Genomic DNA, 57,554 nt, shown 5'->3' with positions numbered 1-57,554 from the left:
CCGCGCTCTCACACGTCGGCACCCGCGGCTCGCTGTACTGCAAGGAGGACCTGGACGAGGACACCAAGCTGGGCTTCGGGATCGTCACCGCGGCCGATGTGATGCGGCGCGGGGTGGACGATGTGGTGCGGCAGCTCAAGGAGCGCATCGGCACCCGGCCGCTCTACATATCCGTGGACGTCGACGTCCTGGATCCCGCACACGCCCCCGGCACCGGCACCCCCGAGGCGGGCGGCCTCACCTCACGAGAACTGCTGGAGATCGTGCGCGGGCTCTCCGACTGCCATGTGGTCTCCGCCGATGTGGTCGAGGTCGCCCCGGCGTACGACCACGCCGAGATCACCTGTGTGGCCGCCTCGCATATCGCGTACGAACTGATCACCCTCATGTCCCGGCAGATCGTCTTCTTCCGCTGGGTGAAGGCACACGAACCGTCGTAACGCACCGCCCTCGCGTCGCACTTCCCGCTGATCAGCCCGCTTTGTGGCCACGGACCTGGGCACGGTCCGTGGCCCGGGGCAAGGGGACGGCGCCGCCCTTCCCGTACCGATCGGCGGGTGACCTTCGCGGCGCCGGCCCCACGGGCGTCAGGACGGCCACCGAGGCGTGGGAATCGAGGCCGGACGCACCAGACCGGTGCGCTTGACCCCGGCGAGAATCGGTGTCACCTCGAGGCCGGAGATATGCGGCAACGCCCCCACCGTGGCGGTCAGGAAGGTGTACAGCGCGCTCAGGTCGGTGGCGGCCACCGCCACCAGCAGACTGCTCGAGCCCGTGGTGGCGGCGGTGAAACGCACTTGCGGATGCCGGCTGAGGAGCTGCCCGGTCTCCTCCAGCGCCCCCGGATCCGCGGTGATCCACAGCAGCGCCTCGGCGTGCACGCCCAGCAGGGACAGATCCACTTCGGTGGCCAGCCGGACCACATGTCCCTCCACCAGAGCGTCCAGCCGGTGCCGTACGGACCGCGGGGTCCTGCCCGTGCGCCGGGCGAGCTCTCCATAGGTCATCCGGGAGTCCTCGACCAGCACATCGATCAGCGCCTCATCGTCCGGGAGCGGGGTGAAGGTACCGGCCGGGGCATCGACGCTCGGCCACAGCTGCCCGGACTCCTCCCGGCTCAGCACACCCGCGCTCCAGGCGAATCCCACGGGGAAGACTTTCAGCAGGTCGTAGGAGGTCCAGGACCGTACGGCGGCGGTCGCGGGCAGATCGTGCAACAGCAGCTTGTTACGTGCGTCGCGTCCGTTCACGAAGAGCACGACACAGATCTCGTCCCCTCCGCCCAGGATGTCGACCCAGATGGTGTCCGGGCGCCGTGCGAGACCGGTGGCGATCGTGGCGATCCGGTTGGGGCGGCAGCGGATGCGCAGCACCGTGGGGATGAGGTGGGGAAAGCGGGCGGGATTGCGCACGGCCGTCGCCCGCAGGGTGCGATCGTGGAACAGCGGGGCGGCACGCCGCACGACGGTGCGCTCCGAGACACCCAGCACCTCGGCGACCCGCCGCCAGGAGGCCCTGGGCGACGCCAGCAGAACGGCCGTGATCCGCCGGTCCGTGGCATCGAGGTCGTGGCGTACTTTCTGCATGAGAAGGCCCTCGGTGTTCCTCTTTCCCCGGCTCGAGTCTATCCACTGACCTGGATATGCCGGGTCTTCGCAGTCGTGGGGCCCGGTCCGCCCGGAGCCGGCCGACGCGGCTGATCACCGGCGTTTTCTGTCGCTATCCGTGGGATACGGGGCGCTATCGTCATGGCAGCGGACCGGCCGCCGCGCGAGGCTGTGGACAGCGCCCCGAAGGGCCCACTGCTACGGACACGGAGAGCGGACACATGACGACTGACCTTGAGATCGCGGCAGGTGTGAAGGTGCCGGCGACGGCACTGGCGCGCGAGGCGACGGAGCTGATCCGGGACACCACGGACGAGCTCATCTATCACCATTCGCGTCGCGTGTACTTCTTCGGCAGCCTCCAGGGCCGCGGGCGCGACCTGAGCTTCGATCCGGAGCTGCTGTACCTGGGGGCGATGTTCCACGACGTGGGCCTGAACGAGGAATTCCACGGCAGCGGCCGCCGTTTCGAGGTGGACAGCGCTTACGAGGCGAAGCGGTTCCTCCAGGCCCATGGTGTGCCCGAGGACAGCATCCGCCGGGTGTGGACGGCGATCGCCCTGCACACCACTCCCGGCGTGCCGGAGTTCATGGAACCGGAGGTGGCGCTGGTGACGGCCGGTGTCGAGTACGACGTGCTCGGCATCGGATACGAGGATCTCTCCGCCGAGGACCGGGAGGCGATCGTGGCGCTGCACCCGCGCCCCGACTTCAAGCGCAGGATTCTCCAGGCGTTCACCGATGGCGTCCGCCCCAAGCCGCGGACGACGTTCGGCAACGTCAAGGCGGATGTGCTGGAGCACTTCGTCCCCGGCTTCGAGCGGGGCGACTTCGTCCGGACGATCCTGGATTCCCGATGGGCGGAATAGCGCGGCGGGCATCCCGTGGCGGACACACCGTCGTGATCGTGGCGTTCGACGGGGTGCAGCTGCTGGATGTCACCGGCCCCGTGGAGGTCTTCACCACGGCCAACCACTACGGTGCCGACTACGACGTGCGGGTGGTCTCCCTCGCCGGTGACACCGTCACCACCTCCTCGGGGCTCGTGATCGGCGCCGATGGCACACCGGACGCGGTGCCGCCACGTCTGGGCACGCTGCTGGTCCCGGGAAAGCGGGACTGGCGCTCGGCGGTGGCCGACACCCATCTGATCGGGCAGGTGACCCGCCTGTCGACACGGGCGCAGCGCGTGGCGTCCGTATGCGCGGGAGCCTTCGTACTGGCCGAGGCCGGGATCCTGGACGGCCGCCGGGCCGCCACCCACTGGGAACTGGCGTCACAGCTGGCCACCGCCTACCCCCGGGTGCGGGTGGACGGCAACCCCGTATTCGTCCGGGACGGCCATGTGGCCACATCGGCCGGCATCACCGCCGGAATCGACCTTTCGCTGTCGCTGGTCGAGGAGGACTGGGGAGCGGACGTGGCGCGCAACGTGGCCAGACAGCTGGTGGTCTTCATGGCCCGTCCGGGCGGGCAGGCGCAGTTCAGCGCACGGCTGGCCCCGCGCCAGCCACGGCATCCGGCGGTGCGCCGGGTGATGGACCGCGTCACCGCGGACCCCGCGGGGTGCCACACACTGGCCACGCTGGCCGCCTCGGGCGGTGTGAGCGTCCGTCACCTGGAGCGGCTGTTCCGTACCGAGGTCGGCCTCACCCCCGGCCGCTATGTCGAATCCGTCCGGGTGGAGGCCGCGCAGGCACTTCTCGCGGACGGCACCGGCACGGTCGAGGAGGTGGCACAACAGGCCGGGTTCGGCTCCTCGGAGTCGCTGCGCCGGGTCTTCCAGCACACCCTCGGGGTCTCACCGACGGTCTACCGCGCCCGTTTCCGCAGCACCCTCGGCGCGCCGCACCTCACGGCGGGATAGGTGGCGGCGGCGCGGCCGGGCGGCCACCCGCTTCGGATACAGCGGAGAGACAGTGCCCCGTGGTCCGGGGAAACCGGCCACGGCCACCGCCCCACCTCGGCTAGGCCCCCTCGCGGGCCGTTCGTGCCGCCCGGGCCAGGTCCAGGTCGGTGGTCTCCGGCGCCAGGAACTGCGATACGACACCGCCGACCACCAGCACTCCGGCGCCGATCAGGAGCACGAACTCCGCCCCGTAGTGGTCGAGCCCCATCGGCAACAGGAACGTGCCGATCGCGGCGCCCACCCGGCTCATGGCCGTGGCGAACCCCACGCCCGTGGTGCGCAGCGACGTGGGGAACACCTCCAGTGGATACACCGAGGTCAGCGCGCTGGAGGCGGCGTTGAGGAAGATGAAGAACAGGAAGCCGATCACGATGACGGGGGTGGAGGACGGCCACACCGCCACCAGCGCCAGGCATACGGCCGTGATCCAGAACGGCGGGATCAGCAGCTTGCGGCGGCCGATCCGGTCCACGACGAGGCATCCCGCGGTGACACCGGCCACGGCGGTGAAGGAGTAGACGAGCAGCGCCGCGACGGCGTTGTCCCCCATGTTCAGGGCCTCGAAGACCTCGGTCCAGAAGGTGCCGATGGCGAAGTAGGGCAGTACGAGGGCGGCCCAGAAGACGCTGGCGAACACCGTGGAACGCAGATGCTGCTTGCTGAAGAGGGCGCGGAACCCGTCCTGCCGCACCTCGTCGCGGTCGTCGAGTTCCGCGGTGACATCCACCTCGATGCCGTACTTCGCGATCAGCGCTTCCGCCTCGTCCCGCCGCCCCCTGCTCAGCAGCCAGCGCGCGGACTCCGGGATGCCGCCGCGCAGGGCCACACACACCAGCGCGATCACCGCACTGCTCGCCAGGGACCAGCGCCAACCGCCGTCGACGGAGGTGAACATCGCCCCCACGACGGTGGCCAGGGCATACCCCAGGTACCAGCTGATCTCCAGGCTCGCCAGCAGCCGCCCACGGCCACGACGGCCCGCGTACTCCGACAGCAGCGGGGCGCCGATCGCGTACTCGCCGCCGATCGCCACACCCATCACCAGCCGGATGATGACGAGCTGTGTGCCGTCCGCGACGAAGAACTGGAGCACCGAGCCGACCAGGAAGATCATCATGTCGATGAGGAACACCGGGCGGCGTCCGAACCGGTCGGCCAGCCGTCCGAAGAGCGGTCCGCCGAGGAAGATGCCGATGAGCGGTGCGGCGCCGACCAGCCCCTGCGCCACGGAGGACAGATGGAGGTCGTCGGTGATGTCGCTCATCGCCAGCCCGATGCCGCCGATGATGTAGCCGTCGATTCCCTGGCCTATCTGGGTGGCCAGCTTCAGCTTGGTGTGCAGCCGCTTCCGTTCACGTTCGGTGGCGGGTGCGCCCGGCGGTGTGCTGGGCTCGTTGTGCTCGGTCACAGGCGTCGTTGCCATGTGCGGTTCCTTACTGGGAGGAGGAGGGGAACGCCGGAGTCAGTCGGTGGGCCAGTCGAGGGCGATGTACTGCGTCTCCAGGAACGCCTCGATGCCCTCGCGGCCGCCCTCCCGGCCCAGACCCGACTGCTTGACGCCGCCGAAGGGCGCCGCCGGGTCGGACAGCAGGCCCCGGTTGAGGCCGACCATGCCGGTTTCCAGGCGTTCGGCGATGCGCAGGGCCCGGCCCACGTCGCGCGAGTAGATGTAGGAGGCGAGGCCGTGCACCGTGTCATTGGCGCGGGCCACCAACTCGTCCTCGTCGGCGAAGGTGGCCAGGGGCGCCACCGGCCCGAAGACCTCCTCGTTCATGATCCGGGCGTCCTCGGGGACGTCCACCAGGACGGTGGCCGGGTGGTAGTGGCCGGGGCCTTCGGGCACCTCGCCCCGGGCGGCGACCTTCGCACCGCGTTCGATCGCGTCGTCGACCAGGGAGCGGATGGATTCCACAGCGGTGCGGTTGACCATGGGGCCGAGGGTGACGCCCTCCTCCAGACCCGCTCCGGCGCGTACCGCGGTCATGGCCGCCGCGAACTTCTCGGTGAACTCGGCGGCGACGGACCGATGGACGTAGAACCGGTTGGCGGCGATGCACACCTCGCCACCGCCCCGCATCTTGGCGTCCATCGCACCGCGCACCGCGGCGTCGACATCGGCGTCCTCGCAGACGATGAAGGGGGCGTTGCCGCCCAGTTCCATGGTCACGTTGACGACGTTCGACGCCGCCTGCTCCAGGAGTTTCCGGCCGGTGGCGGTGGAGCCGGTGAAGGAGAACTTGCGGACCCGCTCGTCGCGGAGCCAGGCGGAGACCACCTCGGGCGCGCGGTCGGTCGGCAGGACGTTCAGCAGCCCGTCGGGCAGGCCCGCCTCGCTCAGCAGGGCGGCGATCGCGAGGGCGGTGAGCGGGGTGTCCGGGGCCGGTTTGAGGAGCACCGGGCAGCCGGCGGCGAGCGCGGGGGCGATCTTCCGGGTGGCCATCGCGGCCGGGAAGTTCCACGGTGTGACGAAGGCGGTGACGCCCACCGGATGCCTGCGTACGACATGCCGGAAGCCGCCAGCCGGTGCGTCGCCGAACGAGGAGCCGATCCGTACCGCCTCCTCGGCGAACCAGCGGAAGAACTCCGCCGCGTAACCGACCTCGGCCACCGCGTCCCGGTACGCCTTGCCGTTTTCCAGGACGATCAGGCGGGCGAGCGTCTCGGTGTTCTCGCGCATCAGCGCGAACGCCGTGTGCAGGATCTCCGAGCGACGGCGTGGCGGTGTCGACCGCCATCCGGCGGCGGCCGCCCGGGCCGCGTCGACCGCCGCCATGGCGTCGCCCGGGCCCGCCGCGGACACCTCGCGGATCAACTCCGCGGTGGCCGGGTCGTGCACCGGAAACGTCCGTCCGTCCTCGGCCGCGCACCAGCGGCCGGCGATGAACACATCACCTTCGGCGAACGGCGCCTTGACGAGGGTTTCTATGCCGGGGAGGTTCATGAGCTGCTCTTTTCTCCGTTCCGAACGAGAGCTGGTTCGGTTCGCGGTGAATTTACGAGCACGTCATAGGGCCGACAAGGCCGCTTCTCGGATCGCAATGGTGGTTGCTGTCAGGGCAACTCACCGGGGGTTCAGGTGAGCCGTGCCCTGGGGGCCGGGGTGTGCCGCGGCTCCCAGCCCAGCAGCGCGGAGACGCGGGCCGCCGCCTTGGCCGTGGTGCGGCCCGCCTGGTCAAGCCGGTCGCCGAGCCGGGACTTGGGCGCCGAGATGTTGATCGCCGCCACAACACGTCCCCGGAAGTCGCGCACGGGTGCGGAGACCCCGACCAGACCTGCCTCGAACTCCTCGCTCACCCTCGCGTACCCCTGTCGCGAAGCCTGCTGGATCAGTGCCCACAGCTCCGGAATCGGCGGTGCCGAGGCGGTGCCGAAGCGGACGTACAGCTCATCGGGGGTGGCGTCGGCCAGCAGCACCCGCCCGGCCGAGGTCTGCCACGCGGGCACTCCGCGCCCCTCCCAGCCGTGGACGCGGAAGGAGTGTCCGGAGACCGAGAGCAGGGTGAGGACCTCGCGGTCGCTCAGGACGCACAGATGGCTGGTCTCCTCCACGTCCGACGAGAGCGCGTGCATCACCGGCTCCGCCATGCGCACCAGCCGGTTCTGCGAGGTGCGGGCGACGAGCGAGTAGAGCCGCCAGCCCAGGCGGTACTCCAGGGTGTCGGGGTCCCGTTCCACGATCCCCGAGGCGGCCAGGGCCTTGAGGGCCCGCGAGACCTGGGTCTTCTCCCGGCCCACCAGCTGCGCCAGGCGCACCACGCCGATCCCGCCGGCGTTCTGGGCCTCATCGGAGGCGAGCGCTTCCAGCAGGTCGATGTCACGCCGCAGCCCGTGGCCGCGCCGGGCGGCGGCGTCTTCGGGGCCGGAGGATGCGGCGGGCAGGTCCGCGCCGTGTGGATCGGCCGGGTCCTCGGGATCGTCGGCGCCGCGAGGGGGGAGGTTCATCACGCGCGCCATCCTAAAGGCGCCTTGGGGAACCCCCAGGTCAGCCGCTGAGTTGTCGCGAGAGCAACCGGCATTTCGATTCGCGCGGGCGCCTTGCGAGGGGGTGGTGGCGGATCTAGATTCGCCGCATCGGACCGGATGAACTGCGGTGAATGCGAGGTTCATCCCCTGGTCCGCCGATTCCCCGCTACCGGAGATCCAGGAGATCCCATGCCATCGCCTTTTGCCCCGACCGCCCTCATCGGCGAGTTCTTCGCCGGGGAGGGTGTCAACGCCGCGCACACCAACGTCGTGATCGGACGCAAGGGCGGACCCGTTGAGACGGCGTGGGCCACGGCGCTGGCCACGCCCAGCGCCGGACACGTCCCGTTCCTGACCATCGTGCGGCCCTCGGTGCCGGTGAAGCCGCTGACGCTGTTCGTGACGAAGGCCGCCGCGGAGGGTGAGCTGCATTCGCGCGCCACCTGGGGCTCCGCCCAGGCCGGTCTGGCGCAGGGCGTCACGGACGCGGTCAAGGACGGTCTGCTGCCCGCCGAGGAGGCCGACGATCTGCTGATCATCGCCGCGATCTGGGTGAACCCGGCGGTGGACGACCTGGACGTGTCCTTCCGCAACCAGCGCACCGCCGCGTACCAGGCGCTGCGGGCCGCGGTGAACGCCACCCCGACCGTGGCCGATGTCCTCGCGGCCGCCGAGGAAGGCCCGGCCAACCCGTTCTACACCGCCACCTCCGAGGTGCTCACCCGATGAAGATCACGGACATCACCCTGGACCGGCTGCGCCTGGAGCTGGATCCGCCGTTCCTGGCCGCCTGGGACCCCGAGCCGCGGCGCCACTTCGACGCGACGGTCGTCCGCGTCCACACCGACGAGGGGATCACCGGTATCGGCTCCGGTGATCTGATGGACGGCTTCGAGACCTATAAGCACCTGTTCGTCGGTGAGGACCCGCTCGACATCACCCGCCACGTCAGGGCCATCGAGACCGCCAACTTCCACGGCGCCCACTACTGGCCGCTGGAGGCGGCGCTGTGGGACATCATCGGCAAGGTCCACGGCCGCCCGGTGGCGGAGCTGTTCGGCAACGCGGCCAAGAGGCTGCCGGCCTACGCCTCCTGCGGTGAGCTCAAGTCGCCCGAGGAGCGCGTCGCCACCGCGCTGAAGGTGCGCGAGGCGGGCTTCCGGGCGATGAAGATACGCATCGACCGCGACCGGGTGGACGAGGGGATCGCCGCGGTCCGCGCCGTACGCGAGGAACTGGGCGCCGACTTCGAGATCATGGTGGACCTGAACCAGTCGTGGCGCATGGCGGGCGACACCGCGGCCGCCACCGACCTCGCCCGGACCCGCAGGACCGTCGCGCGCCTGGCCGAGCTGGACGTGTTCTGGGTCGAGGAGCCGCTGCCCTACTGCGATGTGGCGGGCTTCAAGCGTCTGCGGGCCGAGAACCCCGGGGTGCGCATCGCCGCCGGCGAGATGCACCACTCCCCCACCGAGCTGCTGCGCTACCTCGAAGCGGACGCCCTCGACATCTACCAGATGGACGTGGTGCTCGCGGTCGGCATGCACCGCGCCCGCACCCTGGCGGAAGTGGCACAGCTCAAGCACCGCCACTTCACCCCGCACAGCTGGACCAACGGCATCGGCGTACTCGCCAATCTGCATGTGTCGGCGGGGGTCGGCGGCGGCCCGTTCTTCGAGTTCCCCTACGACCCGCCGGGGTGGACCCCGGAGCGCCGGGACTTCATGCTCGCCGACCCGGTGCGGGTGAACGGCGACGGCGACCTCGAGGTACCCACGAGGCCGGGGCTCGGAATCGAGCTGGACGAAGACGCGATCGACCGGTGGAGGATCACATGACGCACGGCATCGACGCCCTGCTCTCCCGTTCACACGACCAGTGGCTGGCCGCGGCCGGGGCACTCACCTTCGAGACCCGGCCGTTCATCGACGGCCACTTCACCGACGCCCTCTCGGGCGACACCTTCACCAGCGTGTCGCCGCGCGACGGTGCGGTGCTCGCCAAGGTGCAGGCGGCCGGCGCGGAGGACGTGGACCGTGCCGTGCGCGGCGCGCGCGACGCCTTCGAGGACGGACGCTGGCGCGACCTCCCGCCCAAGGAGCGCAAGCGTGTCCTGCTGCGCTGGGCCGATCTGATCCGGGCGAACGCCGAGGAGTTGGCCCTCCTCGACACCCTGGAGATGGGCAAGCCCATCACCGAGTCGGTGCGGATCGACGTGGACAAGGCCGCCGAGACCATCGCCTGGTACGCCGAGGCCATCGACAAGACCTACGACGAGGTGGCACCGACCCCCAAGGACGCGCTGGCCCTGATCACCCGGGAGCCGCTGGGTGTCATCGGCGCGGTCATCCCGTGGAACTACGCGCTGCTGATCGCCAGTTGGAAGCTGGGCCCGGCGCTGGCCACCGGCAACAGCGTCGTGCTCAAACCCGCCGAGCAGACCTCCCTGGCCGCCCTGCGGCTGGCCGCGCTCGCCACCGAGGCGGGACTGCCCGACGGGGTGTTCAACGTCGTACCCGGACGTGGCGAGGTCGCCGGTCAGGCCCTGGGCCGCCACCCGGAGGTCGACAAGATCGCCTTCACGGGCTCGGTGAAGGTGGCCCGGCTCTTCCAGGTGTACGCGGGCGAGTCCAACGGCAAGCAGGTGGCGGTCGAGGCGGGTGGCAAGTCACCCCAGCTCGTGCTGCCCGACGCCGATATCGAGGCCGCCGCGTCTGCCGTGGCCTGGGGCATCTTCTACAACGCCGGGCAGACCTGCAACGCCGGTTCCCGCGTCGTAGTCCACGCCTCCGTCAAGGACCGGCTCCTGGACGCCCTGCGCCGGATCACCGCGGAGACCTTCCGGGTGGGCGACCCGCTCGACCCGGCCACCGTCATGGGCCCCCTGGTCGACGAGAACCAGCTGACCACGGTCCTCGCCTATGTCGAACGTGGTGTGGAGGACGGGGCGAGGGTGGCGTTCGGCGGTGGCCGCGCCCTCGGCGAGACGGGCGGCAGCTATGTCGAGCCGACCGTCCTGGACGGGGTGGTGAACACCTCCGCCGTGGCCCAGCAGGAGATCTTCGGCCCGGTGCTGGCCATCGTGTCCTACGACGGCGACGCCGACGAGGGGATACGGCTGGCCAACGAGACCGACTACGGGCTCGTCGCCTCCGTCTGGACACGCGATGTGACCGCCGCCCACCGCGCCGCCAAGCGGCTGCGGGCCGGGACGGTCTGGATCAACACCTTCGACGCCAGTGATGTCATCACCCCCTTCGGTGGCTTCAAGGCCACCGGCGCGGGCCGTGACAAGTCCCTGCACGCTCTGGACGCGTACACCGCGCTGAAGACCACCTGGATCAACCTGGCCTGAACCGGACCCGGTTCATGGACCCGCCCGTACCCCTCCCTCCTTTTCTCTTCTCATCACTGCGAGGACAACCATGAGGATCGGTTTCATCGGCCTGGGCAACATGGGACGCCACATGGCCCGCCATCTCATCCACGCGGGCCACCTGGTCACCGTGCACGACACCCGGCCGGAGGCCGCCGCCGAGCACCTGGCGCTCGGCGCCCGCTGGGCCGATTCCCCCGCGGACTGCGCCGAGGGCGCGGAGCTGCTGATCACCATGCTCCCCACCCCGCGCATCGTCGAGGACGTACTGCTGCGCGGAGGCGCGGCAGAGGCGCTGCCACCCGGGGCCCTGTGGGTGGACATGTCGACCTCGACCCCGGCGGCCGCGGACCGCGTCGCCGCCGATGTGCTCGACGGCCGCGGGGTGCGCCGGATCGACGCACCGGTCAGCGGCATGGCGCGGGGCGCCGAGGCCGGAGCACTACAGATCTTCGTCGGTGGCGCGGACGATGACTTCCGCATCGCCCTGCCCGCCCTCGAAGCCATGGGCGATCCGGACCGGATTCTGCACGTCGGGCCGGTCGGCGCGGGCTACACCGTCAAGCTCATGCTCAACCTGCTGTGGTTCAGCCACCTGGTGGCCACCTCCGAGGTGCTCGCCATGGGCGTCAAGGCGGGCGTGGACCTCGGGACACTGCGCAACTCGCTGCTCGCGAGCCCGGCCAGCTCCTCCTTCATCGAGCAGGACCTCATGTCGGTCCTCGCGGACGGTGACTACGACGACTCCTTCGCCATGGCGCTCGCCTGCAAGGATCTGGGACTCGCCGTCGACCTCGGCCGTGATCTGGGCGTGTCCACCGAGCTGTCCGCCCTCGTCGAGCAGATCTACCGCCGCTCGAAGGCCCAGCACGGCGAGCTCGCCGGTGAGATGAGCCCCGTCCGCCTCTACGAGGCCCTCGTCGGGCAGGAGTTCCGGCTGCCCAACCCGGCCATCGAGCCGGCGGACGCGACACTCGCGGTCTGAGCCGACGCGACACTCGCCGTCCGAGCGGACGCGACTCTCAAGGTCCGAGCGGACACGACGCTCGCCGTCCGGGAAGACACGACTCCCGCGGTCCGAGCACGAGCGCACGCCACCCCTCCACCACCACGCCAGGAGCCGCACCCCATGACCTCATCCGGGCCCGGCGGTCCCACACCGCTGAGCATCGACCCCACCTGCCGTATCGAGTTCGGCCCCGGTCGGATCGGCCAACTGCCCGCACTGATCGCGGCGACCGGCCACCATCGCGCCTTCGTCGTCACCGACCGCGGACTGCGCGCCGCGGGTGTCCTCGGTCCGGTCCTCAAGGTCCTCGACGCCGCCGGGCTGGAGTACGCCGTCCATGACGAAGTGGCGCCCAACCCCTCCACGGCCAACGTGGACGCGGGTGCCGCACGCGCCCGTGCGTTCGGCACCGCCGCGGTCGTGGCCCTCGGCGGTGGCTCCGTACTCGACGCGGCGAAGGGCATCGCCCTGCTGGTCGGCAACCCCGACGCCACGGCCGCCGACGCCGACGACCTCTGGGAGGCGGCCGACGGGCTACCGCTCGTGGCGATCCCCACCACCTCCGGCACCGGCGCCGAAACCAACGGCTTCGGGGTCATCGAGGACACCACCGCCTGCCGCAAGGTGTACCTCGGCCACCCCTCGGTGAAGCCGCGCATCGCGCTGCTCGACCCGGAGCTCACCCTGGGCCTGCCCGCCCCCGCCACCGCCGCCACCGGCATCGACGCCCTCGTACACGGCGTCGAGTCACTCGCCTCGCGCGGCGCCAACCCGGTGTCCACCGCCTACGCCACACAGGCCGTGGCCATGGTCAGCCGTGCCCTGCCCGCCGCCTACGCCGACGGCTCGGACCTGGACGCCCGCGCCGAGCTGATGCTGGGAGCCCACCTCGCGGGCCAGGCTCTCACCCTCTCCGGGCTCGGGCTGGTCCACGGCATCGGCCACGCGCTGACCGCGCACACCGGCACCCCGCACGGCGTCGCCCTGGCCGCCGTCCTCGAGGAGGTGATGGAGTTCAACGCCCCCGCCGCGCGGGACGCCTATGAGCAAGTGGCACGCGCCATGCGCCTCGCGCCGCCCGCCGACGGGGACTGGGCGCGGACGGCCGTCGAAGGGGTGCGCGAGCTCGCGGGCACCGTCGATGTGAAGCGCCCGCTGAGGACGCTCGGCGCGGATCGGGACATGCTGCCCTCGATCGCCACCGGGGCGGTGGCGGACGCGGTGACGAAGAACAATCCGCTGCCGCCCGATCACACCCAGGTCCTCGACATCCTCACCGCCACCTACTGATCGCGGGCGCCGCGGCCGTCAGCCGCGCGCTACCGCATTGGTGTCGTCAGTTCCGGACTGGTGTCGTGAGTGTTCCGGGCGGTGCGAGCCGCCCGGAACACTCACTCAGTGGTGCCAGGCACGGCCGCCCGTGTTGTGGATGAACCGCTGCAACACCTTCAGGGTCGTCAGGTACTCCTCGTCGGAGATGCCCGCGCGGCGTTCCGCCTCCAGTTCGCCCTGGAGGGCCGCGGCCTTGTCGTAGAACGCCCTGCCCTCCGCCGTGATGCCCAGACGCCCCTCGGCGTCCTCGGTGATCCAGCCCCGGGCGATGGTCGCGTCGATCTCCGACTCCATGACGTCCGCACCCGAGTCCAGATAGTTGCGGAGGAGGCGGGACACCTCACCGCGGGTTTTGGCGGTGTCCGCGTTCGCGATCTGCGCCAGGACCCACCACTGCGGCTGGGTGGTGCCGATCTCGGCGAGAGTGGACTGGATGCGAGTGACAACGGCCTTGTAGGCCGCCCAACTCCAGTAGCCGATGGGCTGCCGTAGCAGTTCGGCGTCGCTGTGGGAGTACTCCATGACCGGTCCCTCCGTTATTGCCTGAACTCGTTTGAACGCGTGTGAACTCGCTTGGCGTCGAGATCGACCGTAAAAGTTCAACCCGACTTCAAGTCAAGCCCCATTAGGCTCCTCGCATGCCCGTGCGTATGGAGTCTTCGACGGTGGTCCGGCGCCTTCGGCGGGTGGTGCGCTGGTGGCGCTCGCGGGGCCTGGTGACCCGGGACCGTGAGCTCGCGCTCGTCCTCACGGCGCTGGTGTTCATCCCGGCCCTGTCGCGTATCTCCTCGACGTTCGGCGATCTGCCCGCTCGGCACGGCGATGCCTTCGCGGTGCTCCTGTCCCTGGGGCAGACCGTGCCGCTGGTGGTGCGCACTCGCCGGCCGGCCGTATGCCTGGCGGTGGTGGGGCCGTCGTTCGCCGTCCATGAGTCGCTCGGCTATCCGCCCACCTTCGGCAGCATGGGGCTCTACCTCGCGCTGTACGGCGCCGGATCGCATCTGTCCCGCCACCGGCACGTGGTGGCGGCCCTGGCGAGCGCGGGCTACCTGGCGTTCGCGATCACCCTGCACACGCTGGACTCCCCCGAACGGTTCCTCGACTACCTCATCTTCTTCCTCGCGCTCGCCGCGTTCTGGCTCCTCGGCAGTTACGTCCGTGCCCGGCGTGCGGACGAGGCCGAGCGGCGGCGTCTCGCCGCGCTCGCGGCCACCGCGGCGGAACGGTCCCGGATCGCACGCGAGCTGCACGACGTGGTGACCCACCATGTGACCGCCATGGTGGTGCAGGCCGACGCCGCGCAGTTCCTCACCGAATCGCCCGGCCGTGTCACCGAGGGACTGACCGCGATCAGCGGCACCGGCCGCCAGGCGCTGGGCGAACTGCGGCATCTGCTGGGCGTGTTGGAGGCGACGGGCGAATCGGCGCCCACGCGGCGGACACCCGCGCTCGGCACCATCGAGGAGCTCGTCGCGCGGACCCGGCTCGGCGGTCAGCCGGTCGAACTCGTCGAGCAGGGCGAACGACCGCCCATGGCGGCCGGAGCCGAACTGGCCGCCTACCGGGTCGTACAGGAGTCGCTCACGAACGCCGTCAAGCACGCCGCCGGACACGCGACCGAGGTATGGGTCCGCTACCACCGCGACGGGGTGGACATCGACGTGACCACGGACGGGCCGTCCCGTGTCGCCCACGCTCCGGACGGGCGCGGGCTCAACGGACTTCGAGAACGGGTGGGCCTGGTCGGTGGCGAGCTGGAGGCGGGCGCGCGGCCCGGCGGCGGGTTCAGCGTCAGCGCCCGGATTCCCGCCGGGAGCGGCTCATGATCCGGGTGCTGATCCGTGCGGGCCGGTGCGCCCCGCCAGCCTGGATGCCGGGACCGGACGGCGATGTCGCTGTGGATCGGCGTCCCGGGGAATGTCGCTGCCCTTCGGCGCCGCGGGGAAGACGAGCGGTCAGCGGTCGGCCGCCAGAAGACGCACGCGGCCCGTGCCCGGGAGGGCCGGGTCGAAGGCCGGGGGGACGGGGCGCTCATGGCGCTTCGCCAGGTCGGTGAGGAGCTCTTCCTCGGCGCTCCAGCCGTGGTCCGCGAGCCACTCGGCGGGCGGCTGCGCCATCTCGTTCTTCCACAGGCCGGACAGCATGTTCATGATGCCTCCCGGTGAGGCCGCCGCTGCCTCCTGGGCCTGGTCCGTGTTCACCATCGACCGTGTGACATGCTCCACCGCGAGGTGGCTGCCCGGCGCGGACAGCGCGCCGATCCGGTCGAGCAGGTGATCCGCGTCGCGCGCGGTGAGGTAGACCAGTATCCCCTCGACCAGCCAGGCCGTCGGCTCGTCCGCGCGGAAGCCGTGCTTCATCAGCAGCGCGGGCCAGTCCTCGCGCAGATCCGCGGCGATCACCTCGCGCTCACAGCGCGGCACTTCGCCCTGGAGTACGTGTTCCTTGAAGTCGAGCACATCGGGCTGGTCCAGTTCGAAGAGGCGTGTCCCGGCCGGCCAGTGCAATCGGAAGGCACGGGTGTCCAGACCGGCCGCGAGCAGGACCGCCTGGCGGCAGCCCGCCGCGCACGCCTGCATGAAGTAGTCGTCGAAGTACCGGGTGCGCAGGGCGAAGTAGTCGCCCATGGCGTCGGTGAACAGCCTCCCCTCCCCCTGGGTCCAGGCCGCCTGCTGCTCGGCGCCCGCGGCGTCGACGAAACGCGTGGCCAGGGGGTCCTCGAACAGCCGGTCCTGGCGCCGGCTCTCGGCCGCGCGGGTTATGCCCACGAACAGCGCGGTGCTGCTGACCCCCGCCAGGCGCTCGTGTCCGTCGGTCACGTGGTTCTCCCCTTCGTATGGTTTCCTGTCATACCGCTTCCGCTCATGGGCGGGTCGCTCCTGTCCATGAGCGCGTGGTCCTGTTGATGGGCGTGTCGCTCCCGCTCATCAGGCAGTGCGTTTGCGGTACGCCTCGCGGTCGAAGCGCACGCCGCCGCGCCAGATCGCCTCGATCGACCGGGTGCGGCCGATGTCCTTCGTGGGGTCGCCCTCGACGAGGACGAGGTCCGCGCGCCGCCCCGGCGCGATCATTCCGCGGTCAAAGAGGCCGAAGTGCTCGGCGGGGGCCGAGGTCGCCGCCGTGAGCGCCTCCGCCGGAGTCAGTCCGGCCCGGACGAGGAGGGCGAGCTCGGTGTGCAGACTGGCGCCGTGGACGACCGGGCAGGCGCGGTCCGGCCGGTAGTTGGTGTCGGTTCCCGCCAGTACGGGCACACCTGCCCCGCGCAGAGCGGCCACGCTCGACAGGGCGTGGCCGAAGTCGTGGTCGGCGGACGCATGCTCCACGCACAGGCCCTCATGGCCTTCCGCCATCGCCGTACGGGCGTGATCCGGGAGGTAGCCGGCGATCCGCGGATCGTCCGCCAGTGACCATCCTGCGCGCGCCGAGGCGGAGGTCTCGGGTGCGGACGCCTCCAGCATGGCCAGGGTGGGGATGACGACCCGCCGCTCGTCCGCGATCCGGCTGACGAACGCCTCGTCCAGAGCCGCTTCCAGCGGAAGGTGTGTCAGCATGTCCACGCCGCTGTCCAGGGCGAGCCGTGCGGACCACAGGGCGGACACATGGGCCACGGTGAGCAGGCCACGGCTCCGCGCGGCCTCGGCGAGCGCCGTCACGGTCGCCCGGTCCAGAGCGGGCAGCGACATCCCGTGGTTCGCGCCGTCATCCACGATGATCTTGATGAAATGTGCGCCCTCCGCCTGTCTCGCGGCCACGAACGCATCGGCCCGCTCGGGCCCGGCCACCGTCGGCAGCAGCGGCATGGTGACGCCGGGGTGCCCACCGGGCGCGCTCGCCACCAGCCCCGAGCTGCGCATATCGGCGAGGTCGGCACGCTCGCCGGCCGCCGCGCACAGGGCCTGGGTGGCCTCCGGCGGGCCCATGAACATGTCCAGTTCGGTTGTCACACCGAAGGCCAGCGCCAGTTCGAGATTGCTCTCGGCACCGAACACATGCGTATGCGCGTCGATCAGCCCCGGTAGCAGCGTCATCCCCGTTCCGTCGATCACATCGGCCGACGCCGGTGCCACCGGGGCGGGTTCGGTCGTGACACGTGTGATGACCCCGTCGGCGAACTCCACCGAGCCGGGGCCCAGCATCGCTCTCCCGTCGAAGATCCGCACCTTGTCGATGATCACCGGCCGCATCCCTTTCACCGTCCGATCGCGATCGCTGTGGACCCGTAGAAACACAACAGGTTGAAAAAGAGCACAAAGCCCATGGCCGGGAGCATCAGCCCGGATGGTTTTCGGCGGACCAGGAAGCGCCACGCCCCCAGCGCGGGGAAGACGATGCTCAACGCGGGCGGCCACCCCCGTGCCCCGAACAGCAGCAGCCCGAGGGCCACCGCCCCCACGGCGAGGGCGAGTGAGACGGCAGCGCTGCCACGCGGGCCGAGCACCTCCGAGTACAGCCGTGCCCGCGGGTCCCGCCGCCACTCGGTCTTCCGCGCGAACTCGAACTGGAGGAAGGCACACGCGAACATGGCCATGAGAGGGGCGGCCCGCCCGTCACCGCCGATCTCGTCGCCGGTCAGCAGCGAGACATAGAGATAGCCGGAGAGCAGCAGCTGCACCGGGTAACTGACGAGGAGATTGGCGATGAGGCGATCGCCGAGCCGTGGGAACCGGCGCTCCAGCGCCACCAGGAACAGCGTGTATCCGAGGGCGAGCAGGATCAGCAGCACGGAGAAGGCCGAGACGAACGTGTTGAGCACGACGACGACCACCGTGCTGAACGCCATGGCGCCGCGCAGCTCGGCCGCCGTGATGGCCCCCGTCACCAGCGGCCGGTCCGGGTTGTGCGTGCGGTCGTACTCCAGATCCTTCTGCTCATCGACCATACGGGCGAACAGCAGGGCCAGCACCACGCTCACCGCGCGCACCACGGTCGACCAGGAGGGCGTCCAGTGCGCGGCGGACCCGGAGAGCGCCTCGGCCGAGCCCTCCAGGGCCAGGGTCCACAGCACACCGTAGGTGACATAGATCTGCGGGCGGAACATCCGCAGAACGAAGCGGCCCAGGCGTGCCGGTACCCGGGAAGCGGTCAGGACATCGCTCAACTCCGCCACCGACCCGCTTCCGCGGGGGCCCGTGTGAGGCGCAGTTCGCCATCGGCGATGGTGCGTCCGGCCTGCTTCATGGCGCAGCGCAGAACAGCGCTCCCGCCGTCGCCTTCGGCCTGAACGCTCTCGCAGGTGATCGGCAGATCCAGCTCGCCGAAGCCCGTGAAGCGCGCCTTCAGCCCGGTGAGGACGGCCGACGCCGATGGCAGTGCCCCGGTCTGCACTGCGGTGGCGATGCTCAGCTGCCGGAACGCCTCGAGGGTCAGCATGCCGGGGACATGGTCCAGGGGGTGGTCGAACAGCACGGGGTGGCCGGTGTCCACGAGGAGCCGCGCGGTCCTCGTCTCTCCCCCGTCGGGCGTGAGGTGGAGCTCAGGCGGGGAGATGACCACGTTCGACGTGTCCCTGCGGTCGACCAGGGCCTCCCCGATCCGCGGCCCCGACTCGCAGGCCGTGAACGTGGCCTGGACGGGCAGCTCCAGCGTGGCCCGCCCTTCCTCGCGCGCCGCCCGCCACTCGGCGGGCGTCAGCCAGGACATGGAGCCCTCCAGCGTCGCCGCCACGCGGTCGCCGATCAGCGCGCTGTAGGACAGCCGCGCGCCCTTCAGGCCCTCGCGGCCACGGAAGCGGCGGACGATACGGCAGCGCAGCACCACATCGGTGGGTACGTCGCGTACCGCGAGCGCGGTGATGTCCGCGTCGTACAGGGCGATGTCCCGCAGGATGAACTTCGTGCCGAACGGCCTCTCGAACAGATCGTGGCCCAGCATGAGGAGCGACTGCCGGACCGCCTCCACCAGGACCATCGGGTCGTAGATGTGGCGGCAGCCCGCCGTGTCCCGGTAGAAGACGTGCGAGCGGGGTATCTGCACCCCGATGTCGAGGGTGTCCTCGTCCCGGGCGAGCACGCCGGTCAGGAACACCTCGGCGAGGCTCAGCCGGTGGACGAGCTCCCGCGGCACCGTCTGGCTGAATTCCACCGTGTCCATGCTTCCCCCTCCGTATTACCGAACCGCCGGCCGCGCCTGGTGCTGATGCCAGTCGGCCACGCTGACCCCGCCGAGTACGGGAGCGAATCCCATGCGCTTCATCGGCAGGACATGAGACCCGACGATCACCATGTCCCAGGCGTCGAGCGGCAGCCGGGCCCGCCAGACCGCTTCGAGCAGCCGCCGGTGGCCCTCCCGGTCCCGGGCGGCGAGCCGGGCCTGGCGCAGTTCGTCCCGGACCGCGCCGGGGGCCAGGGATTCCTCCGCCTCCGCCACGGCCCGCTCGAGCCGTTCCGCGGCCGGTTCGAAGGTGAGATCCCGCCCGGGCACCTCGGCGTGCAACCGCTCGCCCAGCTCACGCGCCCGGACCGACAGATCCTCGCCCGCCAGTGCGGAGGTGTAGACCCGCCGCCGGAGCCCGGAGTCGAAGTAGATGCCCAACTCCCGTGCCACATCAGCTGGTTCGTCCGGGGTGTGGACGAGGTTGAGCAGATAGCTGTAGCGGCCGGTCTCGTGGCGGAGCTGGCCGGGGACGCGGGCCCGTGGGTCGGTCGGGCCCTTCCGCTCGGTCAGGACGACCGACGCGGGTGCGCTCGGCAGAGCCTCGGCCCCATCGGCGTCCTGGCGCACGATGAGCACCACCGAATCACAGGAGTCGGTGAACAGATCGGCGAGACGGCGGCGCTCCGGAGTGGCCAGGTTCCACTGGAAGTACCACAGCGACCGCACGACGGTACGGGTGAGCCGGGTGCGTTCGGCGGCCACGATGCGGAAGCCGTTCCTGGCCAGCCAGTCGACCGTCGTCGGCAACTGCCTGCTGACCACGGCATCCGGTTTGAGCAGCAGCGCGGCGTGCCGGTGGAGAAAGCCGTCGACATCGGCGGTGAGGGTGCCGAGTTGCTCGACGCTCTCCAGGAAGTAGGTGTCCGAGCCGAAGAGGGTGCGCTTTCGCGGATCGCGGCTGAGGGCCGGGGATATGGCGTCGCCGAAGGGCCGGTCGTCCATCGGGGCCTCGGTCATCGGCCGACTCCGTTCGCATCGCTCACGGTCGAGCCGGTCCCGTGTGGCGCGCCAGTGGCGTGTGCCGCGGCGGTCGCGTTCGGCCCCGTGATGTTCAGCCGGGCGAGCACCTCCGTGGCGTCGGCCATCGGTACGCCCAGATAGCCCGTCTCCAGGCAGTGGTCGATCAGTGTGCGCAGGAAGTCCTGCCCGTCCCCGGGTGGTCTGCGGGTGACCAGGCCCGCGGTGTGGGAGTCGTCGAAACGCATCCGGCGCCGGAAGTAGCTCTCGTAGAGCGTCATGACGCGCTCGTAGTACACGCGTTCGCGCCGGGGCAGCCGCTGGGTGTCGAAGCTGGTCGGAGGGATGAACCGCGGCACGTGGAACGGGGGGTACTCGGCCATCACATCGGAGAAGTCCCGCAGCGTCAGCGGTGCGCCCACCGCATGGAAGGTGCGGCCCGCCGCCTCCTCGAACCGCTGGGTGACCTCGGTGATGATGTCCGCCACGTAGTCGACGGGCACCAGGTCGAGACGGGCCTCGTACTGGCCGGGGATGGAGCGGACCTTGCCCTCGGTGGCCAGCTTGAGGACGACGTAGATGTTCTTGTAGTCGCGCACCACGCCGGTGCGCTCGTCGCCGACGACGATACTGGGGCGGACGATCGCGGCTCGCACCCCGTCGGCCTGGGCCTTGTGCACCAGGGTCTCGGCCCGGAATTTGCTGTCCTCGTAGGCGTTGGCCAGGCGCTGGCCCTCGTCCAGCTCGGTCTCGCGGATCAGCCCGTCGCGTTCACCGCACACATAGGCCGTTCCCACATGTACGAGGGGGACGCCGCCGGCGCGGGCCAGTTCGAGGACATGGGCGGTGCCGTCGACGTTGACGGCCTGGTAGACCTCGTCGGGGAGGCCGAAGTCGGTGACCGCGGCGCAGTGCACGATCCGGTCGAGGCCACCGGCGGCCAGCGCCCGGTATTCGGCCTCGGGCAGGCCGAGCCGGGGCTCGGTCACATCGCCGGGCAGGCAGGTGACGGCACCCGTCTCCAGCGCGGTGCCGTCGTTGCGCACCAGCACCGGGTTGTTGTGGACCAGGGCGGTGACCTGGTGTCCGGCGGCGGCCAGCCGGGCGGTGACCTCCGCGCCGACCAGCCCGGCCGCACCGGTCACCAGAACCCTCGGACGCCGCCTCACCGGCCCTCCTCCTCGTGCCGTGCCTCGGTCACCAGGCGCACGATGTCGCCGACCGTGGTGACCGTGGCGGTCTTCTCCTGGCCGAGTTCGGCGAGTCCGAAGCCGTCCTCCAGTGCCAGCGTCAGCTCGATGAGCCGGAGCGAGTCATAGGCCAGATCCGTGATCAGCTCGGTGTCGTCGGCCAGATGGACGCCCCCCGCGGGCGCCATCGCGCCGACGATCGCGTACACCGTGTTCCGCGTCGCGTCGTCGTTCAGCAAGTGTGTGCCGGTGCTTGACGTCAACGTTCCTCCCTCAGCGTCAGGTGGTGGCGAGGTGCGGCTGTGCGCCCCCGCTGGCCAGCAGATCGCTCGCCTCGTCAATGGGCAGGTCCGCGTCGAGGTGTGCGCCCAGGCGCAGCCAGTCGTAGCCGATCTCCAAGGTCTGCCGCCATCCGTCCGAGGAGTCGAAGGAGGACGGGAAGCCGTGCGCCCCGGTCGTGTGCCGGACCAGTGCGACGAAGTCGTCCAGCGCCGTGAGCGCCGCGCCGCCCTGGGCCGCGGACGCTATCGCGAGCGTTTCGAGGTACCGGGCCTTCGGCCGGATCTCATCGGTGGCCGCCCCCGCCGGAAGGAGGGAGAGCCTGCGGACGACCTCGGAGTCCGGTGGCAGCGGGTTGACGCCGTACGCGCTGAGCACTCCGCGCAGCGCGGCCCGCAGCATCCTCCGGGCGCTGAGTTCGGCGACGCTCCACTGCTCACGGTCCAGGGCGCCGATGAGGTCCTCGCGGGCGTTCTCCACCAGCACGTTGGACCACACCAGGGTCATGGTCGCGGCGCTGAACCGGCGTGCGGGCATGGGTACGAGATCGATGGCCCGCTCACCGCCGGCCGCCGCCCCGCCCACGGTGACGATGGGTCGCGCGGTGCTCGGCGGCGGTGTGACGGCGCCGGAAGGGGCCGCGAGCGGCATGGCGGGGACGATCGGGCCTTCGCCCTTCCAGGCGGCCTTCACCAGGCCGAACCGGAGGAACTGGGCGATCAGCGGGCCCGCTTGCGGTGCCCCTGACGCCTCCGCCGCGGCCAGCACGCTGCGCAGCGGCCGGCCGAAGACGACGGAACGCCAGGCCCGCGCCGCCCCGTCGCCGAGGACGAACACGTCCTGCTTGTCGCGTACGACATGCACCCGGTCGCCGGTCGGCCAGGTGGTCACCCCACCGGCCCGGGCCACGGTGATCCGCTCGGGGTCGGGCTCGGCGCCCGTCACCCCCAGCTCCGCGGTGAGCCGGGCGCCCGCGGCGATGTACTCGGCGGGGCCGAGACCCGACGCGTCGAGGGAAGCGAGCTCCCGGTACCGGGCGCACAGCGGCTGGTCACCCATGCGGTCCAGCTGCATGGGCAGCCACTTCGGCTCCAGATAGGTCTCCCCCCGCCCCGCCGCCCAGGACTTCACGGCCTGGAGCAACCCGGCTTCGGTCCATGCCGCGGCCTCCTCGTCCTGGCCGAGTTCGCGCAGGGCGAGCGCGTGGCGGATCGACTGGCGGGCGTGGTGTGCCCACCACTCGCGCATCGTGTCCTGGAAGTCCTCGAAGGACATCAGCCCCTTGACCTTCGCCACCAGGTCCGGATTGCGCAGCGGGAAGCTGCGCAGCAGGCGCTGACAGCGGTTCAGCAGGTCTTCGGAGAGCGCGCCCGGGTGGCCGTGGGTGGCGGACGTGACCGCGGAGAACTGCTCGGTGAGCTGCCGTACGGAGCGGGTCCTGACCTCGACCCGCCGCCCGTCCAGGAACAGGAGCGAGGGCATGGTGGGCAGGTCGGCGTCGCTGTCGGCGATGAGCAGGAAGTCGATGTCGGACGATGTGTTGCCGAAGCCCTCGGCGATCGAACCCTCCAGGACCACGGCACAGTTGGCGGCTTCCCGGATCCGCGGGATGGTCTGGTCGAGCAGATTCTGTAGATGGTCCTCGCTGAGGATCACACGGGCCTCCCGGTCGTGACATGGGCCGTCCCGAGGACGCGTACGTCTTTGAGACGGCCCGCTCGCAGCTGTTCCCACATGTGGCGACGTCTCGGCTTGCCGCTGGACGTCCTTCTGATCAGCCCGCTGTGTCCGATGACGACGGTGATGGCGATGTCGTCGCCGAGGGCGCCGCGCAGGGCGACCGTGGCGTCCTCCACCCATGCACCCTCGGCCTTCTCCGCGAACAGCGTCACCGAGGCGCCACCGGTGCCCTCCACGCCGACGACCGCGCACCTCTCCCGGGCGATCCCGGTGGCGGAGACCACCTTGGCCTCCAGGTCCTCCATGTAGACGCTGCGGCCGCGTGCCTTGAGGCTGTCGCCCATCCGGCCGAGCACGAACAGCTCGCCACGGTGGAAGAACCCGGCGTCCCCGGTCCTGATGCCGCCTTCGGTGAACCGCGTGGAGCCGGCGCGGCCGGCGTGGTAGCCACTGGTGACCGAGGGGCCGGTCACCTCGATCTCGCCGAGGTGACCGTCCGGCAGGGGCCGTCCCCCGTCGTCGACCACCGTGGCGCCCACCCCGTCGCCGGGGCCGCCGCAGCCGATCAGCCAGCCGTCGCCGTCCCCTTCACCATCCCTGCCCACTTCGCCATCCCCGCCGCCTTCGCCGTCGCCGTCGGAGGGCGTATGCGCGGAGCTCGCGAACTCGCCCTCCCCGTCGATGGCGACGGGCCGCCCGAAGCGCAGCGAGCGCGTGTCCACGCGTACGGTCGGCGCGGGAGTGCCGGAGGTACGTACGGTCACCGCGAGCGTCGCCTCGGCGAGCCCGTACGACGGAAGGTAGACGGCGGGGGAGAATCCGGCGGGCGCTGCGAGGCGGGCGAAGCGCTCCAGCACACGGGGGTCGATGGGTTCGGCGCCGACGATGGCGTTGCGCCACGCGGACAGGTCCAGGTCCGCGAGGCGGTCGCCGAGCCGCCGGGCCGCGTAGTCGAACGCGAAGGGCGGGGCCGCGGTGTGCGCGGCGACGGCGAAACACCGCAGCCAGCGGGCCGGATCGCGGATGAACTGTTCGGGTCGCATGAGCCACAGATCGGCCTGGACGCTCACGGGGGTGAGCAGAGCGCCGATGAGACCCATGTCGTGGTGGAGCGGCAGCCAGGAGGCCCCGGCGTCGCCTTCGCGCCAGCCGAGTCCGCCACGGATCAACGCGAGGTTGGCGTGCAGATTCGCCCAGGTGACCCGGACCCCGCGGGGCCGGCTGCTGGAGCCCGATGTGAACTGGAGGAGGGCGAGTTCACCGGGTTCCCGGGGCTGGATCTCGTCGCCGTCGTCCCGCCAGATCCACGGCTCACGGTCCGAGCCCGCGGCGGCCAGCACCCGGGCGGCCAGAGGGGCGAGGCCCTCGGATGTGATGGTGCCGGCGGCCGCGGTCTGCTCCAGGATCCCGGCCGTGTGCTCCACATACTCGGCCTCCGCGGCGAACGCCGGGGGCGGGATGAGACAGACCGTCGCACCCGCGGCCCAGACGCCGAAGAGCGACGACAGACACGGGAAGCCGGTCGGCAGGAGGACGCACACCACATCGCCGGGACGCACCCCCTGCGCGGATAGCGAACCGGCCACCCTGCGTGCGGAGGCGGCGAGTCCGGGGTACGCGTGGAACTCCCAGCCCCCTCGGTCGTCGGCGAGGTGGATACCGCGGCCGTGGATGGCCCGGGCGGTGTGCGGAGGCTCCGTCAGCCAGGAGAGCAGGGCATTACTCACTCTTCGCGCCCTTCGTGGTCCGGGTCGCGGCCCCGCTGCCCGGTCCGGCCGGGCCGTCGGCCTCGGCGGAGGTGGCGGCTTCCGACTGAGCGCCGCTTTCGGCAGGGGTGCCGGTTTCGACGATCGTGCCGCTTTCAGCGAGAGTGCCGCTTCCGGCGGGAGTGCCGCTTCCGGCGGGAGTGCCGCTTTCTGCGGGAGCGTCGTCCAGGAACGTGATCGTCCCCGTGCCGCCGTCCACCCTCAGCCGCATCCCGGTCTCCGTCTCCGTGACCGCGCCCTTGACCTGGACGACCGTCGGAATGCCGAGCTCACGGGCGACGATCGCCACATGCGTCAGCGGGCTGCCCCGCTCGATGATGAGCGCCGAGGCGGACGGCAGCGCGGCCACCCAGCCCGGATCGGTGCGGTAGGTCACCAGGACACCGCCGTCCACGTCCACCGGGGTGTCCGTGACCACGGCACGGGCCTCCACCACACCGGGGCAGGACGGGGTGCCGCGCAACTCCCTGACGCCGGTGCGCGCCGCGCCGCCCTTCACAAAGCCGGCCCGCTCCAGATTGCCCCGCCAGTAGGCGGCCCCGCGCGTGGTGAACCGCGAAGGGGCGGACAGTTGCTCGTCCTCGGCCTTCTGACGCTTGCGCAGTTCCACGAGGGCGCGCAGTTCGGTGTGCGCCGTCGTGCCCTCGTAGGCGCCCCGCAACTCCTCGAGGCGCAGGAAGAAGACGTCGTTCCAGTGGTCGATCGCCCCCATCCGGGCGAGATCGCGGCCCATGGCGCGCAGCATCCGCTTCGCCGAGCCGAACGCGCGGGTGCGGCAGAACCTCAGCCGCTCCCGGTTGTACAGCGAGCTCTGCGCCTTGCGGCGGACCACGTCGTAGAGCAGCCGGCGCGGCCCGCGCAGGTGCTCGTCCAGATAGGCGTCGGCCTTCTCACCGGGGTCGGCGTCCACCTCGGGGAGCGCGGCGCGCACCATGGCGAACAGGCTGGACGGGTCCTCCCGCAGATCGGCCACTTCGAGCTTCAGCTCGTCCAGGCTGCGGTAGCCGTACGCGGCGATGTACTCGTCCACCGACGCGAGGAACGCGGTGTGGCCGCCGTCGCGCAGCGCCTGGTAGGTGTGCGCGGCCGGGGTGTCCTGGAGGAGGCGGCTCAGTTCGGCGTCGTCGCGGACGGTGGCCGCGAGGCGCGCCAGCGCACGGGCGGGTTCGATGGACTCCACGCGGGAGCCGGGGCTGGCGGCGCTCCAGGTGAGCCACTCGGGGGCGTCGGGCAGCCAGCGTCTGTTCAGCAGGGCGAGTGCGCCGATGGACCAGAGGATCGAGGCGTCCAGGGTCTGCATCGGACCCCACTTCTCCAGCAGGTCCTTCTCCAGGGCGCGGAAACGCCGGTAGACGTCCTGGCCCTCCATCGCGTCGTAGTCGACGTTGTCGAACTCCTCGTACGCCTTGTAGAAGTAGTCCATGAAACGCTCGACCGAGCGGTTCATGGTGAGGAAGCGGCGCATGAACGCGGCCGCCGTCCTTGCGCGGGACAGCCGGCCCCGGAGGGAAGAGGAGAAGGTGTACGGATAGATCCGCTCCGCCGTTTCGTCGTCGAGTGGCTCCTCGACGCCGATCGCGACTTCCAGGACTTTCCTGTTGAGTTTGTAGAGTGGCGCGATGCGTACCATCCGGTACCAGTGGAGCAGGTTGTAGTACACCCGGCCGTGGAAATAGCCGAGCATATGGGGAGCCCATTCCGTGATCTCGCGCAGTGCGGCGGGAGGGACCCGGAGCCCTCGGGCATAGTATTCGTAGACCTTGCCGTAGACATTGGCCGCGAAACTATAGGTCAGCGGTGAGACGATTCCGGAGAAGCTCTCGATGATGTTGGCATTGTCCCAGATCCGGAGTTCGCCTTCGCTTGGACCCAACTCATCCATCGGCCGTCGGACGTCATCCGGCAGCGCGGTGATGGGGCGGGCCTGCAAAATCCATAAGGCGTCGTCCGCGAGCGCCCACTCGATGTCCTGCGGAGTGTCGAAGACCGCCGCGACACGTACCCCGGCTTCATGCAGCCGCGCTATGTCCTTCGGGCTCAGCGACAGCTTCTCCCGGTCGGTCCGCTCCACTTCGCCGACCAGATATCCGGAGCCCGCCGGGTCCAGGTGGTAACGCTCCCGCTTCTCGCCGAGCACGGTTTCCTCCACCGCGCCCGTGGCGGCGTCGAGGACGACGGTGTCGGCGTCCACCGCGCCCGATACCAGACCCTCGCCCAGTCCGTATACGGAACTGACCACATGCTGCCGCCGGTCTCCGGTCACCGGGTTGGCGGTGAACATGACGCCGCTGACCTCGGCGTCCACCATGTCCTGTACGACGACGGCGAGACCCTCACCACGCGGCGGCAGCCCGTGGCGCAGCCGGTAGTGCAGCGATCGCTCGGAGAACGCCGACGCCCAGCACTTCTTGACGTGCGCCATCACTTCGGGGAGACCGGACACGTTGAGGAAGGTCGCGAATTGCCCGGCGAAGGAGAGTTCCGAGCCGTCCTCCTCGACGCCGGAGGAACGCACCGCGACCCGGGCGCGGCCCACATGGGCATACGCGGCTTCGACGACCGACGCGGCTTCGTCGCTCAACTCCCCCGACTCGATAATTTCGGCCAACTGCCCGGAGATTCGGCTCACATTGTCCTGGGTGACCTCGGCGAGCAGCTCCTCGATGCGCCCCGCCCCGTCGACCGCGGCGATGAATTCCTGGAATACATCGAGGCCGACGACGGCCCATCGGGGTACGGCGAGCCCGTTCCTGGAGAGCTCATGGAGATTCCGCCCCTTGCCGCCCGCCAGCTTCGCGGCCGCGCCTGGGAGGCTGTCGTCGACTATGGCTCGCATCAGTTTCCTTGACCTCCGGACACCCGGCTGTGAATCACACCCGGCTTGATCATGAGGGTGTTTCACCGTACCCCACGGGTCATGCGATGGCGATCCTTTCCCCTTTTTTTAGGGAATTCCCTCTTGCCACCGTCAGAACGGCTGTTTGGTTGCTATGAGTTCCCCTAGTGATTTCCGCCGAGTTCCTCTGGCGCCGGGCGATTCACTGGGGGTAGTAGTGGGCTGGTAACGCTATGCCCCCTGCCATTGCTCCCGTCCCGTTTCCCGCCCCCACACCCTTTGTTCTCCCCGGCCGGTGGTGAATCCCCGGTGGGCCGGGCATCTGGTGGCCGCTACCCCGTAGCCGCCGGAGAACTGAGAAGACGCTGGACAACTGGAGAAAACCGATGTCCCACCTTCCCCCCGGCTCCCGGCAGCCCGCCCTCCTACAGACCCTGGGCATGCGCGATCCGGTCCGCTACTTCGACTCGTTACGGCAGCGCTACGGTCCGGTGTTCCGGATGAAGCTGATCGGCTTTCCGCCCCAGGTGGTGGTGTCGACCGCGGAACTCGCCGCGGAGATCTACGCCACGGACGGCGACGGCAACCGTGCCGGGGCGCTGCGCGCGGGCTATGTGCCGTGGCTCGGCCAGTATTCGCTGTTCACCAACGACGGCGAGCCGTGGTGGCGGCACCGCAAGCTGCTCAGCCCGGCGCTGCACGGCCGGTCCATCGCGAGCTACCCCGAGCTGATCGCCGAGATCGCCGCGGAGGACATCCGGACGTGGCCGCTCGGCAGGCCGTTCGCGCTCCAGGACCATATGCAGGCCATCACGCTGGAGATCACCCTGCGGCTGGTCTTCGGGATCCGCGACGCGGAGCAACTGACCCGGCTGCGCCCGTTGCTCCTCACCCTGTCCAAGGCCAGTGGCTCCTCGCTGCTGTTCCTGATGCCCGGGCGACTGCGTGCGTGGGCGGAGAAGTCACCGCTGGCGATGCGCCTGCCGTTCCTGCCGACGACCCGCACCATGAAGACCAGCGCTGCGGTGGACGAGATCCTCTACGCCGAGATCGCCAGGCGCAGGGACGAGGAGGACAGCGGGGCCACCGACGTTCTGGGACGGTTGCTCCAGGCGCGGGACGACCAGGGCCGGTCGATGAGCGACCAGGAGATCCGCGACGAGCTGCTCACCCTGCTGGAGGCCGGGCTCGAGACCACGGCCACCGGGCTTTCGTGGGCCTTCGAACGGCTGATGCGCACCCCCGAGGTGCTGAAGCGGCTGCAAGAGGAGTTGGAGCGCGGCGAGGACGAGAGCTACCTCGACGCGGTCGTCAAGGAGGTGCTGCGGCTGCGCTCGGTGATCACCGGCTCGGGGCGCCTCCTGGACAAGCCACTGCGGCTCGGGGCGTACGAGATCCCGGCCGGATGGGTGGCCATCCCCATGTTCGTGCTGATCCACCAGGACGGCGAGGCGTATCCGGACCCCGAGGAGTTCCGGCCGGAGCGGTTCCTCGGCGAGGGCGCCCAGGCGGCGCAGAAGTCCTTCCTGCCGTTCGGCGGCGGCCGCCGCTACTGCGTCGGTGCGCAGCTCGCGATGATGGAGATGAAGGTGATCATCCGCGAGGTGCTGCGGAGGGTGGATCTGACCGCCGCCGACCCCGCGCCCGAGCCCCAGCGGATGTGGCATGTCACCCTCGTCCCCGGCAGGCGGGCCATCGCCGTGGCCCGCGAACAGCCCCTGAAGCGTGGGCCGTCGACCGAGGAAGCGAGGTGCCCGGTGCACCCGGCCCCGCCCGAGTAGGCCATCACGCCTACGGCCGGTCCATAGCCGCGAGTTGATCGCCGAGGGCGCTTCGCCGGTGCCGAGGGTGCTTCGCCGGTACAGCACCTGCCGTCCGTGGCGGGCCCGGGCGACCAGCCCCGTGGCGTGCAGGACGCGCAGGTGCCGGGACACGGCGCTCGGCGTCACCCTCAGGCGGCGGGCGAGCGGCTACACCGCCGGGGTCGTCCTGCTGGTGCCGCTCGGCGACGGTGGGCGTGTGCGCACTCGTCGCCCGCCTCACCGCGCTCGCCCTGGTCCGCCATCTGCTCGCCCTGCGCCGGTCCCGGGCGGACCGGGCCGGGGCCGCACACCGCGACGCGGCCACTACGCCCCCGAGCCCTCCCCTCGCAACGCGGCGAGCAGTTCCTTCGTGCCGAGGATGGCATGGGCGAAGGTGGGGCCGTTCAGCTCGTGTGCGGAGTGCATCATCTCGCGTTTGGCCGCGGCCGTGGCGTCACGGACCAGCGTGACGTGGTAGCCGAGCTCCATGGCGAACCGGCCGGTGGATTCGATGCAGGTGTTGGCCAGCAGCCCGATGAGGATCACATGGCTGATGCCGTGCTGCCTGAGCCGCGTATCCAGATCGGTGTTGGCGAACCCGCTCTGTGCCCAGTGCTCATGGACCACCATCTCCCCGGGCTCCGGCTGGAAGTCGGGATGGAACTCCCCGCCCCAGGTGCCCTTGGCGAAGCTGTGCCGCACCATGATGTTCCGCTGGGTCGGATTGGGGTGATCCCATGACTCGTAGTCGCCCGGCTCCCAGCGGCGGTGCGGGACGAACACCACCCGCACCCCGGACCGCCGGGCGGAGCCGACGATCGCGCGCAGATTGTCCAGCAGGCCGACCTCCTCGGCGACGCTCTCCACGACCGGCCAGACCTTGCCTCCCTCGGAGAGGAAGTCGTTGTACGGATCGACCAGCAGCACCGCCGTTCGCCGGGGCTCGTAGGTCTCGGCCATGTCGTCTCCTCCGCCTGTCCGGACGATCAGCCACCCCCTGAGCAGCCGGCGTCCTGGACCCGTCCGAGTGCCCGGTCGTTGCCATCCGAATCCGCTTACGCCATAGTAGGTAGACCTACCTACCTAGTCCATCGAGGCGCATACGATGAGCGAGACCGGTGTGAGGACGACGGGGCCCGGAAGGCGGCGGCCGGCGCGGGAGCGTCTGCTGGCGGCCGCGGCGCGCCGCTTCTACGCCGACGGTGTGACGGCGACCGGCATCGACACGATCACCGCCGAAGCCGGCGTGGCGAAGATGAGCCTGTACAACAACTTCTCCTCCAAGGCCGATCTCGTCATGGCCTATCTCGACGCCCGGCACGAGGAGTGGCTCGCGCTGTACGCGTCACGGCTGGAGCGGGCCGAGAGCGCCCGCGACGGCGTCCTCGCGGTCTTCGACGCCTACGCCGACCATGCGGCGTTCGCCTACGAGCGCGGCTTTCGCGGCTGCGGCCTGCTCAACGCGGCGGCCGAACTGCCCGCCGGAGACGAGGGGCGGACCGTCGTGCGCCGCCACAAGGAGGAGGTCGAGCGGCTGCTCGCCGGTCACCTCGAGGAGTTGCTGCCCGAGCGCCCCGAGGACGCTCGCACCATGGCGGAGCACCTGTCGTTCCTGCTGGAGGGCGCGATGTCGCGGGCCGGTCTGGAGGGCGACGACAGCCGTCTGCGGCACGCCCGCGCGATGGCGGCAGCCCTGCTGGACACGTTGTGAACACCCCCGGACCCGGCGCCCGTTCGGCGGGCGCCGGATCGCTGTGCGTGCTCGCCGCGTCCGTGCTGTGGGGCACCACAGGCACCGCGGCGACCTTCGCCCCGGCCGTGGGCCCCCTCGCGATCGGCGCCGTCGCCATGGGCCTCGGCGGACTGCTCCAGGCCCTGGTCGCGGCTCCCCGCATCGTCCGGCAGGCCGCTGGGCTGCGGGCGCGGCGCGGCACCGTGCTGCTCGGCTCGATCGCGGTGGCGGCCTACCCCTTGGCGTTCTACAGCTCGATGCGCCTGGCCGGAGTGGCCGTGGGAACGGTGGTGTCGATCGGCATGGCCCCACCGGCCTCAGCCGTGATCGAGCGGGTCATGGACCGGCACCGGCTGACGAGCCGCTGGAAACTCGGCGCCGCCCTGGGCCTGCTGGGCACCCTCATGCTGTGCGCGGCCCAGGCCACCGGCGCCCCCGGCGACCCGGAGCGGGCGTCCATGGGTGCCACGGCACTCGGCGTGGCGCTGGGCCTCGTCGCGGCCACGACCTACGCCCTCTACTCCTGGGCGGCTCACCGGCTGATCACCGGCGGCATCACCTCACGCGCGGCGATGGGCACGGTCTTCGGCCTGGGCGGACTGCTCCTCGTGCCCGTCCTCCTGGCCACCGGCGCCCCGCTCCTGGACTCCGGGTCCGCCATGGCCGTCGGCGCCTATATGGCGCTGGTGCCCATGTTCACCGGCTATGTGCTGTTCGGCTGGGGGCTGGCGCATGTGCCCGCCTCCACGGCGACCACGCTCTCCCTGCTCGAACCGGCCGTCGCGGCCGTCCTCGCCGTACTCGTCATCGGCGAGCGCCTCCCCGCCGCGGGCTGGGGCGGCGTCGCGCTCGTCCTCGCCTGTCTGGCCGTCCTCACCGCACCGGCGACTGTCCCCGGGCGGCGCCGACGGCGCGGAGAAAGCGTGCCGCCGCCGGAGCGCACATCCGCGGAGCACACGGCTGCCCGGCCGGACCCGGAGTGGGCACCGTAGCGGAGTGTCAACTCCCCGCGGCGGAAAACCTCTCCGCGAGGTCGCGGTGCCGGTCCGCGGCCAGCCTCGCATCGGCCGTGCCGACGGTCGATCCGACCATCCGCCCGATACGTTCGATCTCGTCGGCGAAGCGCAGGTGTTCCAGCCGAGCGTGCTCACGGCAGGCGAGGCAGGTGACGTTCTCCGGGCGCGGCGAAGTCATCGCGTACGGCGCCCGCAGCCCGCATCCGGTATCGACGAGGCTCGGCAGATCACCGGCCAGGCCGAAGGTGGACGCCATCATCTCGCGTACGGCGGCGACACCGCGGACCACCTTCGACTCGACGTGGATATGCGGATCGTCCCCGCCCATGCGACCTCCCCGACACGGCGACGCGACCGGCCGGGAGCGCTCGTGGCCGGTCGCGGAGTGCGGGACGAGTCTGCCATGGCGCGCCGGTTCAGGTCGCGGTCGCGGCCGCCGCCGCTCGGCCCGCCGTACGGCCCGAGAACAGGCAGCCGCCGAGGAAGGTGCCCTCCAGGGAGCGGTAGCCGTGCACTCCCCCGCCGCCGAAGCCCGCGACCTCACCGGCCGCGTACAGACCGGCGATCGGGGTGCCGGAGGCGTCCAGGACGCGGCCGGAGAGATCGGTCTGGAGGCCGCCGAGGGTCTTGCGGGTGAGGACGTTGAGGCGTACGGCGATCAGCGGTCCGGCGCCCGGGTCCAGGATCCGGTGCGCGGAGGCGGTGCGGCTGAGGGTGTCCCCGGGGTAGGCGAGCGCGTTGCGGATGCCCATGACCTGGACGTCCTTGGTGTACGGGTTCGCGATCTCGCGGTCGCGGGCCTCGATCTGCCGTTGCAGATCCGCCAGGTCGATCAGGCCGTCGCCGGTCAACTTGTTCATGCCCGCGACGAGTTGGGGCAGGGTGCTCGCGACGACGAAGTCCTCGCCCTTGTCGCGGAACCGCTGGATCGGCTCGGGGGTCTGCCAGATACGGGAGAGCAGCTGCAAGATGTCCTTGTTGGTCAGGTCCGGGTTCTGCTCCGAGCCCGAGAGCGCGAACTCCTTCGCCATGATCTTCTGGGTGGTGACGAACCATGAGTAGTCATAGCCGCTGGCGGTGATCGACCCGAGGGTGTGCAGCGTGTCGTAGCCGGGGATGTCGGGGGTGGCGAAGCGCTTGCCCTTCGCGTCGAACCACATCGACGAGGGTCCCGGCAGAATGCGGATGCCATGGCCCGGCCAGATCGGATCGTAGTTCCTCAGGCCCTCGGTGTAGTGCCACATACGGTCGGGGTTGACGATCCGTCCGCCCGCCTTCTCGGTGATCGCCAGCATCCGGCCGTCCACATACGCCGGAACGCCGGTGACCATGAACTTCGGCGGTTTGCCCAGCCGTTCGGGCCAGTTCCGGCGTACGAGATCGTGGTTGGCGCCGATACCGCCCGAGGTGACGATCACCACGGGGGCGTTGAGCTCGAAGTGGCCCACCACGGTACGCGAGGTGGGCTTGCCGCGGGCGGCGTCACTCGGCTCCAGGATCGAGCCGCTCACCCCGGTGACGTTGCCGCCGGTGACGGCCAGATCATCCACCCGGTGACGGAACTTGAAGGTCACCAGGCCGTCCTTGGCGGCGGCCCGCACCTTCTTCTCGAACGGCTCGACCACGGCCGGACCGGTCCCCCAGGTGACATGGAAGCGCGGCACCGAGTTGCCGTGCCCGTCCGCGAGGCCGCCGCCGCGCTCGGCCCAGCCGACGATCGGGAACCACTGCACACCGAGCCGGTGCAGCCAGGACCGCTTCTCCCCGGCGGCGAAATCCACATACGCCTCGGCCCATTTGTGCGCCCAGTAGTCCTGGCCGCCGGGATCGGTGACGCCGCGGTCGAAACCGGCCGTGCCGAGCCAGTCCTGCCAGGCCAGTTCGGGGGAGTCCTTGATGCCCATCAGCCGCTGTTCCTCGGAGTCGACGAAGAACAGGCCGCCGAAGGACCAGAACGCCTGGCCACCGAGGTTGCTCTCGGGTTCCTGGTCGAGGAGGAGCACCTTGCGTCCCGCGGCCGTCAGTTCCGCCGTGGCCACCAGCCCGGCGAGCCCGCCGCCGACCACGATGGCGTCCGCGTCCGAGGACGCCCCGGAGGCGGCGAAAGCCGGCACCGTGGCCTGGGCGAGCGCGGCGCCGGCGAGCACACCGCCCGCGGCCGTCAGGGCACGGCGGCGGCTGATCCCGGCGGGCGAGGCGCAATCCTCTGTGGGGTTCTCCATGGGCTGCCTTCCGGAAAGGGGGTTCGGAGGGTGCGGGAGATACGAGGGAGTTGCCGCGGCGGTAACGTGTTACCGACGGTAGCCCACGGGATGCGGGGCCGCCAGAGCCCCGCATCCGATGACCAACTCTCTTTTGCCGCAAGGGACTTCGTAACGCCAGCGGCCCTTCCCACCCGCGGATGCGGGCAGTGGCCTGTTCGGGATCCGCTCGCCGATCACAGCGGCGGCACCGCGCCGGATTCACACCGGCTTCCTCGTTCCGCCGTCGCCCATGTCGCCCTTGTCGCCCGGCATCATCACATCCCGGGCACCGCCAATCCGCGCGGCCCCGCTCCGGGGAGGGCCGCGGGGAAGGTCTCGGTCAGCCCCGGCGGGCGGGTGCCCCCGCGAGGATCTCGCCCAGGCCCTGGCGGGTGGCCGCCAGCACCACGCGGTCCTGGGGCCGCAGGACATAGCCGGGGTGCAGGTCCCAGACCAGGGCGGGCTCCTGATGGGTGACACCGTCGTAAGGAGGCGCCGCCCCGAGGTCGCGTTGCCGGTCCCCGGGCTCCGCCGTGTCCAGTGCGATCACCCGCCAGGCGCCCGGTACGAACGCCTCGGCGACGGTACGCCCCTCCAGTTGCGGATGCCCGGCGACATTCAGCGCGGCGAACAGCAGCACCCTGCGCTCGACCGGTATGGCGCCGAGGATCTGGCGTCCCATCATCGCCCCGGCGAACGCCGGCGCCGCCAGACTGGAGACGCTGCGGCTGCGGGTCAGCGCCCGGGGGTGGGCGGCGCGCAGGGTGCGGTAGACGACGGTGGCGAAGTGGTCGTCGTACAGGCGCAGCGCCACCCGCAGCCGGGGTTTGACCGAGCGGGCGTAGAGCGTCGCCTCCAGATTGGTGGTGTCGACGCTGGTCAGGGCGAGCAGGGCGCGTGCCCGCTGGATCTTGGCGGCCTCCAGGACGCCCTCCTGGGTGACATCGCCGAGGACCGTCGGCACCCCCAGCCTGCGGGCCAGCGGGATGCCGCGCGCCCCCGGATCCTCTTCCACGCACACCACGGGAATGTCCATCTCCCGGAGTCTGGCCAGCACCCGGGTGCCGACCTTGCCGAGTCCGAGCAGGACGACATGGCCGGAGAGGCCGCGCGGCGGGCGGCGCAGCGCGGACGCGGTGCGGAAGGTGCCCAGCGCTTCGAGCGCGGCCGCCACCAGGACCGGCAGCAGAAGCAGTCCGGTCAGCCCGGACAGCAGTTGGAGGACCTTGCGCCCGGTCGGCTCGTCGAGCGCCGGATCGTCGATCGCCAGCACGTCCAGCACCGTGAGGTAGGCCGCGCGGAGCAGACCCGCTCCGGTGAGCTGCCAGGCGGCGATGGTGAGGACGAGCACGGCGATGGCCATTCCCGCGACGGACCAGCGAAGCCGACGGGAGAACAGCGAGGCCAGTGGCAGTCTGCGGCTGCCGAGCCGCCGTGGCGGCAGCGGTGGGCCGGTGGCGGATACGGCCTCGAGCACCACCGTGTCACGCCCGGTGGCGGCGGCGACCTCCTCGTCTCCGGGCAGCAGCCTGGGCCCTTCGTCCCCGCTGCTGTCGGAGCCCTCGCTGCCACCGGGGTCGCTGGTGGTGGACGAGAGCAGGGCGAGGGTGCACAGCCCCGGACGGGCGACCTCACGCGAGCCGGGCGGGGTGCGCTCGGCCGCGCGCAGCAGCAGCCCGTCGGCCTGCACCACCTTGCTGGTCCCCGCGATGGCGGTGGCGGCCAGCGCGGGGGCCGCGGTGTCGGCGTCCGACAACACGGTGGTGGTGGCGTCCAGCTCCGCCGGGTCCATACCGGGATCGGCGACCCGCGCCGCCTCGTCGAGGAGCTCCTCCAGGTGCTGGCCCAGCTTGCGGTTGTAGAGCCGGATCACCAGCCGCAGCCGGGGGTTGAGCCGACGGGCACGCAGTGCGGCGTGGATGTTGGCCTCGTCGTCGTCATGGACCAGGGCGAGCGCCGTCGCACGGTCCGCACCCGCCTCGGTCAGCACGTCGTCGTCCAGCGTCGGCGCCTCCATGACCCGCACTCCCCCGTCCGGAGCGGGGTCGTCCGCGGTCTGCCGGGCCGGCGGGACCCGTCCGACGGCCGCGCTGAACCGGCCGAAGAACGCGGACGTCCGGGCGCCCGGCCGCCATCCCACCACCCGCTGCCCTGCGGGGTCCGCCAGGGGAGGGCCGCCGGGGATGACGACCGTCACCCGGGTCCGGTAGACGTAGTGGAGCTCGGCGGCGAGGCGGTGGGCGAGCGCGTCGTCCCCGCAGACGACCATGTGGCCCGTCCCCGAAGGGGACGGCGGTGCGGATGTGGAGGTGGAGAACACGACGGCGAAGCCCCCCGCTGGTCCGTGATGCCGTGGGTCACCGGGCGGGGTGCGGCGGCCGCCCGTATCCCTCGGTCGGCACCTCCGCTCCCGCGGTGATGATCAGACCGTACCTCGTGTGCCGCCGAGGGGAGTTGACCGTCAGGGCCGATGACCGGGCGGCCCGGGTGCTCACTCCCTCGGGGCCCCGCAGCGCGCGCAGTGGGTGAAACCGGCGGTGTCCTGGATCGCGCCGCAGTCGGCGCAGACCCTGTCCAGCCAGCAGGCGGGGTCCCCGCCCTCGGGCTCGGCGGGGGGAGGGTCCGCCGGCTCCCGGTCCGGGTCGCCGGGCCGAGCCGTGCCGCTCATCGTATGCGCCTCCCTATCCGGACCGTACGCGGGCCCTTTACCCGATTCTGCGCCCCGGGAAGCCCCAGGAAGCCCCGGGAAGCGGCGGGCAGCAGCCGGGTGCCACGGCCGGCGCCGCGCCGGTGGTCCGTCGAGCTGCTCCTGTCCTGGACCGCCCGGACGGTCCGGTCCGCACACCCGCTGTGGTGCGCGCCGGGCAGACGCCGTCCGTGCCGGTGAGCTCGCCGCCACCGCCGCCTGCCGTCGGCGGCCCGGCCTCACGACCCGCGGCGCCACCGACCACCCCTCATGCGGACACCCCGTCCAGGACGCCCGTCCAGATCCCGAGCGCCGGAAGGCAGGCACCGGCCGCGAAGACCCAGGCGGCGGCGACGGCACGGGCGTAGGGGGCGCAGTGGCCACCGGTCCATCCGCGGGAGAGGGCCAGCAGCCGGTCGGCCTTCTGCCGTGTCGGGTTCTTCTCCTGCTGCCGGGTGAGGAAGCCGGACAGCCGGTCCGCCGACTCCCTGTCCGTGACCGCCTCGGCGTCCGCGCGCATCTCCATCAGGGTGGGCAGAACGCGGCGGGCGCGGCTGTTGGCGTAGAGGCCGCCGGTCAGGGTGAGGGCGAAGGCGGCCATCGAGGCGAGGGTCTGCGCCGGGCTCTCGATGGGGGTGACGGCGAGGGCCGTCACCCCGTCGAAGCACACGGCGGCCTTCCCCGCCGCCGGAACATGGCGCAGATAGCGCCGCCGCATCGGATCGCCGTGGCGCAGATGCGAGATCTCGTGCCGGAGCAGGACCGCACCGGCCGGGCTTCTGAGCAGGGTGCGCCAGCTGCGCGGGATGGCGACGTGGACGGTGGGCCTGCGGACGTTGAGGGTGAGGGCGTGGTAGAGGAAGGTGCCCGCGACCGCCCAGAGGGCGACGACCAGGACGACCGCGGGCACCAGGAGACGATCGCCGTCGAACGGCGGGGACATCCGGTCCTTCAGGAAGGCGAAGCCCAGTCCGGCGGCGGCGCCGATGGCCCACAGGGACTTGCGGCGCTGGAGTCTCGTGCCCCAGTCCTCCATCCGGCCGAGCCGTCCCGGGGACGGCTGGGGGACGTGGACCACCTTCAGGTCGGCCACCGGGGACCAGGTGGAGACCGCGTCCAGCCGTGCGGTGTCCAGCCCGGCCGAGTGGAAGGCGTCCCGGACGCGCACCCAGCCCTTCGCCGACCAGTCGACCGGGTGCGGGGCCTCGTCGGCCTCACGGCCGCTGAGGGAGTCGGCCCGCCACTCGTGGACGAGGGGCAGCAGGAAGACCACCAGCAGGACGAGGACGGCCAGGAACGCGGTGCCGCCGACCGCGGCCGGTACGGACAGCGGATCGTCCCCGGTGGTCATCACGCTCGCCCCGGTGACGGGCGCCGCGCACAGCGGCCCGATGAGCACGGTCCAGCAGGTCCGCTCGGCCCGGCGCAACCGGCGCAACCGGCGGACCGGGGACGTGGGGGTCATGGGCGGCCGGGTCCGGCGGGGTCCGCGCTGTCATGAGCGCCGTCGTCGCCGCCGTCGGCATCGTCGCCGGGGCCGCCGTCGCTGCCGTCGCCAGGGCTGTCATCCGTACCGTCGTCGGGGCCGGACTCGGAGCGGATGAGCGCTTCGGCCTGGATCCGTACGACGGCCCGTACCGTGTCCGGGTCCACCTCCTGGGGCAGCCTCAGCTCCACCGTCACCCGCCGGGCGAGCCCCGCCGTGCTGTCCCCGTCCTCCCCGGTGTCCGTCCCGTCCTCGGTGGCGTCGCCGCGCAGGCAGCGCCTGAGATAGCCGACGGCGTCCCGCACTCCGCGCTGTACAGCCATGTCGGTGGCCGTCGAGAGCACCTTGAAGGCGATCTGGCCGAGCACGGACAGCCCGAAAGGCCACTCCGCCGTCTCCGACGCGTGCCCCTGCCCCTCCGCCGTCAGCTCCGGTGGCTCGCACGGCGCGGGGGACGGCGTGTGCGGGTCCACTCCACCAGCTGCCGGGCGGTCCAGGTGGTGATGACGCGCTCCGTCGGCACCCCGCATTCCACCGCCCGGGCACATCCGCCTGGCTGCCAGTCGAGCTGGCCGGGCGCGTGGGCGTCGGTGTCGATGGAGAAGAAGGTCCCCGCCCGCACGGCCTCCCGCAGCAGCCGGCGCGGCGGATCCAGCCGCTCCGGACGGCAGTTGATCTCCACGGCGGTACCCGCGGCCGCGCAGGCGCCGAAAACCTCCTCATGGTCGAAGACCGACTCGGGGCGCTTTCCGCCGAGCAGCCGTCCGGTGCAGTGGCCCAGCACATCGACGCGCGGATCGCTGACGGCGGCCACCATCCGGCGGGTCATGGGACGGGCGTCCATCCGCAGCTTGGAGTGGACCGAGGCCACCACCACATCCAGCCGGTCCAGCAGCTCCGGCTCCTGGTCCAGGGAGCCGTCGGGGAGGATGTCGACCTCGATCCCGGTGAGCAGCTGGAACGGGGCGAGTTCCTCGCGCAGCTCGGCCACCACGTCCAGCTGGGCGCGCAGCCGGTCCGCCGTGAGGCCGCGGGCCACCGTGAGCCGCGGGGAATGGTCGGTGAGCACCGCCCACTTGTGTCCCAGCCGCGCCGCCGTACGGGCCATCAGCTCGATCGGGGAGCCGCCGTCGGACCAGTCCGAGTGCATATGGCAGTCCCCGCGCAGCGCGGCGCACAGCTTCGCCGCCTCCTCGTCGGGTTGGTGCCCGTCCTTGGCCGCCTCGGTCTCCAGCCTCGCCAGATACCCGGGCACCTGGTCCTTCAGCGCCTCCTGGACCACCTGCGAGGTCTTCGGGCCCACCCCTTTGAGCGACCGGAGGGTGCCGTTCGAGGCGCGCCGCTCCACCTCCCCGGGGTCCATACCGGCGAGCACCGCCTGAGCGGTGCGGAAGGCACGCACCCGGTAGGTCGGCGCCTGGGCGCGCTCCAGGAGAAACGCGATCCGGTCCAGGGCCTGAAGGGGGTCCATCGGGCGCACCTCGCTGTGTGTGGCGGCCGCGCGCCTCAGGCGCGGCGGTTCGGGCGGCGGCCGGGCGGCTGATGGGGTTCGGGGCGTGCCGTCAGCTCGTCGATGTCGCAGATCTGCGATGTCTTCTCGGAGACGGTGATGGGCCGCCCGTAGTGCCGGATCTCCAAGGGGGCACCCTCGGCCAGGGAGTAGGTGGCACAGCGGGGGGTGATCTCCACGCGCAGCTTGCGGCCCAGCACCTGCACGATGAAGGCGAGCCGGGCCAGCTTCTCGGGCAGCTTGGGCGAGAACTCCAGCCCGCCGTCGCGCTGCCGCATCCCGCCGAACCCGGCGACCAGGGCGATCCAGGTGCCGGCGAGCGAGGCGATGTGCAGACCGTCGCGGGTGTTGTGCTCCAGGTCCTTCAGGTCCATCAGGGCCGCCTCGCCCAAGTAGTCGTAGGCGAGCCGCAGATGGCCGACCTCGGCCGCCATGACGGCCTGGGCGCATGCGGAGAGGGAGGAGTCCCGGACCGTCAGCCGTTCGTAGTAGTCGAAGTTGCGGGCCTTCTGCTCCTCGGTGAAGCACTCGCCGCGCAGATACATCGCCAGCACCAGGTCGGCCTGTTTGACCACCTGTTTGCGGTACATCTCGAAGTACGGGAAGTGGAGCATCAGCGGGTACTGGTCCGGGCGCGTGCCCTGGAAGTCCCACTCCTGGTGGCCGGTGAAGTCCGTGGACTGCTCATGGACGCCCAGGGACTTGTTGTACGGGACCGACATGGACTCGGCGGCGTCCCGCCAGGCGGCGGACTCCTCGTCGTCGACGCCCAGTTCGGAGCTCCTCTCCGGGTGGCGTTCGACGATGTCCGCGGCGGCCCGCAGGTTCGACTGGGCCATGAGGTTGGTGTAGACGTTGTCGTCGGCGATGGCGCTGTACTCGTCGGGGCCGGTCACCCCGTCGATGTGGAAGCGGCCGTGGTGGTCGTGGTGGCCGAGGGAGCGCCACAGCCGGGCGGTCTCCACCAGCAGTTCCACGGCCGTCTCGCGCTCGAAGTAGTCGTCACCGGTGGCGGCGACATAGCGCACCACCGCGTCCGCCACATCGGCGTTGACGTGGAAGGCGGCGGTGCCGGCCGGCCAGTAGGCGGAGCATTCCGAGCCGTCGATGGTGCGCCAGGGGAAGGCGGCGCCGTCGTGGTTCAGCTGCCGGGCCCGGTCCCGGGCGGCGGGCAGGATGGACTGGCGCCAGCGCAGCGCCTCGGCCACGGACTCGGGGAAGGTGTAGGTGAGCAGGGGCAGTACAAAGGTGTCGGTGTCCCAGAAGGAGTGGCCGTCGTAGCCGGAGCCGGTGAGGCCCTTGGCGGGGATGGCCCGTTCCTCGGCGCGGGCACCGGCCTGTACGACGTGGAAGAGGGCGAAGCGCACGGCCTGCTGGATCTCGGCGTCCCCCTCGACCTCGACATCGGCGCGGGACCAGAAGTCCTCCAGCCATTCGCGCTGCTGGTCCACCAGCCCGCGCCAGCCGGTGCTGGCGGCCCCGGCCAGCGCGGCCTCGACCTGGTCGCGTACGGCGGGCAGCGAGCGGGCGCCGGACCAGCCGTAGGCCACCAGCTTCTCCAGCCGCAGGACCTGGCCCGGCTCCAGCACCGAGGTGACGGTCAGCCGGGCGACGTCGTCGGCGCTCTCGCTGGCGTGGCGGGTCGGGGGCGGTCCGGTGATCAGGTGGTCGGCGGCGGCCGCGACCCGCAGCCCGCTGGCGTCGGTGCAGTGGATCAGCCGCAGCCGCTTGTCGTCGGCGGCGTTCTCCTCGGGCTTCAGCGGGGACTCCAGGGCCTCGGCCACCCGGGGGTCGCCGGCGCGCTCGGGAAGCTGCTCGTTGGCGACCAGTTCGGACTGGACGACGACGCGGATCCTGGCGTCGAGCGCCTCCACCTCGTAGGCGATGGCGGCGATGGCCCGCTGGGTGAGGGAGACCAGCCGGGTGGAGCGGACCCGCACACCGATACCGGAGGGGGAGGTCCATTCGCAGGTGCGGTGCAGCAGTCCGCCACGCAGATCGAGCACGCGCTCATGGGAGCGCAGCCGTCCGTAGCGCAGATCGAATGGCTCGTCGTCCACCAGCAGCCGGATGATCTTGCCATTGGTGACGTTGATCATGGTCTGACCGGCCTCGGGGTAGCCGTATCCGGCCTCGGCGTAAGGCAGGGGACGCCGTTCGTACACACCGTTGAGATAGGAGCCGGGGAGCCCGTGGGGCTCCCCCTCGTCGAGATTGGCGCGCCAGCCGACATGCCCGTTGGAGAGTGCGAAGACCGATTCGCTCTGGGGCAGCAGATCGAGCCGGAGATCGGTCTCCCGCAGCGCCCAGGGGTCGACGGCGTACGAGGCATCGATGATCACGAATCGTCCTCCAGCAGCTCGGCGAGATCCTCGACCACGATGTCGGCGCCGTGCGCGCGCAGCGCGTCGGCCTGCCCCACGCGGTCCACGCCGACGACACAGCCGAAGTGCCCGGAGCGCCCGGCCTCCATGCCGGCCAGGGCGTCCTCGAAGACGGCGGCGGCCTCGGGCCCGGTGTCCAGCTCCCGTCCGGCCTCCAGGAAGGTGTCCGGGTGCGGTTTGCCGGGCAGCTTGCGCTCGGCGGCGACCACACCGTCGATCCGCACCTCGAAGAGGTCCTCTATACCGGCGGCGATCAGCACATCGCGGCAGTTGGCACTGGAGGAGACGACCGCGGTCCGCAGCCCCTCGGCGCGTACGGCGGCCACGAAGCGCACCGATCCCGGGTACGCCTCGACTCCCTCCTTGCGGATCTTCTCCAGGACCAGGATGTTCTTACGGTTGCCCAGGCCGTACACGGTGTCCCTGTCGGGCGGGTCGTCCGGCTCGCCGTCGGGGAGGTCGATGCCCCGGGAGGCCAGGAAGGTGCGCACCCCGTCGGCGCGTGGACGGCCGTCCACGTACTCGTCGTAGTCGCGGGCCGAGTCGAAGGGACGGAAGGAGGCGCCGTCGCGCCGCCGCAGGAACTCGTCGAACATCTGCTTCCACGCCGCCGCGTGCACCACCGCGGTCCGGGTCAGCACGCCGTCGAGGTCGAAAAGGCAGGCCCGCACGCCGTCGGGCAGGCAGAGCTTGGTCATGGCCCCCGATTCCCCCGGGAACGCCGGAATATGCGGCCCATGGCGACAGGATCCGGACCTTCCGCCACGCGGCGCGCCAGGACGGCCACGCAGCGCCGGACTGCGGCAACCCGCCCCTGCACGACGGCAACCCGGCCCGGCAGGACGGTCACCCGGCGCCGGACAACGGCAACCTGGCTCGCCACCCCGCGCAGCACCGCGACCGCCCGCGCGGCACCGGGGGCCACCCCGCGCCGCGTGGTGGTCGGTCAGCGCGGGGTGACGGTGTGCCCCTCGTGGCGGGAGCGGTCGGCGGCCTCCAGAACGGCTACGACCTCGCGGGCGAACCGTACATCGCAGGGGTCGGGCGCGCCGCCGTCGCGGGCGCCGCTCAGCAGCCGGTCGACGGCCGTGGCGAAGGCCGCCACCGCGGTGGTCCCCGCCTCGGGGACCACCGCGATCCCGCGCTCGCCGTAGAAGTCGCAGGAGAAGCCCTGGGCGGCGGGCCGGGCGTCGAGGGTGAGGGCGAGCGTGCCGATGGCGCCGGACTGGTGGCGCAGCAGCACATGCGCGGCGCCGCGCGGCCCGTCGAGGGCGGTGACCTCGGCCACCGGGCCGAGGACCGGGAGCAGGACGGAGAGGGAGTGCGGACCGACGTCCCACAGTCCGCCGCGCTCCCGCCGCCAGCGGGATTCGCCGTAGCGGCCGCCGGGCTGGAAGATCGAGGCGAAGGCGGTGGCACGGCCGCCGTCCCAGCCACCGGCCGCCGCGGTCTCCTCGATGAAGGTCTCGACGGGTGCCGCGAAGCGGTTGGTGAAGAACACGACCGAGGCCAGCCCGCGCTCGTCCACGGCGCGCACGATCCGGTCGGCCTCCTCGGTGGTGAACGCGAGCGGCTTGTCCAGGAGCAGATGGCGCCCGGCCAGCGCGGCCCGCTCGGCGAGGCCGCTCTGGATGTCCGGCGGGAGGGCGATGGCGACCGCGTCCACGTCGGCGATCAGCGCGTCGGCGTCCGGGTAGGCGCGGGTGCCCCAGCGGTCCGCCAGCGCCTTCGCCTTCTCCGGATCGCGCCCCCAGATCCCGGCCAGTTCGGCCACGGGGTGGGCGGCGAGCGCCGCCGCGTGGGTCTCGGCCGCCCAGTGTCCGGTGCCCAGCACTCCGAACCGCACTGTCCGTCCCCCTCCGCACGGAGCCCCGGGGGTGTTCCCCGGGCGTCGGCGGCGATCCTACGCCCGTACGGCCCGGCCGCTCAGGCCCGGTGGACGGATCTTCGCGCCCGCGACATCGGCGGCCGAGGCCGCGGGGCCCATGGCGTCCGGCGCGGGGCGCACACAACCCAGCGGGTCCCGGCACCGCGGGCCCGTGAAGATCCGCTGGACGGGGGCGATGGTGGTGTCCTCCTCCCCCGCTTGGCCGCGGGTGGATGCCGGTGGGCCGGGGCGGTGCCAGGGTGAGGCCACGGCCGGCCGCGGTGCGGGTGCCGGCCGATGCCCACCCTCACCGCTGGAGGACCCCGTGGCCCGTGGCTCGTCCCGCCCCCGTGGCTCGTCCCGCCCCCTCTCCCGCGCGTACCGGCGGCGCGCCACGGTCCGGGCCGCGGTGGCCCTGCTGCTGTGCGGGGCCGTGGTGCCGGCCTGCGCCTCCTCCAGCGAGCACAAGCCCGGCGGGGCGGAGTCGGCGGCGGCGCGGGAGAGCGCTCTGAAGGCGTCGGCCGCGGCGAAGAGGAAAGCCGAGAAGAAGGCCGAGCAGGCCCGGCTGCTGCCGGGGATGCCGCCTCCGCTGGACCCGCATGACCTCTACGCGGCCGACCGGCCGGGGATGCTGTCCCGGACGGTGAAGGACTATCCGTCACGGGTGTATGTGCCCAATACGCTCTCGGACACGGTGAGCGTCATCGATCCGAAGAAGTTCAAGGTCATCCGCACTATCCAGGTGGGCCATCAGCCGCAGCACGTGGTGCCCTCGTGGGATCTGAAGACGCTGTGGGTCAACAACGATCTGGGCAACTCCCTCACCCCCATCAACCCCGCCAACGGGCGGGTCGGCCGCCCGGTGTCGGTGCATGACCCGTACAACCTCTACTTCACCCCGGACGGCAAGTACGCCGTGGTGATGGCCTCCAAGGACCGGGAGCTGGTCTTCCGGGACGCCCACAGCATGAAGGTGGTCAAGTCGGTGCCGACGAACTGCTACGGCGTCAACCACACCGACTTCTCGCCCGACGGGCGCTACTTCATCGTCTCGTGCGAGTTCTCCGGTGAGCTGCTGAAGGTGGACACGGCGAGGAAGAAGGTGGTCGCCAAGCAGCGGCTGCCGATCGCCGGGGCCATGCCGCAGGACGTCAAGATCTCGCCCAACGGCAAGACGTGGTACATCGCCGACATGGTGGCGAACGGGCTGTGGGTGCTCAACGGCGACACCTTCGGCAAACCGCGGCTGCTGCCCACCGGCAAGGGCACGCACGGCCTCTACGTCAGCCGCGACTCCCGTTCGATGTACGTCTCCAACCGCGGCGAGGGCACCATCTCGGTGCTGTCCTTCAAGACCGGCAAGGTGACGCGGAAGTGGCGGCTCCCCGGCGGCGGCAGCCCCGACATGGGCGGGGTGTCCGACGACGGCAAGGTGCTGTGGCTCTCGGGCCGGTACAACGCCGAGGTCTACGCGATCGACACCCACAGCGGCCGGCTGCGCGCCCGGATCCCGGTCGGTGGCGGCCCGCACGGGCTCGCGGTCTACCCCCAGCCCGGCCGCTACTCCCTCGGGCACACCGGAATCTTCCGCTGAGGCGATGGCGGCCATGGGCGGCCTTGGGCGCCCATGCACGACGGCTATCTCCATAGCCTGCCTATATAGAGGCATGATATAAAACTAGATGTGGAATACACGCAGCAGTCCGGACCCCGGGAACCCGACACCCCCGCGGCCCGTGAAGAGGTCGCGGAGGCGCTGGAGCAGCTGGCGTTCTTCGCGGTGCGCCATCTGACCAACCGGGACATCAGCTTCACCGCGGCCTCGACCCTCGGCCGGCTCAGCCGGGAGGGCCCGTCCCGGCTGACGGCCCTGGCCTCCGACGAGGGTGTCACCCAGCCCTCGATGACCCAGCTGATCCAGCGGCTTGAGCGGCAGGGTCTGGTGACCCGGGTCGACGATCCGCACGACGGGCGGGTGGTGCTGGTGGCGATCACCGACAGCGGGCGGGAGCTGCTCGCCGAGCGGCGCCGCGGCCGTACGGACCGGCTCGCCGAACTGCTGGCCACCCTCTCCCCCGAGGACGAACAGGCACTCGCCACCGCCGTCCGCGCCGCCACCCCCGCCTTCCAGCGGCTGGTCGAGAACGCGGCACGGGCGCGGAAGGCCCCGGGGACCACCGCTTCCTGAATCAACCGGCACCCTGCCGCGCCACGGCTCGCCATGTCGTCACGGCTCGGGCCCTGAACCACGGAGCATCATTTGTCCGCTCATCCCAGCGCCCCCAACCCCTTCAAGCAGCCGAAGGCCGTATGGGCGGTCGCCTTCGCCTGTGTGATCTCCTTCATGGGCATCGGCCTCGTGGATCCGATCCTGCCCTCCCTCTCCGCCAAACTGCATGCCACGCCGAGCCAGGTGTCGTTGCTGTTCACCAGCTATCTGGTGGTCACCGCGGTCGCCATGCTGCTCACCGGGTTCGTCTCCAGCCGTATCGGCGCCAAGCGCACCCTGGTGGCCGGTCTGGTGCTCATCGTGCTCTTCAGCGCGGCGGCCGGGGCGTCCGGCAGCATCGACGGGATCGTCGGCTTCCGCGCCGGATGGGGCCTGGGCAACGCCCTGTTCATCGCCACCTCGCTCGCCGTGATCGTCGGCTCGGCCAGCGGTGGCTTCGCCGGCGCGATCATCCTCTACGAGACCGCGCTGGGCATCGGCATCGCGATCGGGCCGCTGCTCGGCGGTGAGCTCGGCGCGATCAGCTGGCGCGGGCCGTTCTTCGGTGTGGCGGTCCTGATGGCCATCGCACTGATCGCGACCATCGTGCTGGTCCAGCCCACCCCGACCCCGGCGCGCAAGGCTTCGATCGCCGACCCGATCAAGGCGCTGCGCCACCGCGGACTGCTCACCATGGGGCTGACCGCGCTCTGCTACAACTGGGGCTTCTTCACGGTGCTGGGCTATGCGCCGTTCCCCATGGACCTGGGCACCCATGAGCTGGGCTATGTCTTCACCGGCTGGGGTCTGCTCGTGGCCTTCTTCTCGGTCTTCGGCGCCCCCTGGCTACAGGCGCGGCTGGGCATAGCCCGCTCCCTGTATCTGAATCTGGCGCTGTTCGCGCTCGACATCCTCGTCATCGGCCTCTTCACCGACTCCACGACGACGCTGATCGTGGCGGTGATCGTGGCCGGCGCCTTCATCGGGATCAACAACACCATCACCACCCAGGCGGTGATGACCGTCGCCCCCGTGGAACGGCCCGTGGCCTCCGCCTCCTACGGTTTCGTCCGCTTCATCGGCGGCGGTCTGGCACCGTACGCGGCGGGCAAGATCGCCGAGCACAGCGGGGTGCATCTGCCCTTCTACATCGGGGCCGCGGCGGTCGCGCTGGGCATCGGCGTCCTGGCCACCGGGCATTCGCTGCTCGCCGAGGCCGAGCGCGTCCAGGCGGCGGAGGCGGCCGGTCACACCCCGGCCGAGGAGCGGCGGGAGACGCTGGAGAAGCAGGCGCTGGCCGAGGAGCTCGGCTCGGCCGGGTGACGCGAGGGACGGGCCCCGGGCCGGCACACGCGGCGACGTCGACCGGACCGCCGACGGCCCCGGCGGCCCGTCCGTACACCCCCTCAGGTCACACCCCTCAGATCCGCATGCCCTCAGATCCGTTCAGATCCGCCAGGAGCGGATGTTGCTGGCCGCGTCGAAGACATCGGCCTTGCTGGAGAGGATGTCGCGGACCAGGTCGATCAGCGCCCCGTACGGCGGGTCGATGCCCTCGCCCGAGGCATGCATATAGGCGACCGCGGTCGCGGCGGCGAATCGCGCGTTGCTCGCCGGGAGCGGTTTGAGCAGCGCGATGGTGTGCAGCAGGGCCGCGGCCCGCCACGCGGGGTCGGGGTCGACACCCAGGCGCGGCGGGTCGACGCGGTGGCGGGCGACGGCCGCCACCAGACCCGAGAAGTCCGAGATGGCCGGCTGTTCCGGCATGACCTCCTCATGGCGCTGAAGCAGCCAGGGGACGTCGATATGCAGCAGCGGCACCATGGTCAGGCGGCCTGCCCCGGTCGGCGGTGCTCATCGTCGGGAAACGCGTCCGCGAAGGCGTCGGCATTGTCCGCGAAGAACCGCCGGAAGACCTCGGCACCCTCCTGTAGAGCGCGGTGACGCGCGATGTCGGCCACGGTCGCCTCCCGGACAAGGGCCTTCATCGTCGTACCGCGCTCCTTGGCGATCTGACGGAGGTCCTCCAGTTCTCGATCGCTGAATTCCACGTTGAGTGCTGACATGCGGGACACCCTACTCAGCAGGTACCCCGTCAGCAATCGCCGCAGCTCAGATCATGTTTTTGTAGGTACTTGACAAATCTTTCAAGCCATTACGGACGGCCGCGGCCGGGGACCGGAGCGCCATCGGGCCCCACCCGGACAAATGGGTCGCGCACCTCGCGGTCCGTCAGGTTCCGGTACGCGGCGGGGCGTCGGAAGGCGTCCCCCCACGCCTCCCGGCGCCGGTAGTCGCGCAGTGCGTCGAGGTCGAAGACCGCCGGATAGACCCCCTCGGCCTCGCCCGCCTCGACCACCAGGGTGTCCCGCGACCGCCCGTCGGCGAAGGCGACACCGTCGTGGGCGACGGAGTGGCCCCAGCCGGGACCGGCGTAGTTGGCCATGGCCATACCGGTCATGTTCTCCCCGGCGCGGGAGCGGAACTGGGAGAGCCGGTTGATCTCCAGCTCGCAGGCGTTCGGGGTGAGGACGATCTCCGCCCCGGCGAGCATCAGGGCGCGGGCGCTCTCCGGGAACTCCCGGTCGTAGCAGATCATCGCCCCCGTCATCACCTCGCCCACCGCCGTGTCCAGGGCGCACACCTCGAACCCCTCCCCCGGGGTCAGCCCGGCCTCGGGCAGGTCGAAGGCGCAGGTGTGCACCTTGGCGTAGGTCAGGACCAGACGGCCGTGCCGGTCGATGAGGGAGAGGGTGTTGCGCGGCGGTCCGTCCCAGCGCTCCAGGTAGGTGAGCGCGATGGCCATCTCGAGCTCGGCGGCCAGCTCACGGAAGTGGATGACGAAGGGCGAGTCGCGGGAGATCGGCTCGCCGAGCCAGACGGACTCGGGCCGCGGCGCGCCCGAGGTGCGGGCGCCGTCCCACAGCGACGGATGGCGGTAGACGTCGCCGTCGTCCGAGCCGTCCGGGATGGCGACGCTGTAGCCGTTGCTCCACATCTCCGGGAAGAGCGCGATATCGGCGCCCATGGCCCCGGCCCGGCGGCAGGCCGCCTCGCCGAGGGCGAGGTTCCTGGCCGGATCGGGTCCGGGCCGGGCGAGTTGGAGCAGGGCGACGGTGAGGGTGGTCATGGCGAATTCCTCCTTCGGTACCTGATGACATGCGGGCGGCGCTGCGAAGGAGGTGTCCCGGCGGGCCCCGGGGGCGGGGCGAGCGTCAAAGCATGCCGCCACGCTACTCGTGGGCGGGGTGGCTCGGCGAGGGGCCGTCCCGCCCGGATCCCGGTGGCGGGAAGCGGGTAGAGCTGCCCGTACGGCGTGATCGCCGAAGGGACCGGCCAGGAACACCAAGGGGAATGGGGTATGCGGTGAGGATCGAGTCGGCCGAGGTCGTCGTCACCAGTCCGGGGCGCAATTTCGTCACCCTGCGCATCGCCACCGAGGACGGTGTCACGGGTCTGGGGGACGCCACGCTCAACGGCCGTGAGCTGGCCGTCGCCTCGTATCTGCGGGACCACGTGGTGCCGCTGCTGCTCGACCGGGACGCCTCGCGCATCGAGGACGCCTGGCAGTACCTGTACCGCGGGGCGTACTGGCGGCGCGGGCCGGTGACCATGGCCGCCATCGCGGCCGTCGACACCGCGCTGTGGGACATCAAGGCCAAGGCCGCCGGGATGCCGCTGTACCAGCTGCTGGGCGGGGCGTCGCGCACCGGGGCGCTGGCCTACGGGCACGCCTCCGGCCGGGACGTCCCCGAACTGCTCGACTCCATACGCGCCCATCTGGAGCGGGGCTATCGCGCGATCCGCGTCCAGACCGGCATCCCCGGGCTGGACTCGGTCTACGGGGTGGCCGCCTCCAGCGCGGGCGGCGGGGAGCGCTATGACTACGAACCCGCGCGCCGGGGCTCGGGGCCCCGGGTGCTGCCCGCCGAGGAGAGCTGGGACACCCGGGCTTATCTGCGCCATGTGCCGACGGTGTTCGAGGCCGTACGGGAGGAGTTCGGCCCGGAGCTGCCGCTGCTGCACGACGGTCACCACCGGATGACGCCCATCCAGGCGGCCCGGCTCGGCAAGACGCTGGAACCCTACGACCTGTTCTGGCTGGAGGACGCCACGCCCGGCGAGGACCAGGCCGCGCTGCGGCTCATCCGGCAGCACACCACCACCCCGCTGGCCATCGGCGAGGTCTTCAACCACGTCCACGACTACACCACCCTGCTGAGCGAGCGGCTGATCGACTATGTGCGCTCGGCGGTGACCCACACCGGCGGGATCACGGCCATGCGCAAACTGCTGGATTTCGCCGCGGTCTACGGGATCAAGTCCGGAATCCACGGCCCGACCGACATCTCCCCGGTGGGCATGGCCGCGGCGCTCCACCTCGATCTGGCCATCCACAACTTCGGCATACAGGAGTACATGCCGCACACCGCGGACACGCTGGAGGTCTTCCGCACCTCCTTCCGCTTCGAGGACGGGCTGCTGCACCCCTCCGACACCCCGGGCCTGGGCGTGGAGCTGGACACCGAAGCCGCCGCGGGCTTCCCCTACCAACCCGCCTATCTGCCGGTGAACCGTCTGGTGGACGGCACGGTGCACGACTGGTGAGCGGAGGTACGGTGAGCGTCGTAGTAGGAGAGAAGAGGGAGCATGGAACAGCGTGAGTTCGGTCGGCTCGGCCGGAAGGTCTCGGTCGTGGGCCTGGGAACCTGGCAGCTGGGCGCGGACTGGGGCGAGGTCGACGAGCGGGACGCCCTGACCGTGCTGGAGGCGGCCGTCGAAGCCGGCGTGACGTTCTTCGACACCGCCGATGTGTACGGGGACGGGCGCAGCGAGCAACTCATCGGGCGGTTCCTGCGGGAGCGCCCGGACGCCGGGATCTTCGTGGCCACCAAGATGGGGCGGCGGATGCCGCAGCTGGCGGAGAACTACTCCCTGGACAACTTCCGCGCGTGGACCGACGGCTCGCGGGCCAACCTGGGCGTGGACGTCCTGGATCTGGTGCAGCTGCACTGCCCGCCGTCCTCGGTGCACTCCTCGGAGGCGGTCTTCGACGCGCTGGACACGCTGGTGGCCGAGGAGCGCGTGGCGGCGTACGGGGTGAGCGTCGAGACGTGTGCGGAGGCGCTGGCGGCGATCGCGCGTCCGGGGACGGCGAGTGTGCAGATCATCCTCAACCCGTTCCGGCTCAAGCCGCTGGAGGAGGTCGTACCGGCGGCGCGGGAGGCCGGTGTGGGGATCATCGCGCGGGTGCCGCTGGCGTCCGGTCTGCTGTCCGGGAAGTACACCAAGGACACCGTCTTCGCCGAGAACGACCACCGCACCTTCAACCGGCACGGTGAGATGTTCGACCAGGGCGAGACGTTCTCGGGCGTGGGCTTCGAGGAGGGCGTCGAGGCGGCGGTGGAGTTCGCGGAGCTGGCCCCGCGGGGAGCCACTCCCGCGCAGACGGCGCTGCGGTGGATCGTCCAGCAGCCGGGCGTGACCTCGGTCATCCCGGGGGCGCGTTCGCCCGAGCAGGCTCGGGCGAACGCGGCCGCGGCGGGGCTGCCCCCGCTGCCGGACACCACGCTGGACGCCGTCGGCGATCTGTACGACCGGCGGCTTCGGGCCCAGGTGCACCATCGCTGGTAGCGGTGGCACGAGGGGCTCAGAAACCGGCGTCCGCCGCCCACCGCGCGAGTTCGCGCCGGGCGGCGGCGCGCAGCTCCGCCGAGGGGGCCGCGGTGCCGTCGGCGATCAGCGCGTAGTGCACGGTGCCGGTGCCCTCGCCGGCCGGGGCCGAGAGCACCAGCTGGTGCGCGCCGGTGTCGCCGGGCTCCGCGGCGGTGGCGATGGGGTGGTCGGCGGTGTGGCCGTGCGCGGTATACGCGGGCGGCCCGGTGACGGTGCCCAGATCGGAGACGACGGTGGTCAGGGCGGGGTCGAAGTCGCGGGGCAGACGCAGTTCGGTGGGTGCCCCGGTGCCGCCGCCGGAGCGCCACACCAGCATGCCGTAGCGGCCGGAGCCGGTGAGCTCGGCCACGTTCGGCAGAGTGCCGGGGATGCGGTCCCAGCCGAGCGTGGTGGAGCCGTCGCGTGAGCGGTCCTCGAAGGTGAAGGCGAGGGTGCGGCCCGCGACGGCGCGCGGATAGAGCCGGTCCAGCAGCCGTGCGTCCGGGCGCAGCCCGGCGCCACCGGAGTCGTCGAGGCGGACGGCCGAGAGGTCCTCGCCGTTCCAGGCGTCGCCCTCGGTGAGGGTCTTGCCGGTGTTGCCGTTCATGGCCTCGTGGTGGCGGCCGCTGTAGATGTCCCACTGCCACTGGGTGGAGGAGAGCACGGCGCCGGAGGCGGCCGGGCGGGTCCACCAGGTGGCGCCGGGGAGGCGGGAGTCGAGCGCCTGGTACATGCCCTTGACGACGGTGGGGGCCTTGTCGGAGGTGAAGCCGGTCAGCGGATGGCCGAACTCGCTCATGACGGCGGGCAGGTCAAGGGCGGTGGCGCGGTCGCGCAGGGTGCCGAAGTCGCCCGAGTACTGGCCGTCGCCCGCCTTGCCGGGCATGAAGACGCCGGAGATGGCCTTCTGGTCGTAGTAGTGGGTGTTGAAGACATAGCCGGGCCCTGGCCTTCCCGCGTCGAGGAGTCCGCCCTCCTGGCGCTGGAAGTCCAGATTGGAATTCCAGAACATGTTGGGCTCCACGAAGGCGGGCTTGTCCCGCCAGCCCGCGGCGTCCATACGGGCGCGGAACTTCTCGTAGAAGGGCCACAGCACGCTCTTCTCCCAGGTGCGGCTGTTCTGGCCGGCGTCGTACGCGCCCGCGTAGGGCTCGTTGAGCGGGTCGAAGCCGACGACGCGGGTGAACTGGTCGTCGGTGAGGTGCCGGGAGAGATAGGTCATGGTCTTCTCGGCGGTGGCCAGGAAGGCGTCCTGGACCCGGACGGTGCCCGCGCCGGTGGTCAGGGCGCGGTTGCGCCAGAAGTCGCGGGTGGCGTTCATGACCGCCTGGTTCTGGGTGATGTTCTGGCCCCAGTGGACGCAGATGCCACAGGACTCCCTGGGGTATCCGCCCGCGTCGATCACCCATTTCGGGGCGCCGTCGCCGCTGTACCAGCTGTCCTTGTGGAAGAGGTGGCCGGAGTACAGGTCCTGGTGGAAGTCGGGGAAGACGCGGATCCCGGCGTCGAGGAACGCCTTCATCTGCGCGGTGGCCTTCTCCAGATAGACGGTGTCCACCTGGCCGGGCTCCGGCTCGGCATGGGCCCAGGAGAGCAGGAAGCGCACCGCGTTGGCCCCGGTCAGATGGCGCATGGCGGCCGCGGATTTCCTGGCGTCGTCGGTGGTGGCGAACGGAAGCCCGCCGTTCTCCTCCAGCTTGGTCTCGCCGGACACATTGAAACCGCGCAGCACGACCTCGCGGCCGTGGCCGTCGGCGAACCGAGCGCCGTCCACGGTCACCTGGTCCGCCGCCCGGCCGTCGAACCAGGGCGCCTCGGCCGCGGCCGCCGGAGTGCCCGGGGCCGCGGCCGCCGCCAGCAGAGACACGGCCACCCCGAGCAGCCGGGTGCGGCCCGGTCGGCGGCGGCCGATCCGTATCCCTCGTGTCACATGAGTCGGCATGGACCTACCGTCCAGTAAACCTGAGGGTCCGTCAACTACTCGTCAACTACCCGTGTACGGAGCCCAGTTCAGCCGCGTGGCCGATACGGTCACCCCTGGAATCCATGGCCCAGGGACGCACCGGCCTCCGGCGCCCCGAGGGAGTCGGGCCCGAAGGAGACGACGCCATTGGTGGTCAGGCCGCCCGCCTGGCCGCGCAGCACCCAGGCCGCACCGCTGGTGGAGTGGGCGCCGTCCTCGTCGGGGGCGCCCACGGCCAGGTCGTCCTTGCCGTCGCCGTCGGTGTCGGCGAGCCGGACCGCCGCGCCGAAGTGGTCGCCCGCCTCCGCGACACCGGGGACACCGGCGGTGTCCTGGGTGAACGCCTGGGCTCCGGTGCCGGACAGCCCGCCCCGGCCGCCGTAGAGCTGGACGACGCTGCCCGCCTCGTCCTGGCCGGCCTCCAGGTCCTCGTACGGGATGCCGACGGCGACGTCCGCGTAGCCGTCGCCGTTGACGTCGCCGGCGCTGAGCGAGTAGCCGAACTGGTCGCCGTCCTCGTTGATGCCGGGGACACCCGCGGTGTTCTGGTCGATGGTCGTGGTGCGGGTGGTGCTCGGCCCCGACGCGGTGCCATAGAGGACCTTGAGGGTGCCGTGGTCGTACGGCAGGTTCTCGATGACGTCGCCGGGGACGGTGCGCAGGATCAGATCGCCATGGCCGTCCTTGTCGACGTCGCCGATGGCCACGGAGGCGGCGTCGGTCAGATCGGCCGCCTTCTGCGACAGGCCCTGGGCGTCACCCTTGAAGAACAGGCTGGACTGGGACATCTCCTCGAAGGCGTGGGTGGAGACGAGGTCGTCCTTGCCGTCGCCGGTGACGTCGCCCGTGGTCAGAGAGGTCGGCGCGTCGAACCTGCCGGTGTCGGAGAAGGAGCTGCCCGCGTCCTTGCCGTCACGCGTGAACGGGCCGAGCCGGACGCGCACTCCGGTCTTCTCGTCGTCCGGGCCCTCGCCGGTGGTGACCACATCGGCCAGGTCGGCGTGGCCGTCGCCGTTGAAGTCGCCGCCCGCGATGACGCTGTCGCCCCAGTGGTCGCCGTTGCCCGCGGGCAGCTGGGTGGCGTCGGCGAGGCCGTTCGCCGACCCCCACAGGACCGTGACGGCCGGGGACCTGCCCGTCTGGACGGCCAGATCGGTGTAGCCGTCGCCGTCGAGGTCGCGGGCGACGGTATGGGCCCCGAAGTAGGCCGAGTCGGCGGGATCGCCGGGGACGCCCTCGGTCGCCTGGCTGATGACCTGGCGGTGGGCGGTGTCCGCGCCGGAGGCGGAGCCGTAGACCACGGCGACGTAGCCGGCCTTGGCCTTGCCGCCCACCGTGCCGGTGGGGGCGGAGACGGCGAGGTCGGCGCGTCCGTCCTTGTTGAAGTCGACCTTCGGGGCGGAGGCCGCGGCGGTGCGGGCCTCGGCGGCGCCCGCGGAGGGGGCGCCGAGCACGGCGGGGGTGGTCACGAGTGCGGCCACCGTCGCGCAGCGCAGAACGGTGGTGAGGGAACGGGGGCGCACAAATCCTCCTGCTCGTTGATGAGCGTTTACCTCATGTACACCCAGCAGGACCAGTGACGCCGCCTCAGGGTTGCACCGCCGATTCCAGAGATTTCCTTAGTCCGCCTCGTCCACATAGCGGAGCACGCCCATCATGTGTGTCTCGTCGACCTCTTCGTCCGCGGCCGCCACGCATTCGACCAGCCGCTTGGTGAGGATCTCGGCGTCGATCCCGGTGCCGATCAGCACCAGCTGGGTGGTGCGGGGCGCATCGCGCTCCCAGGGCGACGGCTGGAAGCGGAGATACGAGCCGACCGCGTGCAGCCCGAACCTGTGCTCGGCGCCCGCGCCCGCGAAGTGGAGGAATCCCTTGGCGCGGTAGAGGCCCGCCGGGCGGCTGTCGAGGAACTCCATCAGCCGGCGGGGGTGGAGCGGCTCGGCCGAGGTGAACTCCACGCTCTCGTACGCGGCGTGGAGGTGGTGGCCGTGGTCGTGGCCGTCGGCGCACCCATCGGCGGGGCATCCGTCGGCAGCACATCCGCCGTCGGCGGCCTCGCCGTCGGACGCGTCGTCGGCGTACACATCGGCGAACGACAGCTGCCGGAAGCGTTCCCCGGAGGTCTCGCGGGGCCGGTGGTCGATGAGCAGGGCGGCGTCGACACGTCCGTGTGCGGCGGTCAGCACCGGGACACCTGGGGCGGTCTCCTCGATGGTCTCCAGGAGACGCCGCCGCTCGTCCTCGGCGATACGGTCGGTCTTGTTGAGCACGATCAGGTCCGCCGCGCGGAGGTGACGATCGAGCTCGGGGTGGCGGATGCGGGTGTCGGGAAACTCCGCGGCGTCCACGACCTCCACCAGGCCGCCGTAGACGATCCGTTCATTGGTGCTGGACAGCAGCGCACGGATCATGCTCTGTGGTTCGGCGAGGCCGCTTGCCTCGATCACCACGACATCGATGCGCAGCTCCGGATCGGTGAGCCGCTCGAGCATCTCGTCCATCTCGGAGGCGTCCGCCGCACAGCACAGACAGCCGTTCTCGATCGGGATCATCGAATCGACCTGCCCGGCGACGGCCATGGCGTCGATGTTGATGGATCCGAAGTCATTGACGATGACGCCGATCCGGGTGTCCGAGCTGTCCCGCATCAGATGGTTGAGCATCGTCGTCTTCCCGGAGCCCAGAAAACCCGTGACGAGAATGACCGGAATCCGTTGTGTGGCCAAGGTTGCGTCTCCGTGCGGCGGCTCATGGTGGTCTCGGGGGACCGCTCATGTTATCCGGCCGCGGACCGGGCCGATCACCTTCCGTGGACTCCAGCACTCCCCGGGCCCCGGCTCGCCCCTCATGGGCGAACCGAGGCGGCGGCGATCAGCAGTCCGATCACACCGAGCGCCACCGCTCCCCAGGCCACCGCGGTCACCCAGGGCGCCCCGGCCGTGGC

Annotated in this window: 49 protein-coding genes, 1 pseudogene and 1 riboswitch (1 of these 51 running past the window's edge); of the genes and pseudogenes, 17 read left to right on the top strand and 33 right to left on the bottom strand. The window is 71.3% G+C overall.

Translation table 11 applies throughout. The annotated features are described in order from the left end of the window. Positions 1-440, top strand: the final stretch of a protein-coding gene (gene speB, locus AB0E24_RS43420; RefSeq protein WP_069871683.1) for an agmatinase. The gene continues 559 nt to the left of window position 1, outside the view; only the last 440 of its 999 coding nucleotides appear in the window; its start codon lies off the left edge, out of view; it ends in the stop codon at positions 438-440. A gap of 147 nt (positions 441-587) precedes the next feature. On the opposite strand, the gene AB0E24_RS43415 is transcribed toward speB, so the two are convergent. Further along, positions 588-1,586, bottom strand: a complete 999-nt coding sequence (locus tag AB0E24_RS43415; RefSeq protein ID WP_359385368.1) for an Lrp/AsnC family transcriptional regulator — start codon at positions 1,584-1,586, stop codon at positions 588-590. 242 nt (positions 1,587-1,828) lie between these two features. Here AB0E24_RS43415 and AB0E24_RS43410 point away from each other — a divergent pair, with 242 nt between their 5' ends. Next, on the top strand, positions 1,829-2,476 hold the full coding sequence (locus AB0E24_RS43410) for an HD domain-containing protein (RefSeq protein ID WP_093699750.1): 648 nt from the start codon (positions 1,829-1,831) through the stop codon (positions 2,474-2,476). Positions 2,477-2,508: 32 nt separating this feature from the next. Next, positions 2,509-3,474, top strand: coding sequence for a GlxA family transcriptional regulator (locus tag AB0E24_RS43405; RefSeq protein WP_251772556.1), 966 nt, complete (start codon positions 2,509-2,511; stop codon positions 3,472-3,474). A gap of 100 nt (positions 3,475-3,574) precedes the next feature. Here AB0E24_RS43405 and AB0E24_RS43400 read toward each other — a convergent pair whose 3' ends face one another. From AB0E24_RS43400 to AB0E24_RS43390, 3 genes are all read right to left on the bottom strand, one after another. Continuing rightward, on the bottom strand, positions 3,575-4,939 hold the full coding sequence (locus AB0E24_RS43400) for an MFS transporter (protein WP_079153637.1): 1,365 nt from the start codon (positions 4,937-4,939) through the stop codon (positions 3,575-3,577). A 39-nt stretch (positions 4,940-4,978) separates the two neighbouring features. Continuing rightward, positions 4,979-6,457 carry an NAD-dependent succinate-semialdehyde dehydrogenase gene (locus AB0E24_RS43395; RefSeq protein WP_099016148.1) on the bottom strand — a complete coding sequence of 493 codons (1,479 nt, stop codon included), beginning with the start codon at positions 6,455-6,457 and terminating at the stop codon, positions 4,979-4,981. Between the two features lie 131 nt (positions 6,458-6,588). After that, positions 6,589-7,458, bottom strand: coding sequence for an IclR family transcriptional regulator (locus AB0E24_RS43390; RefSeq protein WP_359385365.1), 870 nt, complete (start codon positions 7,456-7,458; stop codon positions 6,589-6,591). 210 nt (positions 7,459-7,668) lie between these two features. Between AB0E24_RS43390 and fae the strand changes: the two genes are divergently transcribed. The 5 genes from fae (at position 7,669) to AB0E24_RS43365 (ending at position 13,154) form a co-directional block, all read left to right on the top strand. Continuing rightward, on the top strand, positions 7,669-8,208 hold the full coding sequence (fae, locus tag AB0E24_RS43385; protein ID WP_093699747.1) for a formaldehyde-activating enzyme: 540 nt from the start codon (positions 7,669-7,671) through the stop codon (positions 8,206-8,208). After that, positions 8,205-9,317: a mandelate racemase/muconate lactonizing enzyme family protein gene (locus AB0E24_RS43380; RefSeq protein WP_069871667.1), complete on the top strand. Its 1,113-nt coding sequence runs from the start codon at positions 8,205-8,207 to the stop codon at positions 9,315-9,317. Before fae ends, AB0E24_RS43380 begins: the two co-directional genes overlap by 4 nt. After that, positions 9,314-10,834 carry an aldehyde dehydrogenase gene (locus AB0E24_RS43375; RefSeq protein WP_069871665.1) on the top strand — a complete coding sequence of 507 codons (1,521 nt, stop codon included), beginning with the start codon at positions 9,314-9,316 and terminating at the stop codon, positions 10,832-10,834. Before AB0E24_RS43380 ends, AB0E24_RS43375 begins: the two co-directional genes overlap by 4 nt. A gap of 70 nt (positions 10,835-10,904) precedes the next feature. Further along, positions 10,905-11,840, top strand: coding sequence for an NAD(P)-dependent oxidoreductase (locus AB0E24_RS43370; protein ID WP_069871662.1), 936 nt, complete (start codon positions 10,905-10,907; stop codon positions 11,838-11,840). 144 nt (positions 11,841-11,984) lie between these two features. Continuing rightward, positions 11,985-13,154, top strand: a complete 1,170-nt coding sequence (locus AB0E24_RS43365; protein WP_359385361.1) for an iron-containing alcohol dehydrogenase family protein — start codon at positions 11,985-11,987, stop codon at positions 13,152-13,154. A 105-nt stretch (positions 13,155-13,259) separates the two neighbouring features. Here AB0E24_RS43365 and AB0E24_RS43360 read toward each other — a convergent pair whose 3' ends face one another. Further along, positions 13,260-13,718: a MarR family winged helix-turn-helix transcriptional regulator gene (locus AB0E24_RS43360; RefSeq protein ID WP_359385359.1), complete on the bottom strand. Its 459-nt coding sequence runs from the start codon at positions 13,716-13,718 to the stop codon at positions 13,260-13,262. A gap of 116 nt (positions 13,719-13,834) precedes the next feature. Here AB0E24_RS43360 and AB0E24_RS43355 point away from each other — a divergent pair, with 116 nt between their 5' ends. Beyond that, positions 13,835-15,022 carry a sensor histidine kinase gene (locus tag AB0E24_RS43355; protein WP_359385357.1) on the top strand — a complete coding sequence of 396 codons (1,188 nt, stop codon included), beginning with the start codon at positions 13,835-13,837 and terminating at the stop codon, positions 15,020-15,022. A gap of 129 nt (positions 15,023-15,151) precedes the next feature. Here AB0E24_RS43355 and AB0E24_RS43350 read toward each other — a convergent pair whose 3' ends face one another. The 10 genes from AB0E24_RS43350 to AB0E24_RS43305 form a co-directional block, all read right to left on the bottom strand. Beyond that, positions 15,152-16,015 (bottom strand): SAM-dependent methyltransferase, encoded by an 864-nt coding sequence (locus AB0E24_RS43350; RefSeq protein WP_206334186.1) that lies wholly within the window; start codon positions 16,013-16,015, stop codon positions 15,152-15,154. 108 nt (positions 16,016-16,123) lie between these two features. Continuing rightward, entirely contained in the window at positions 16,124-17,380 is a 1,257-nt protein-coding gene (locus tag AB0E24_RS43345) for an amidohydrolase family protein (protein ID WP_359385354.1), read from the bottom strand. A 5-nt stretch (positions 17,381-17,385) separates the two neighbouring features. Continuing rightward, the gene (locus AB0E24_RS43340) at positions 17,386-18,303 is read right to left on the bottom strand and encodes a UbiA family prenyltransferase (protein WP_359385352.1); all 918 of its coding nucleotides are present in this window, start codon (positions 18,301-18,303) and stop codon (positions 17,386-17,388) included. Then, positions 18,291-19,286, bottom strand: coding sequence for a ScbA/BarX family gamma-butyrolactone biosynthesis protein (locus AB0E24_RS43335; RefSeq protein ID WP_359385350.1), 996 nt, complete (start codon positions 19,284-19,286; stop codon positions 18,291-18,293). Before AB0E24_RS43335 ends, AB0E24_RS43340 begins: the two co-directional genes overlap by 13 nt. Before the next feature lie 15 nt (positions 19,287-19,301). Beyond that, complete coding sequence (locus AB0E24_RS43330) at positions 19,302-20,306, bottom strand: nucleoside-diphosphate kinase (protein WP_359385348.1); 1,005 nt, start codon at positions 20,304-20,306, stop codon at positions 19,302-19,304. Then, a complete protein-coding gene (locus AB0E24_RS43325) occupies positions 20,303-21,475 on the bottom strand; it encodes an SDR family oxidoreductase (RefSeq protein ID WP_359385346.1) in 1,173 nt (390 codons plus the stop codon). The genes AB0E24_RS43330 and AB0E24_RS43325 overlap by 4 nt, the downstream gene beginning before the upstream one ends. Then, the gene (locus AB0E24_RS43320; protein WP_141729439.1) at positions 21,472-21,759 is read right to left on the bottom strand and encodes an acyl carrier protein; all 288 of its coding nucleotides are present in this window, start codon (positions 21,757-21,759) and stop codon (positions 21,472-21,474) included. The genes AB0E24_RS43325 and AB0E24_RS43320 overlap by 4 nt, the downstream gene beginning before the upstream one ends. Before the next feature lie 16 nt (positions 21,760-21,775). After that, complete coding sequence (locus AB0E24_RS43315; protein ID WP_359385343.1) at positions 21,776-23,431, bottom strand: hypothetical protein; 1,656 nt, start codon at positions 23,429-23,431, stop codon at positions 21,776-21,778. Continuing rightward, a complete protein-coding gene (locus AB0E24_RS43310; protein WP_359385341.1) occupies positions 23,428-25,182 on the bottom strand; it encodes an AMP-binding protein in 1,755 nt (584 codons plus the stop codon). The genes AB0E24_RS43315 and AB0E24_RS43310 overlap by 4 nt, the downstream gene beginning before the upstream one ends. Next, positions 25,175-28,057, bottom strand: a complete 2,883-nt coding sequence (locus AB0E24_RS43305; RefSeq protein ID WP_359385339.1) for a phosphoenolpyruvate synthase — start codon at positions 28,055-28,057, stop codon at positions 25,175-25,177. The genes AB0E24_RS43310 and AB0E24_RS43305 overlap by 8 nt, the downstream gene beginning before the upstream one ends. Before the next feature lie 386 nt (positions 28,058-28,443). Here AB0E24_RS43305 and AB0E24_RS43300 point away from each other — a divergent pair, with 386 nt between their 5' ends. Then, entirely contained in the window at positions 28,444-29,838 is a 1,395-nt protein-coding gene (locus AB0E24_RS43300; RefSeq protein WP_359385337.1) for a cytochrome P450, read from the top strand. Positions 29,839-29,958: 120 nt separating this feature from the next. Here the strand turns inward: AB0E24_RS43300 and AB0E24_RS46115 are convergent. After that, positions 29,959-30,015: pseudogene (locus AB0E24_RS46115) on the bottom strand (ArsR family transcriptional regulator); the annotation flags it as partial. Between the two features lie 168 nt (positions 30,016-30,183). Next, on the bottom strand, positions 30,184-30,819 hold the full coding sequence (locus AB0E24_RS43290; RefSeq protein WP_232636940.1) for a cysteine hydrolase family protein: 636 nt from the start codon (positions 30,817-30,819) through the stop codon (positions 30,184-30,186). Between the two features lie 145 nt (positions 30,820-30,964). Here AB0E24_RS43290 and AB0E24_RS43285 point away from each other — a divergent pair, with 145 nt between their 5' ends. Both AB0E24_RS43285 and AB0E24_RS43280 read left to right on the top strand, forming a co-directional pair. Next, complete coding sequence (locus AB0E24_RS43285; RefSeq protein ID WP_347235011.1) at positions 30,965-31,570, top strand: TetR/AcrR family transcriptional regulator; 606 nt, start codon at positions 30,965-30,967, stop codon at positions 31,568-31,570. Between the two features lie 47 nt (positions 31,571-31,617). Further along, complete coding sequence (locus AB0E24_RS43280) at positions 31,618-32,583, top strand: DMT family transporter (RefSeq protein WP_359385378.1); 966 nt, start codon at positions 31,618-31,620, stop codon at positions 32,581-32,583. 7 nt (positions 32,584-32,590) lie between these two features. On the opposite strand, the gene AB0E24_RS43275 is transcribed toward AB0E24_RS43280, so the two are convergent. The 10 genes from AB0E24_RS43275 to AB0E24_RS43230 all read right to left on the bottom strand — a co-directional run bounded on the left by AB0E24_RS43275 (position 32,591) and on the right by AB0E24_RS43230 (position 44,762). Beyond that, positions 32,591-32,935 (bottom strand): hypothetical protein, encoded by a 345-nt coding sequence (locus tag AB0E24_RS43275; RefSeq protein WP_359385334.1) that lies wholly within the window; start codon positions 32,933-32,935, stop codon positions 32,591-32,593. 88 nt (positions 32,936-33,023) lie between these two features. Continuing rightward, positions 33,024-34,829 carry an FAD-binding dehydrogenase gene (locus AB0E24_RS43270; protein WP_359385332.1) on the bottom strand — a complete coding sequence of 602 codons (1,806 nt, stop codon included), beginning with the start codon at positions 34,827-34,829 and terminating at the stop codon, positions 33,024-33,026. Between the two features lie 129 nt (positions 34,830-34,958). After that, positions 34,959-35,082: riboswitch (cobalamin riboswitch) on the bottom strand. Between the two features lie 108 nt (positions 35,083-35,190). Then, positions 35,191-37,119 (bottom strand): NAD-binding protein, encoded by a 1,929-nt coding sequence (locus AB0E24_RS43265; RefSeq protein ID WP_100805117.1) that lies wholly within the window; start codon positions 37,117-37,119, stop codon positions 35,191-35,193. Between the two features lie 222 nt (positions 37,120-37,341). Then, positions 37,342-37,518 (bottom strand): hypothetical protein, encoded by a 177-nt coding sequence (locus AB0E24_RS43260; protein WP_173963145.1) that lies wholly within the window; start codon positions 37,516-37,518, stop codon positions 37,342-37,344. A gap of 286 nt (positions 37,519-37,804) precedes the next feature. Next, positions 37,805-39,001, bottom strand: a complete 1,197-nt coding sequence (locus AB0E24_RS43255; protein ID WP_359385329.1) for a hypothetical protein — start codon at positions 38,999-39,001, stop codon at positions 37,805-37,807. Then, on the bottom strand, positions 38,998-39,495 hold the full coding sequence (locus tag AB0E24_RS43250) for a hypothetical protein (protein ID WP_359385327.1): 498 nt from the start codon (positions 39,493-39,495) through the stop codon (positions 38,998-39,000). The genes AB0E24_RS43255 and AB0E24_RS43250 overlap by 4 nt, the downstream gene beginning before the upstream one ends. Further along, positions 39,447-40,493 carry a PHP domain-containing protein gene (locus tag AB0E24_RS43245; protein ID WP_359385325.1) on the bottom strand — a complete coding sequence of 349 codons (1,047 nt, stop codon included), beginning with the start codon at positions 40,491-40,493 and terminating at the stop codon, positions 39,447-39,449. Before AB0E24_RS43245 ends, AB0E24_RS43250 begins: the two co-directional genes overlap by 49 nt. Positions 40,494-40,528: 35 nt before the next feature. Then, the gene (locus AB0E24_RS43240) at positions 40,529-42,874 is read right to left on the bottom strand and encodes a glycoside hydrolase family 65 protein (protein ID WP_359385323.1); all 2,346 of its coding nucleotides are present in this window, start codon (positions 42,872-42,874) and stop codon (positions 40,529-40,531) included. Then, positions 42,871-43,614 (bottom strand): HAD family hydrolase, encoded by a 744-nt coding sequence (locus AB0E24_RS43235; protein ID WP_147965430.1) that lies wholly within the window; start codon positions 43,612-43,614, stop codon positions 42,871-42,873. The genes AB0E24_RS43240 and AB0E24_RS43235 overlap by 4 nt, the downstream gene beginning before the upstream one ends. Positions 43,615-43,862: 248 nt before the next feature. Next, positions 43,863-44,762, bottom strand: coding sequence for a Gfo/Idh/MocA family protein (locus tag AB0E24_RS43230; RefSeq protein WP_099016126.1), 900 nt, complete (start codon positions 44,760-44,762; stop codon positions 43,863-43,865). 346 nt (positions 44,763-45,108) lie between these two features. On the opposite strand from AB0E24_RS43230, the gene AB0E24_RS43225 reads away from it, so the two are divergent. The 3 genes from AB0E24_RS43225 to AB0E24_RS43215 all read left to right on the top strand — a co-directional run bounded on the left by AB0E24_RS43225 (position 45,109) and on the right by AB0E24_RS43215 (position 48,315). Further along, the gene (locus tag AB0E24_RS43225; RefSeq protein WP_459117471.1) at positions 45,109-46,377 is read left to right on the top strand and encodes a YncE family protein; all 1,269 of its coding nucleotides are present in this window, start codon (positions 45,109-45,111) and stop codon (positions 46,375-46,377) included. 90 nt (positions 46,378-46,467) lie between these two features. Next, positions 46,468-46,971 carry a MarR family winged helix-turn-helix transcriptional regulator gene (locus AB0E24_RS43220; RefSeq protein WP_093700204.1) on the top strand — a complete coding sequence of 168 codons (504 nt, stop codon included), beginning with the start codon at positions 46,468-46,470 and terminating at the stop codon, positions 46,969-46,971. A 72-nt stretch (positions 46,972-47,043) separates the two neighbouring features. Beyond that, positions 47,044-48,315, top strand: coding sequence for an MFS transporter (locus tag AB0E24_RS43215; RefSeq protein ID WP_079153630.1), 1,272 nt, complete (start codon positions 47,044-47,046; stop codon positions 48,313-48,315). A 123-nt stretch (positions 48,316-48,438) separates the two neighbouring features. Here the strand turns inward: AB0E24_RS43215 and AB0E24_RS43210 are convergent, their stop codons facing one another. The 3 genes from AB0E24_RS43210 to AB0E24_RS43200 all read right to left on the bottom strand — a co-directional run bounded on the left by AB0E24_RS43210 (position 48,439) and on the right by AB0E24_RS43200 (position 50,122). After that, complete coding sequence (locus AB0E24_RS43210; protein WP_069871618.1) at positions 48,439-48,816, bottom strand: toxin Doc; 378 nt, start codon at positions 48,814-48,816, stop codon at positions 48,439-48,441. 2 nt (positions 48,817-48,818) lie between these two features. Further along, positions 48,819-49,058: a hypothetical protein gene (locus AB0E24_RS43205; RefSeq protein ID WP_069871789.1), complete on the bottom strand. Its 240-nt coding sequence runs from the start codon at positions 49,056-49,058 to the stop codon at positions 48,819-48,821. A gap of 89 nt (positions 49,059-49,147) precedes the next feature. Continuing rightward, positions 49,148-50,122, bottom strand: a complete 975-nt coding sequence (locus AB0E24_RS43200) for a carbon-nitrogen hydrolase family protein (RefSeq protein ID WP_359385319.1) — start codon at positions 50,120-50,122, stop codon at positions 49,148-49,150. Between the two features lie 236 nt (positions 50,123-50,358). Here AB0E24_RS43200 and manD point away from each other — a divergent pair, with 236 nt between their 5' ends. Together manD and AB0E24_RS43190 are read left to right on the top strand one after the other, a co-directional pair. After that, positions 50,359-51,600 (top strand): D-mannonate dehydratase ManD, encoded by a 1,242-nt coding sequence (gene manD / locus AB0E24_RS43195; RefSeq protein ID WP_232636932.1) that lies wholly within the window; start codon positions 50,359-50,361, stop codon positions 51,598-51,600. A 42-nt stretch (positions 51,601-51,642) separates the two neighbouring features. Next, a complete protein-coding gene (locus tag AB0E24_RS43190; RefSeq protein WP_359385316.1) occupies positions 51,643-52,626 on the top strand; it encodes an aldo/keto reductase in 984 nt (327 codons plus the stop codon). A 16-nt stretch (positions 52,627-52,642) separates the two neighbouring features. On the opposite strand, the gene AB0E24_RS43185 is transcribed toward AB0E24_RS43190, so the two are convergent. The 3 genes from AB0E24_RS43185 to AB0E24_RS43175 all read right to left on the bottom strand — a co-directional run bounded on the left by AB0E24_RS43185 (position 52,643) and on the right by AB0E24_RS43175 (position 57,336). Continuing rightward, complete coding sequence (locus tag AB0E24_RS43185; RefSeq protein ID WP_359385314.1) at positions 52,643-54,589, bottom strand: cellulase family glycosylhydrolase; 1,947 nt, start codon at positions 54,587-54,589, stop codon at positions 52,643-52,645. 89 nt (positions 54,590-54,678) lie between these two features. After that, on the bottom strand, positions 54,679-56,133 hold the full coding sequence (locus tag AB0E24_RS43180) for an FG-GAP and VCBS repeat-containing protein (RefSeq protein WP_359385312.1): 1,455 nt from the start codon (positions 56,131-56,133) through the stop codon (positions 54,679-54,681). A 96-nt stretch (positions 56,134-56,229) separates the two neighbouring features. Then, the gene (locus AB0E24_RS43175) at positions 56,230-57,336 is read right to left on the bottom strand and encodes a CobW family GTP-binding protein (RefSeq protein WP_359385310.1); all 1,107 of its coding nucleotides are present in this window, start codon (positions 57,334-57,336) and stop codon (positions 56,230-56,232) included. Positions 57,337-57,554: the final 218 nt, after the last annotated feature.

Source organism: Streptomyces malaysiensis subsp. malaysiensis (assembly GCF_040653035.1).
GTDB classification, from domain to species: Bacteria; Actinomycetota; Actinomycetes; order Streptomycetales; family Streptomycetaceae; genus Streptomyces; species Streptomyces malaysiensis.
This window is presented reverse-complemented; position numbering and strand designations above follow the sequence as displayed.

Coding starts and splice junctions, on each gene's coding strand:
- AB0E24_RS43415 (WP_359385368.1), bottom strand. CDS start 1,586: ATGCAGAAAGTACGCCACGACCTCGATGCCACGGACCGGCGGATCACG.
- AB0E24_RS43410 (WP_093699750.1), top strand. CDS start 1,829: ATGACGACTGACCTTGAGATCGCGGCAGGTGTGAAGGTGCCGGCGACG.
- AB0E24_RS43400 (WP_079153637.1), bottom strand. CDS start 4,939: ATGGCAACGACGCCTGTGACCGAGCACAACGAGCCCAGCACACCGCCG.
- AB0E24_RS43395 (WP_099016148.1), bottom strand. CDS start 6,457: ATGAACCTCCCCGGCATAGAAACCCTCGTCAAGGCGCCGTTCGCCGAA.
- AB0E24_RS43390 (WP_359385365.1), bottom strand. CDS start 7,458: ATGAACCTCCCCCCTCGCGGCGCCGACGATCCCGAGGACCCGGCCGAT.
- fae (WP_093699747.1), top strand. CDS start 7,669: ATGCCATCGCCTTTTGCCCCGACCGCCCTCATCGGCGAGTTCTTCGCC.
- AB0E24_RS43380 (WP_069871667.1), top strand. CDS start 8,205: ATGAAGATCACGGACATCACCCTGGACCGGCTGCGCCTGGAGCTGGAT.
- AB0E24_RS43375 (WP_069871665.1), top strand. CDS start 9,314: ATGACGCACGGCATCGACGCCCTGCTCTCCCGTTCACACGACCAGTGG.
- AB0E24_RS43370 (WP_069871662.1), top strand. CDS start 10,905: ATGAGGATCGGTTTCATCGGCCTGGGCAACATGGGACGCCACATGGCC.
- AB0E24_RS43365 (WP_359385361.1), top strand. CDS start 11,985: ATGACCTCATCCGGGCCCGGCGGTCCCACACCGCTGAGCATCGACCCC.
- AB0E24_RS43360 (WP_359385359.1), bottom strand. CDS start 13,718: ATGGAGTACTCCCACAGCGACGCCGAACTGCTACGGCAGCCCATCGGC.
- AB0E24_RS43355 (WP_359385357.1), top strand. CDS start 13,835: ATGCCCGTGCGTATGGAGTCTTCGACGGTGGTCCGGCGCCTTCGGCGG.
- AB0E24_RS43345 (WP_359385354.1), bottom strand. CDS start 17,380: ATGCGGCCGGTGATCATCGACAAGGTGCGGATCTTCGACGGGAGAGCG.
- AB0E24_RS43335 (WP_359385350.1), bottom strand. CDS start 19,286: ATGGACACGGTGGAATTCAGCCAGACGGTGCCGCGGGAGCTCGTCCAC.
- AB0E24_RS43330 (WP_359385348.1), bottom strand. CDS start 20,306: ATGACCGAGGCCCCGATGGACGACCGGCCCTTCGGCGACGCCATATCC.
- AB0E24_RS43305 (WP_359385339.1), bottom strand. CDS start 28,057: ATGCGAGCCATAGTCGACGACAGCCTCCCAGGCGCGGCCGCGAAGCTG.
- AB0E24_RS43300 (WP_359385337.1), top strand. CDS start 28,444: ATGTCCCACCTTCCCCCCGGCTCCCGGCAGCCCGCCCTCCTACAGACC.
- AB0E24_RS43290 (WP_232636940.1), bottom strand. CDS start 30,819: ATGGCCGAGACCTACGAGCCCCGGCGAACGGCGGTGCTGCTGGTCGAT.
- AB0E24_RS43285 (WP_347235011.1), top strand. CDS start 30,965: ATGAGCGAGACCGGTGTGAGGACGACGGGGCCCGGAAGGCGGCGGCCG.
- AB0E24_RS43275 (WP_359385334.1), bottom strand. CDS start 32,935: ATGGGCGGGGACGATCCGCATATCCACGTCGAGTCGAAGGTGGTCCGC.
- AB0E24_RS43270 (WP_359385332.1), bottom strand. CDS start 34,829: ATGGAGAACCCCACAGAGGATTGCGCCTCGCCCGCCGGGATCAGCCGC.
- AB0E24_RS43265 (WP_100805117.1), bottom strand. CDS start 37,119: ATGGTCGTCTGCGGGGACGACGCGCTCGCCCACCGCCTCGCCGCCGAG.
- AB0E24_RS43260 (WP_173963145.1), bottom strand. CDS start 37,518: ATGAGCGGCACGGCTCGGCCCGGCGACCCGGACCGGGAGCCGGCGGAC.
- AB0E24_RS43255 (WP_359385329.1), bottom strand. CDS start 39,001: ATGACCCCCACGTCCCCGGTCCGCCGGTTGCGCCGGTTGCGCCGGGCC.
- AB0E24_RS43245 (WP_359385325.1), bottom strand. CDS start 40,493: ATGGACCCCCTTCAGGCCCTGGACCGGATCGCGTTTCTCCTGGAGCGC.
- AB0E24_RS43235 (WP_147965430.1), bottom strand. CDS start 43,614: ATGACCAAGCTCTGCCTGCCCGACGGCGTGCGGGCCTGCCTTTTCGAC.
- AB0E24_RS43210 (WP_069871618.1), bottom strand. CDS start 48,816: ATGGTGCCGCTGCTGCATATCGACGTCCCCTGGCTGCTTCAGCGCCAT.
- AB0E24_RS43205 (WP_069871789.1), bottom strand. CDS start 49,058: ATGTCAGCACTCAACGTGGAATTCAGCGATCGAGAACTGGAGGACCTC.
- AB0E24_RS43200 (WP_359385319.1), bottom strand. CDS start 50,122: ATGACCACCCTCACCGTCGCCCTGCTCCAACTCGCCCGGCCCGGACCC.
- AB0E24_RS43190 (WP_359385316.1), top strand. CDS start 51,643: ATGGAACAGCGTGAGTTCGGTCGGCTCGGCCGGAAGGTCTCGGTCGTG.
- AB0E24_RS43185 (WP_359385314.1), bottom strand. CDS start 54,589: ATGCCGACTCATGTGACACGAGGGATACGGATCGGCCGCCGCCGACCG.